Source organism: Vogesella sp. LIG4 (genome assembly GCF_900090205.1).
In the GTDB taxonomy this organism is placed as follows: Bacteria; Pseudomonadota; Gammaproteobacteria; order Burkholderiales; family Chromobacteriaceae; genus Vogesella.
Genome location: NZ_LT607802.1, coordinates 936061 through 990954 on the forward strand (window position 1 = coordinate 936061; position 54894 = coordinate 990954).

Consider the following 54894-nt stretch of genomic DNA (forward strand, 5'->3'; position numbering starts at 1 on the left):
CGGCAGCACGGTTTCCAGCGTTTCCGCCTCGCTGGCGAGGCGGCTGATTTCCAGCAGGGTGTGATGGGTGAGGCGGGCCAGCGACAGCGCATCGGTCAGGCCGACGCCGACCAGGTGGCCGGTAAGCAGGTAGGCAAGGCGGGAAGTCAGTTCATCGGCCAGCTTTTTGCCGTGCCAAAGCATCCAGCCCAGCGGGGAGCTTTCGCTGCCCAGCCGGTGTAAGCGGACGTGTTCCGGCAAGTCGGTAGTGGCGCCCAGCTTGTCCGGTTTCGGCAGACAAGCCGTGTCTCCCCGTCTGGCCAGGCAATGCCAGACGGTTCCTACCTTCCCCCAGACTGTTGCGCCGTCGGGAGCCTGCAAGCGCACCAGGAAATCCAGTGCGGCTTCGGCAGCTTCTTCCGGCGTAAACAGAAATTCAGCCGTACTGTTCATACAGTTCGTGTAGACCCACTCGTGAGCGTTTGCATGAGGCATACCCTCCATGCACGGTGGCTGTTCTTATATCGGCACTTTTTACAACAACTAAAGCAGCAGTTTCAACAGTTTTACGATAGTAACGCCGCCAACAACTCTGCAACATCGTCTTGCGTGTGCGCCGCCGACAGCGATACCCGCAGTCGCGCACTTCCCTGCGGCACCGTCGGTGGCCGGATCGCCGGCACCCAGATGCCTCGTGCGCGCAGCTCGGCTGCCAGCTTTAAGACTTCCTTATTGCTGCCAATAATAATCGGTTGAATTGGGGAACGGGAAGAGCACAACGTCAAAGAAGTTGCGCGCAATCCCTCGCGCAGCAAGGAAATATGCCGTTCAACTAAATGACGACGCCATTTTTCTTCATCAATCAGCCGTAAAGCTTGCAAAATTGCCGCCGCCTGTGCTGGCGGATGCGCGGTGGTAAAGATATAGGTGCGCGCGGTATTCACCAGCCAGTCGACAAGCTGCCGGCTACCGGCCACGAAAGCGCCGGCCACCCCGGCCGCCTTGCCCAGCGTGGCCATGTACACCACGCGCGGGCTGTGCAGCGCGTACTCCAGCAATGCGCCATGCCCTTCGCCAAGCAGGCCGAAACCGTGGGCGTCGTCCAGGTACAGCCAGGCATCGTAGCGCTCGGCCAGCTGCAGCAGCTCACGCAGCGGCGCCTCGTCGCCATCCATGCTGTACACCGCGTCCACCGCGATCAGCCGGGTCCTCGCCGGCGTGTCGCGCAGCAACTGCTCCAGGTGCGCCATATCGTTGTGGCGAAAGCGCTTGAACTGGGCACGCGACAGCAGGCAGCCGTCGTTCAGCGAGGCGTGGTTGAGGCGGTCGGCAAACACCGCATCGCCGCGCCCCACCAGGCTGGTGATCACGCCAAGGTTGGCCGCATAGCCGGCGCCGAACAGCAGCGCCGCCTCGCAGCCGACGAACTCGGCCAGCGCCGCCTCCGCCTGCTGCTGGATGCCGAAGTGGCCGGCCACCAACGCCGAGGCGCCGCCGCCCACGCCCCAGTCGTCTATCGCCTGCTGCATCGCCTGGCGGATGGCCGGGTGATTGGCCAGCCCCAGGTAGTCGTTGCTGGCAAAGGCCAGGTAGTCGCGGCCATCGATATTGACCCGCGGCCCCTGCGGGCCGGCCAGCAGCGGGCGGCGGCGCAGGCGGTGCTCGTCGGCCAGGGCGCCAAGGGCGGAGTCGAGTTCATCAGGGCGCATGCGGCCAACCTTTCCGGATCGATGATGCAATAAATGAAAAAAGCACCCGCCGGCGGCAAGGTGCTTCTGGATGATGCCACGGCGGTGCGGCAACTTACATCGGCTGCAGGCCCAGCTTGTCCATCAGCAGACGGTCGGCGTCCACATCCGGGTTGCCGGTGGTCAGCAGCTTGTCGCCATAGAAGATGGAGTTGGCGCCCGCCAGGAAGCACAGCGCCTGCATCGCCTCCGGCATCTCGCGACGGCCGGCGGACAGGCGGATGAAGCTCTTGGGCATGGTCAGGCGTGCCACGGCGATGGTGCGCACGAATTCGGTCCAGTCCAGCGACTCGGCGCCATCCAGCGGGGTGCCGGTTACCTTCACCAGATTGTTCACCGGCACCGATTCCGGCTGCGGGTCGAGGTTGGCCAGCTGCAGGATCAGGCCGGCACGCTGCTCGCGGGTCTCGTTCAGGCCGACAATGCCGCCACAGCACACCGACAGCCCGGCGGAGCGCACCTTGCCCAGCGTGTCCAGGCGGTCTTCGTATTCGCGGGTCTGGATGATGTCGGCGTACTTGTCCGGCGCGGTATCCAGGTTGTGGTTGTAGAAGTCCAGGCCGGCATCCTTCAGCTTCTCGGCCTGGCCATCCTTGAGCAGGCCGAAGGTGGCACAGGTCTGCAGACCCAGCGCCTTCACCTGCTGCACCATGCCGAGGGTCTGCTCCAGGTCGGCATCCTTGGGGCCGCGCCAGGCAGCGCCCATGCAGAAGCGGCCGGCGCCGTTGGCCTTGGCCACGCGCGCGGCTTCCAGCACTTCGTCCACCGTCATCATCGGCTGGTCTTCCACCGGGGTTTCGTGGTGCATGGATTGCGGACAGTAGCCGCAGTCTTCCGGGCAGCCGCCGGTCTTGATCGATACCAGGGTGGACAGCTGTACCAGGCTGGGGTCGAAATGCTGGCGATGAACCTCGGCGGCACGGAACACCAGTTCCATGAACGGCAGGTCATACAATGCCTCGACTTCCTGCTGGCTCCACAGATCTTGTTCCGGGTGCAGTTTGGGCGGGCGCTGGAAAGCAATGGTGGCCTGATTCATCTGTGCTACCGTCATTGTTCAGAGTGAAAACTGGGCGCATCTTGCCGGGGGCGATCGATGCTGTCAAACCTGCTGGATGGCCTTATTAACAACTGCCCGTTTTTTGAGCAACATTGTCTGCTGTGCGGCCAACGTCCCACCCGCCACGGCCTGTGCCAGGCCTGCCAGCACGCCCTGCCCTGGCAGCACAGCGCACGCTGCCCGCAGTGCCAGGCAGCCGTTGCCAGCGGCGCCGCCCCCTGCGGCGACTGCCAGCGCTTGCAGCCGGCCTTCGACCGCCTGCTGGCCGCCTACGACTACGATTACCCGCTGGACGGGATGATCAGCCGCTGCAAATACGGCCCGCAGCCGGCGCTGCAAGGGGCGCTGGCGCAGCTGATGCTGACCCTGCCACAGCGCCATGCCGACCTCGCCGTGCCGGATCTGATCGTGCCGGTTCCGCTGGCAGCGGCGAAACTGGCGCAGCGCGGATTCAACCTGCCGGCTGCCCTCGCCGCCCCCCTGGCTGCTACAATGCGCGCGCCGCTCTCCGGCGAGCTGTGTTGGCGCAAACGCAACACCGCGCCGCAGGCGGGCCTGAACCGTGCCGAACGGCTGGCCAATCTGCGCGATGCCTTCGGCGTAAAACACCGCTGTGACGGCCTCTACATTGCCATAGTCGACGACGTGGCAAGCACCGGCGCCACCCTCCACGCGCTGGCAAAATCCCTGAAAAAATCAGGGGCAAAACGGGTGGAAGCATGGGTGCTGGCAAGGGCCCATTTTCGTCACACTTGACCAACCTGTTGATTTACTAGAATATTCGCCCCGCAACGATGTTTACCGTTGTTCTCTACCAGCCGGAAATACCGCCCAACACGGGCAATATTATTCGACTCTGTGCCAACACCGGCTGTGAATTGCACCTGGTCAAGCCACTGGGTTTTCCGCTCGAAGACGCCAAACTGAAACGCGCCGGACTCGACTATCACGAGTACGCCCGCATGGTGGTCCACGAGAACTGGGAAGCCTGCCTGGCTCACCTTGGCGAGCGCCGTATCTTCGCGGCGACGACCAAGGGTGCCACTCGGCATGACCGCATCGCCTTCCAACCCGGCGATGTTTTAGTGTTCGGTCCCGAATCCCGCGGCCTGCCCGCCGAGATTCTCGACACGCTCCCGTCTACGCGGCGGGTGCGTTTGCCGATGCGGCCCGAATCGCGCAGCCTGAACCTCTCTAATGCCGTCGCCGTGCTCGTATTCGAAGCCTGGCGTCAGCATGATTTTGCCGGAGGAAACTAGCGCGCCTGCAATTCACCGTTGGCACAACAGCATAAGGAGAGGTGATGAAACCTTTTTACCGATGGCTGTGGCTTGTGTTCATCAGTGCTTTGCTGGTGGCTTGTACCACCGTCAGACCGGCGACTGCCACGCAGACCGCCAAGGTCAGCTTCAAGAAACAACCCGCCGCCAATACTGGAGCGTATTTCCAGAATGATGGCCCGGCCGTGCAAACTCCGGTCAACCTGGACCTGATACCGGATGCCGTGCCGCAAGCCGAACCGCTGATCGCTTCAGCCAACAAGCCGTACTCCGCACTGGGCATGAGTTTCCGCCCGGATGCATCGGAAAAGCCCTATCGCCAGACTGGCAAGGCTTCCTGGTACGGCAAGCAATTCCACGGTCGCAAGACCACCTCGGGCGAACGCTACGACATGTTCGCCATGACCGCAGCGCACCCGACGCTGCCGATTCCGAGCTACGCACGGGTAACCAACCTGGTGAACGGCGACTCGGTGATCGTGCGCATCAATGACCGCGGCCCGTTCCACAAGAGCCGCCTGATGGACCTGAGCTACGCCGCTGCCTACAAGCTGGGCATCGTCAAGGCCGGGGCTGCCAAGGTAGTGGTGGAGCGCGTGTTCCCGGTGGAAGGCAGCGACCGCATCGCTACCAAGCCGCAACTGCAGCAGAAGGAAGCCATCGCAGACAATTACTATCTGCAGGTGGCATCGTTCAGCCGACTGGCCGCCGCCGAGGCTGAACTGAAGGCCTTGCTGGCCAACCCGGCAAACCAGCACGACGAGAAACTGGGCATCGTCAACCAGGACGGCCTGTTCCGCGTGCGCATGGGCCCATTCAGCGACGACAAACAGGCCATCCAGGTGGCCAACGCACTGAACGTGGCACCGGTCATCACCCGCTAACACGGGCTGACAACGGTAAACAGCAAAAACGCGAGGCAATGCCTCGCGTTTTTGTTTTGCCCGGCCGCAGCTTACGCCTTCGGCGTCTTGCAGGTATTGATGCCGAAGATGGCATACGGCGGGCACCAGCCGATGAGGCCGGTGGCCAGCGGCACCAGGCCCAGCAGCGCCCACGACGATTTCGGGCCGACAAAGGCCAGTGCGGTGATGGCCAGCCCCGCCACGATGCGGATCAGCCGCTCGGTACTGCCGATATTGCGTTGGAACATGGTGACAACCTCCCCTTGCTTGCGAACGCTATCACTATATACACAAATAAAGTGTCACCCCAAGCGGCAGCTGCAGGCTGTTTGCCGTAGCGCAAACTCCCGCCACGGCATCGGCATCCGGACGGCATGCAATCTGGCGGCAAAATACCCCGCTGCCAACCCGGCCATAGCCTATCTCTCAAGCACGGCCAGACAACCCGCCTGCGCCGCCTGCCAAGGAGCATCGCACCATGAAAATGCTAGTCACCGTGGACATCCCCCACGAACCGTTCAACACCCTGGTTCGCAATGGCCAGGCCGGAGCCGTCATCGGCCGCATTCTGGACAGCATCCAGCCGGAAGCAACGTACTTCACCGAACAGGACGGCCACCGCTGCGCCATCCTGGTGGTGGAAGTCGCCAATGGCGCCGCGGTGCCGGCGCTGGCCGAGCCGTTCTTCCTCAATTTCAATGCCGACTGCAAGTTCCGCATCGTGATGAGCCCGGCCGACCTGCAACAGGCAGGTCTCGACGAGATCGGCAAGCGCTGGAGCTAGGCCGGCAGCAAGGCCGCCAGAAAACAAAAGGGCAAGCCATGCGGCTTGCCCTTGTACTTGCAAAGCTTGCGGCCAACGTTGGCCGCATGCCCGGCTTATTCCGCCAGCTGTGCCAGCAGCTCGGCCTGGCGCTCGGCCAGCAGCGCGTCGGTCAGCTCCACCATGTCGCCGTCCATCACGTAATCCAGCTTGTACAGCGTCAGATTGATGCGGTGGTCGGTCACGCGACCCTGCGGGTAGTTATAGGTGCGGATGCGCTCGGAGCGGTCGCCGGAGCCGATCAGGCTCTTGCGCTCCGCCGCTTCCTTCTGCTGCTGCTCGCGCAGCTGGATGTCGTAGATGCGCGCCGCCAGCACGCGCATGGCGCTGGCCTTGTTGGCATGCTGCGAGCGGCCGTCCTGGCACTCGGCCACGATGCCGGTGGGCAGGTGGGTGATGCGCACCGCGGAGTCGGTCTTGTTGATGTGCTGGCCGCCGGCACCGCTGGCACGATAGGTATCGATGCGCAGGTCGGCCGGGTTCAGCACCACCTCGGCAATCTCGTCCGCTTCCGGCATTACCGCCACGGTGCAGGCGGAGGTGTGGATGCGGCCCTGGGTTTCGGTGGCCGGCACGCGCTGTACGCGGTGGCCGCCGGATTCGAATTTCAGCCGCGAGTAGGCAGCATCGCCGGCGATGCGCACGATCACTTCCTTGTAGCCGCCGAGGTCGGATTCGCTGGCGGACAGGATCTCCGCCTGCCAGCGGTTGCGCTCGGCGTAGCGGGTGTACATGCGCAGGAGGTCGCCGGCGAACAGCGCCGCTTCGTCACCGCCGGTACCAGCGCGGATTTCCAGCAGGATGTTCTTGTCGTCGTTCGGGTCCTTGGGCAGCAGCAGCTTCTGCAGCTCCAGCTCCAGGCTCTCCATGCGCGCGCGCGCCTCGTCGATCTCGGCCTGGGCGAACTCTTTCATGTCCGGGTCGGCCAGCAGTTCGCCGGCGGTCTCGATATCGGCCTCGCACTGGCGAAAGGCAGTGAACGCCTCCGCCACCGGGGTGAGTTCGGCATGCTCGCGGGTGAGCTTGCGGAACGCGTCCATGTCCGCGGTGGCATTTTCGGCAGCCAATAAATGGGTGACTTCTTCCAGCCGCTCGCAAAGGGTGGCCAGTTTCGCCGCAATCGACGGTTTCATTACTGCTCCGGGTGTAAGCGATACAGACGCGCGATCAGTTCGACCTGCGCATCGTGCGCCGCGCCGCTGCCGGTGGACAGCGCCTGCGTCGGCGGGTGCATCAGTTTGTTGGTGAGCTGCAGCGACAGCGCTTCCAGCACTTTTTCGGGGGCGTCGCCACGTGCCAGCTGCTTGAGCGCAGCATCCAACGTGTGGCGGCGGACGCGTTCGGATTCGTCGCGCAGCGCGCGGATCAGCGGCACCGATTCACGGCGCTTGAGCCAGTCGACGAACTCCACCACGCGGTGGTTGATGATGGTTTCGGCCTCTTCCGCCGCCTGGTTGCGCGCCTGCTGGCCCACTTCCACGATGCTGGCGATGTCGTCCACGGTGTACAGGTAGACATCGTCCATGCGGCCAACCTCGGCCTCGATGTCGCGCGGTACGGCCAGATCGAGCATGAACATCGGCCGATGGCGCCGTGCCTTGATGGCGCGCTCCACCATGCCCTTGCCGATGATGGGCAGCTGGCTGGCGGTGGAGCTCACCACCACGTCGTAGTGCTGCAGCTGTTCCGGCAGCTCGGACAGGGTGATGGCGTTGCCGCCGAACTCGGCAGCCAGGCGCTGGCCGCGTTCCAGCGTGCGGTTGGCCACGGTGAGTTTCTTCGGCTGGCGAGCGGCAAAGTGCGTCGCCACCAGTTCGATCATCTCGCCGGCGCCGATGAACAGCACGTTCAGCTCGCCCACCGAGGCAAAGATCTGCTCGGCCAGCTTCACCCCGGCGGCGGCCATCGATACCGAACTGGCGCCCACCGCGGTCTGGCTGCGCACGTCCTTGGCCACGGCGAAGGTTTTCTGGAACAGGCCGTTGAGCAGGCTGCCCATGGTGCCGGCGCGTTCGGCGGTGCGCACCGCGTCCTTGATCTGGCCCAGGATCTGCGTCTCGCCCAGCACCATGGAATCCAGCCCCGAGGCCACGCGGAAGGCGTGACGCGCGGTTTCGGCGGCATCCAGCTGGTACAGATACGGCTCCACCTCGCCCGGCACCATGCCGTGGTAGCCCACCAGCCAGCGCAGCACTTCCTCCGGCTGGGCGGTGGCACAGTACAGCTCGGTGCGGTTACAGGTGGAAACGATGGTGGCCTCGCGCGCGGCGTGTGACTCCACCAGCTGCGCCAGCGCCGCCGTCAGCGTCTCGGCCGGAAAGGCCAGACGCTCGCGGATGGCGAGCGGAGCGGTGTGGTGGTTCAGGCCGATGGCGAGCAGCTGCATGGGCAGGGCTTGGAAAGACACAGAGGGAAAGCGGGCATTCTATACCAGCTAGCGCGCCGGGGCGACGTGCCGGCACGCGGCAGCGCAGGTATCATGTCGCTAATCAAGGAGACACCCATGCCGCTGAATCTCGCCGACATCCGCCTGGAATACAGCAAGAAAGAACTTTCCCCCGACGACTGCCTGCCCGACGCGGTGACGCAGTTCGAACTATGGCTGCACGAAGCCATTGCCGCCGAGGTGAACGAGCCCACCGCCATGCACATTGCCACGGTGGACGAGAACGGCCGCCCGTCGGCGCGCATCGTGCTGCTCAAGGGGGTGGAAAGCGGCCAACTGGTGTTCTACACCAACTATCTCAGCCGCAAGGGCCGCCAGCTTGCGGCCAACCCCTATATCGCCGTCACCTTCTTCTGGCCGGAGCTGGAGCGCCAGGTGCGCATCGAGGGCAAGGTGGTGCCGGTGGCGCCGGAAGTCTCCGACGCCTACTTTGCCAGCCGCCCCTACACCAGCCGCATCGGCGCCTGGGCCAGCGAGCAGAGCAGCGAGATCGACGGCAAGAGCGTACTGGTGACCCGCGCCGCCACCTTCGGCCTGAAACACCCGCTGAACGTGCCGCGTCCACCGCACTGGGGTGGCTACGGCGTGGTGCCGGACCGGGTGGAATTCTGGCAGGGCCGCCCCAGCCGCCTGCACGACCGCGTGCTGTATACCTTGCAGCAGGACGCCGGCTGGCGACGCAGCCGACTGGCGCCTTAAGAACCTGCTTACGATCAGCTGAGCTTTTTTCTATCAGCTACGCTTGGGCGATACCGCATTGAAAACGGCCCCGCCCTGGCTCGCCAGATCGTAAACAGGTTCTACAAATCATCCGGTGCCCCGCACCCTGGCCGCACACGCGGCCTGTTTTCATTGAACGGACACCCATGCTCAACAACGACATCCTGCGCAGCGTGCGCTTCATCCTCAATATCAGCGATGCGCGCATGCTGGCCATTCTGCAGCACGTGGAGCCGTATGCCGACGACGACTTTGCCGCGCTGCTGAAAAAGGAAGACGAGGCCGGCTTTCTGCCCTGCAGCGACGAGCTGCTGTCCGCCTTTCTCGACGGCCTGATCATCGAGCGCCGCGGCCGCCGCGACGACGCGCCGCCGCCGGCCCCGCTCTTGCGCCTGGCCAATAACGACATCCTGAAAAAGCTGCGCGTGGCGTTCGAGCTGAAGCAGGAAGACATCGAGGCGCTGCTGGCGCTCACCGGCTTCAAGGTATCCACTGCCGAAGTCGGCGCGCTGTTCCGCAAGCCCGGCCACAAGAACTACCGCCAGTGCGGCGACCAGTTCCTGCGCTACCTGCTCAAGGGCCTGGCCATCAAGCTGCGCCCCGGTGCGCAGCCCAAGGGCGCCTGATGCTGCCGCTCGCCTGCTTGTACGGCTTTCATGGTGCCGGCGGCACGCTACTGGAAGTGAAACGGCTGGACCTGCCGGCCGGCAGCGCGCCAGACGCGGTGTACCACTGGCTGTGGCAGCCGGCGGGCAGCGACGGCTGGCAGAAGCTGGGCTTTGTCGCCATGGCCAGCGAGCCGCAGCAGTACCGCCGCTTTGCCGAAGGCGAGCTGTGGTTCGATGCCGCCGGCGCCCGGCTGCAGCTGGGTGGGCAGCAACAGCAGCTGGCCGCCGGCAGCCCCGACGGCTGGCAGGCATCGGTATCCGCCTGGCTGCAGGCGCAGCGCTGAACAGCAGCGCGCAGAATCGCCTGCGGCCAACCATACTGTGCTTGTCTCCCGCCTCCAGCGCCCCACCATGAAACCGCTACTGCTCACCAGCCTGCTGCTGGCCGCCCTCCCAGGCATGGCCTTCGAACTCACCAGCCCGCAGCTGCACGCCGGCCAGAGCATGGCCAAGGCGCAGGAGTACAACAACCTTGGCTGCAACGGCGGCAATGTGTCGCCAGCGCTGGCCTGGCAACACGCCCCGGCCGGCAGCCGAAGCTTTGCCGTTACCGTGTACGACCCGGATGCGCCCGGCGGCAACGGCTGGTGGCACTGGCTGGTCTTCAACCTGCCGGCCGGCACAGCGGGCCTGGCAGCCGGCGCCGGCAACCCCGGCGGCGCGCTGCCGCCGGGCAGCGTGCAAAGCCGCACCGACTTCGGCGCACCGGGCTATGGCGGCCCCTGCCCGCCGCAGGGCGACAAACCGCACCACTACATCTTCAGCGTGTACGCGCTGAAAGTGGACAAGCTGGCGCTGGGCACCGACAGCGGCCCGGCGCAGGTGGAGCGCATGCTGAACGCCAACAGCCTGGGCAAGGCCACGCTCACCGCCAGCTATGGCCGCTAGATACGCCAAGCCTGCCGGCTTGACAGCCCGGCAGCGGCACACCAGCATGCCGCACCGCCAGCAACCCGCCAGATGACGACCACGATGCCCCTCTCCTTCAAGGTTGGCCGCATGCGCCACACACGGCGAAACCACGCATGAGCTGGTTTCTCTACGTGCTGGAATGCCGCGGCGGCAGTCTGTACACCGGCATCAGCAACAACGTGGACAAGCGCTATGCCGCGCATGTGGCCGGCAAGGGCGCGCGCTACACCCGCAGCTTTCCGCCGGAGCGCATCGCGCTGGTACTGCCGTTTGCCGACAAGGGTGCAGCGCTGCGCGCCGAGCTGGCGGTAAAGGCAATGAGCGCGGCACAGAAGCGTGCCTGGCTGGCGCAGCAAGTGATTAGCCAGGCTAATCAAAGTACGCAGTAATGCTGGCTTGCCGCCGGCGTGCCGGCGGCCCACACTGCCAGCCATTGCCGAACCGGAGTCCGCCATGTCCCACCTCGACACCCTGCCCGCCGGCCTGCGCCAGGCGCAGCCGCTGCTGTGGCACAACCCCACACTGCGCCCCACCGCCGACGCGCTGGCCGCCTGCCCCTACGGCCGTGCCGATATTGAAGCCGCCATCGCCCGCTGGCAGCGTTTCGCGCCGCTGCTGGCGCGGCTGTTCCCGGACAGCGTGGCCGCCGACGGCCGCATCGATTCGCCGCTGCTGCCGCAAACCGACACCCGCGGCCAACCCTTGTGGGTAAAGGCCGACCACGCACTGCCGATCACCGCTTGCATCAAGGCGCGCGGCGGCGTGTACGAGGTGCTGTGCCATGCCGAGGAGCTGGCGCAGGCCGCCGGCCTGCTGCCACCCGGCAGCAGCTACACTGTGCTGGCCGAAGCGCCGGCGCGCGCGCTGTTCGCGCAGCACCGCATCCTGGTGGGCAGCACCGGCAACCTCGGCTACAGCGTGGGCGTGATGGCGCGCGCGCTGGGACTGGGGGTGGAAGTGCACATGTCGCACGATGCCAAGGAATGGAAAAAACAGCGCCTGCGCGCACTGGGCGCCGCGGTGGTGGAACACCAGGGCGACTACGCGCTGGCGGTGGCCGCAGCGCGCGACAGCGCCGCCAGCGATGAGCACGCCTATTTCATCGACGACGAAAGCTCGCTGCTGCTGTTCTTCGGCTATGCCGCCGCGGCCTGGGATCTGGCTCCGCAGCTGGCCGCCGCCGGCCTGCGACCAACGCCCGAGCAGCCGCTGCGCGTCTACCTGCCCTGCGGCGTGGGCGGCGCGCCGGGTGGCGTGGCTTTCGGCCTGAAGTGTCTGTTCGGCGACGCGGTGCAATGCGTGCTGGTGGAACCAGTGGCCTCGCCCTGCTTCCTGCTGCGCCTGGCCAGCGGCGATGATGCGCTGTCGGTGTACGACATCGGCCTCGACAACCGCACCGTGGCCGACGGCCTGGCAGTGCCGCGCGCCTCGGCCACCGTGGCCGACATCGTGCAGCCGCTGATCGACGCCGTGATCACCGTCAGCGACGACAGCCTGCTGGCCGAACTACGCCACCAGTGGCGCCAGCACGGCCTGCGGCTGGAGCCGTCCGCCACCGCCGGCTTCGTCGCCCACCAGCTGGCGGCTACGCAATGGCCGGGCGCGGCGATCCCGGTGGTGTGGACCACCGGCGGCAACGGCCTGCCGGACGAAGTGTTCCTGCCCTTGCTGGCGGAACAGGCGGCATAGCAAGGTTGGCCGCAAGCCTGCGGCCAACCTTGTCTCAGGCCTGCGGCACGCCGCCCAGTTGCGGCGCGTAGCGCTGCAACGCCGTCAGCAGCACGCCATGCGGCTGCGCCAGGTCGTCGAGTATCGAGAAATGGTTGTGGCCCGCCACGTGCAGACCCGCGGCGGCCTCGCCCGCGGCGCTGCAGGCCGCGGCGTAGTCATCGCTGTGGCGCACCAGCTCCGGCAGCTCGTCGGCCCCCACCGCCACCAGCGTGGGCGCGCCCGGGCCGATGTGCCGCAACGGGCTGCAGGCGGCGATCTCCTGCGCGCTCAGCTGCAGCTTGTCGTTGAGCCAGCACAGGCTGATCGGCTCCAGGTCGACCAGCGCGCTGATCGGCAGCGCCACCGACACCAGCGGGTGCGCGCGGTGCATCGCCGTCAGGTGGCCGCCAGCGGAATGACCGCTGAGGCACAAGGGGCGCCCCGCCGTGCCCAGCCCTTCCGGGTCGCGCGCCAGGTAGTCCAGCAGCGCGCCGATTTCCGCCACGATCTGCGTCATCGATGCCTGCGGCGCCAGCGTGTACTCCGCCAGCACCACGTTGAAACCGCGCGCCAGCGGGCCGGCGGCGATGTAGGCGAAGTCTTCCTTGACGCAGTTCTGCCAATAGCCGCCGTGGATGAAGACAAAGGTGGGCGCGCCGTCCGCGCCGCAGGGCAGCCAGTCCAGGCGCTGGCGCAGGCCCTTGCCGTAGTGCAGCTGGCGCCGGCCCGGGCTGTTCGCATACAGCTCGGCACTGCGCTGCTGGCCCGCAGCCAGCATGGCGGGGAATGCCGGCACCGCCCGTGAGTTGTTGTAGGCCGCATCCAGTGCCGCCCGGTCCATGCCTCGATAGAGAATCGTCATCGTCTGTTATCCGTATGCGTGTCCAACACCGCGCGGACCATGCCCGCGCCCTGCTGCGCACCGCCGGCCGGCGGCACACGAGGCCTCACTATCTAGCGCGTATCCGCCGCGGGTGGCTTGGGACGATTCCGATTCTGCTCGCTGCGGGAATGAATGCTTCGCCGGCAGCAGGCGATCAGCAGCCCCAGTGCGATGGCCGGCAGCCACACCCATTGCAGTTCGGAGATCAGCACCGTCAGACCACGCGCGGACAGAAAACGTCCGGCACCAATGGGCGATACCTGGATGAACTGCAGCGGCGCGAAGAAACGCTCGTTGCTGAACGGCCACAGTAGCGCCACGCCCTTGCCGCCGGTGGTCAGCGTATCCAGCAGGCCATGCGAGGCCATGGCGACAAACAGGTAGCCGCAGGCCACCCGGAAGCTTACCGGGTAGCGCCGCTGGCAGTACCAGCCGGCCAGCAATGCCAGCAGCGCCGCGCTGAACAGCGCATGGCTGAAGCCGCGGTGGCCGAATGCGTCGCCATAGGGAATGCCGAGGCGGAAGGCCAGCACGTCCAGATCCGGCAGGATGGACAGCAGCACGCCGGCCAGCAGCAGCGGGCGGGGAATCAGCTTGCGGCCCAGCCCCAGGCCAATGGCCAGCGGCACCGCCGGGTGGGAAAGTATGGAAGGCATGCGGACTCCTGGGGTCGCTCACTCAAACAAGCCATTGGCATGTTAGCAGATCACCCGGGCCGCGCCGGCGCGTGTGAGTAGCCCAGCGTGGTTACGAAGTACCACAGGGTCCCCGCTACGCCGGGGCTGCGCGCCCGATCCAGTCCGTAGGGCGGGTTGAACCAACGGTTCATACCCGCGTGAACCGGGCGGCGCCGCGCGGGTATGGCCTGCGGCCAACCCGCCCTACGGTGACTTCTCGCGCTGGGCACAAGCCACCGACAAGGTGCCGCTGGTTGACACGCTACGCTTGCCGCCCTATCCGCGCTGCATCTCGCCGCACAGCCACGTCACCAGCGTCTGCACCGCCTCGCTACTGCTTACCGGGTACAGCGCGTAGTAGCCCAGCAGCAAGGGCGGATGCTCATCCAGCCGGCGCAGGCTGCCGTCCTGCAGGTAGCGCGCCACCAGCAGCTGGCGGCCCAGCGCCACGCCGTCGCCGGCCTGGGCGCTGCGGTAGGCGAGCTGAGCCTGGTTGAAGTGGCGCTCGCCGGCAGTGCTGCCGTGTGGTCGGCCGTATGCGGCCAACCATAGCGCCCATTCGCTGCCGGCCGGCGCCGGGCTGCTCCACGGCGCATCGTCGTGCAACAGCTGGCCAGCAATCAAGCCTGGCGCCGCCACCGGAAAACCGTATTCGGGCAGCACGAAGGCGGCATCCTGCGGCGCCTGCGGCAGGTAGCGCAGCGCCAGGTCGATGCCGGCCTGGCGCAAGGCCGCCGGGCTGTAGGGCTGGTTGTCGGCCAGCAGATCGACGCTGATGTGCGGGTGCAGGCTGGCGAAGCGGCCCAGCCGCGGCAGCAGCCACTCCAGCGCCAGCGATGGCGGTGCGGCCAGGCGCACGCTGCCGGGTGCAGCCTCGGCCTGCAATGCGGCCAACGTTTCGGCCACGGTATCGAAGCCGCTGCGGGTGGCGGCAAACAGGCGCTGGCCGGCCGGGGTGAGCTGCGGCGTGCGGCCACCGCGCTGCAGCAGGCTCAGCTGCAGGCGGGCCTCCAGCCGCTGCACGCGCTGGCTCACCGCCCCCTGGGTGACCGCCAGCTGTTCGGCGGCGCGGCGAAAGCCGCCGCACTCCGCCACGGCGTGGAAGAACCACAGGTCGGCCAGCAGGCTGGCATCCAGTCGGCGCGCCATGGCGGTGGGCTCAGTAGGCGAAGCGCTCGCGCAGCTCTTCCAGGTTCAGTTCGCGCAGGATCGCCTCCTGGCGCTCACGGGCGGCTTTTTTGCCCTTGCTGGTTTTCTTGGCGATGATCAGCTCGTTCTTCATCGAGTGCTCCCAGCCCACCAGCTCGGTGACGGTGAGCTGGTAGCCGCGCGCCTCCAGCTGCAGGCAGCGCAGCACGTTGGTGAGCTGGCTGCCGAATTCGCGGGTGTGGATGGGGTGGCGCCACAGCTCGGACAGCGGCGTCTTGCCGAAGGTCTCGTTCTTCTTCTGCCGCAGCACGGCAGCCACCTCGGCCTGGCAGCACGGCACCAGCACGATGTACTTGGCGTCCTTGGCCAGCGCGAAGCGGATGGCGTCGTCGGTAGCGGTGTTGCAGGCGTGCAGCGCGGTGATGATGTCCACCTGCGCCGGCAGCTCGTCCGAAGTAATCGACTGCTCCACGCTGAGGTTGAGGAAGCTCATGCCGGCAAAACCCAGCCGCTGGGCGAGGTCCACCGACTTGTCCACCAGCTCCTGCCGCGTTTCCACGCCGTAGACGTGGGCAGCCGCCTTGTCCTTCAGGAACAGGTCGTAAAGGATGAAGCCGAGGTAGGACTTGCCGGCACCGTGGTCGGCCAGGGTCAGGCTGCCTTTCTCGGCCAGCACGTCGGCCATCAAGGGTTCGATGAACTGGTACAGGTGGTACACCTGCTTGAGCTTGCGGCGGGTGTCCTGGTTGATCTTGCCGTCGCGGGTGAGGATGTGCAGTTCTTTCAGCAGTTCGATGGACTGCTGCGGTTTGATTTCCGGGATCAGGCTCATGACGGCTCCACAATTTTTGCTGCCTCTATTGTACCGCCTTGGTCAAGCACCCCGCCTAATGCTGCACACGATCTGCTGCGCGTCGGCGATACCGCGTTGAAAGCGGCTTCGCCATGCTCATTGACCCCATGTCAACTCCGCTTGCTCAGCCGTTTTCGCCTTGTCTCGCTCTAGCTCGCAAGATCGTGAGTAGCCTCATACAATGCGGCATTCCCGTTTTCAGGTAGCAGATCATGGCCTTGCAGCTTCACGTCATTCCGGTCACCCCGTTCCAGCAGAACTGTTCCGTGCTGTGGTGCGATGCCACCAATGAAGCGGCGGTGGTGGATGCCGGCGGCGACATCGCGCGCATCCGCGCCTTTATCGAGGCCAAGGGCCTGAACGTGACCAAGCTGCTGCTCACCCACGGCCATATCGACCACGCCGGCGGCGCGCGCGCGCTGGCCGATGCGCTGGGGGTGCAGATCGAAGGCCCGCAGCGCGCGGAAAGCTTCTGGCTGGACCAGCTGCCGCAGCAGGGGCAGATGTTCGGCTTTACACCCAGCCCGGCGCTGACGCCGGAACGCTGGCTGGAGGAAGGCGACACCGTCAGCATCGGCAACGAGGTGCTGGAGGTGCTGCACTGCCCCGGCCACACCCCGGGCCACGTGGTGTTCGTCAGCCGTGCGGCCAACCTTTGCGTGGTGGGCGATGTGCTGTTCCAGGGCTCCATCGGCCGTACCGACTTCCCGATGGGCAACCACGAGCAGCTGATCGCCGCCATCCGCGGCAAGCTGTTCGCGCTGCCGGAGGACATGACGGTGGTGCCCGGCCACGGCCCGTTCACCACCATAGGCGACGAGCGCCGCAGCAACCCCTTTGTGGCCGACCGCCGCTACGGCTGATGGACGCCGCCTTCGAACGCGCGGTGATGGCGCAGCTGCTGGCGATTCCGCCCGGCCAGGTCAGCACCTACGGCACGCTGGCGGCACTGGCCGGCTACCCGCGCCATGCCCGCCACGTGGGCAAGCTGCTGGGCAATGCGCCGGAAGGCGCCGCCTGGCCGTGGTTCCGCGTGGTAAGCGGCAGCGGCAAGGTGGCGCGGCCGGGCACGCCGGAGGCGGATTACCAGATCCTGCTGCTGGAAGAGGACGGTATCGAGGTGGGTGCCGGCGGGCGGGTGAACCTGAAGCGCTACGGCTGGCCGGTGCAATATTTCATTCGCCCCTGACATTGGCAGACTAGCTGTCCAAAAATAATTTTTGCACCGCAACAAAGACGCCAGTGCCTTGATGTACTGGCGTTTTTTGCTAACTACTACTTTCGTTTATGACGACAAGAATTTGCCTGTTGCGCAAATAGTGTGATAAAGACTAAGGATAATTTTCGCTTTCGAACTCACCGCCATGAGCCGATCACCCAGACACGACAAAATCCTGCAGTTGGTACGCGAAAACGGCTTCATGCCGATCGAGGAGCTGGCCCGCCTGCTGGACGTGACGCCGCAGACCATCCGCCGCGACATCAACCAGCTGTGCGAAGCCAACCTGCTGCGCCGTTATCACGGCGGCGCCGCGCTGGGCAACAGCGTGGAGAACGAGGACTACTTCTCGCGCAAGGGCAAGCTGCAGAGCGAAAAGGCGCATATCGCCGACATGATCGCGGAGAACATTCCCGACCATGCTTCGCTGTTCATGAGCATCGGCACCACTATCGAGGCGGTGGCGCAGGCGCTGACCATCACCCACAAGGGTCTGCGGGTGATCACCAACAATATCCACGTGGCGTCGATCATGTCGGCCAACCCGGATTTCACGGTGATGATCACCTCCGGCGTGGTACGCGCTTCCGACGGCGGCATCACCGGGGTGGCAACGCTGGATTTCATCAACCAGTTCAAGGTGGATTACGCGGTGATCGGCGTGTCGGGAATAGAGACCGACGGCTCGCTACTGGATTTCGACTACCGCGAAGTGCGCGTGGCGCAGGCAATGATGAACAACGCCCGTCACCGCTTCCTGGCCGCCGACCACAGCAAGTTCGGCCGCAATGCACTGGTGCGCATGGGCCACATCAGCGAATTCAACGCCATCTTCACCGACGCCATGCCGCCGGAAAGCCTGAAGAAGCTGCTGGAAGAGCACGGCGTGCGCATGTACCTGGCCGACCCGCTGTAAACGTTGGCCGCATGCCAACCTTGGCAAAGTCCTTTCGCAATGCGGAAGGACTTTGTGTTGTAAACAGCAAGGCTGCCGATGCAAGCACTTGGCTGGTGCGGCCCGGCTTTGCCGGGTCCGGTAGCATGTAAACGAAGTACGTTGTCAGCAGCCTGACAAGGGCGCCGCTGGCGCCCTTGTGCTTTGCGGCCAACCCTGCCGCTATTCGCCGCCCGCCAGCTCCGCCGTCCAGCCCAGCACGCCATTGCGCCCGGCTTCCTTGGCGCGGTACAGCATGCTGTCGGCGCGCTGCACCAGCGCCACCACGTCCCACACTCCCTCGTTGCTGCATACCCCGGCGCTGAAGGTCTGGCGGAAGCGACCGCGCGGCGAGGCATGCTCCAGCCGCGCGAATGCCTCGCGCAGCTCGTCCAGCAGCCGCACCGCCTGCTCCGTCGTCATGCCCGGCAGCGCAATGGCGAACTCCTCGCCGCCGTAGCGGCCCAGCACATCGCTGCGCCGCAGGCGCTCCTGCAGGAAGCGCGACAGGCTTACCAGCACCTCGTCGCCGGCCTGGTGGCCGTAGCTATCGTTGATGCGCTTGAAGTGGTCCAGGTCCAGCATCACCATGCTCAGCGGCTTGCGCTCGCGCTGGGCACGGGCGAATTCGTGCTCCAGCCGGGCGAACAGGTGGCTGTGATTGAGCAGGCCGGTAAGGCTGTCGGTGGCGATGTAGGAGCGCAGCTTGCGGTAGCGGCTGGCGCGGGTGCTCACCGTCACCACCAGCTCCTCGCTGGATACCGGCTTGGTGAGGTAGCCGTCCACCCCCAGGCTCAGCGCGTCCAGCTGCACGTCCTGGCGTTTTTCCATGGTCAGGAACAGGATGGGGATGCCGTCCATCAGCTGCTGCTGGCGGATGATGCGCGCCAGTTCCTGACCGTTGCACTCCGGCATGTGCATGTCCATCAGGATCAGGTCGGGGTGGAAGCGCTCTATCGCCTCCAGCGTCTCGCTAGGGCGGTTCACTTCCTCGGTCATGATGCCGTGCCGGTTCAGCACCGCCGCGTACAGGCCGGCCAGCGAGCTCATGTCTTCCACCAGCAACACCCGCAGCGGGTTGCGCGGGTCGGTGCTGGCCGGGCGCGCCAGCGCCTCCAGCAACTCCCGCACCGACAGCGGCCAACCGACAAAACCCTGCCCGCCGGCACGCACCGCCTGCAGCCGGGCGGCAAAATCGCGGCGCTGGCTGGTGAACAGCAGCGGGCATGGCAGGCGCAGTTGCGGCAGCGGCGGTTCGCTGCCGTCAAAAGCGTGGTGGATGATCAGTGCGCCGGGCTCGTGCTGCTGCAGCGCCTGCTGCAACGCGGGCAGGCTGTCGAACACGTCCAGTACGTAGCCAAAACAGGCCAGTTGCTCCTGCACCCCGCCCGGCAGGCTCTGGCCGGGCGCCAGCAGGAACAGCCGGTGGCTCTGGCGCAACGGCGTGGCGCTGCCGCCGGACTGTTCCGGCAACGGCAGGCTGGCCAGCTGTGTCACCAGCGACAGCTGCTGACGCAGTTGCAACACGTCCTCGCTGCTGCGACGGCGCCTGGCCCAGCCGCGCAGCTGGGTGGCCAGCTCCGCATTGGCGCGCAGCAGCGGCTCGGCGCCGGACTGTTCGGCCAGCCCCTGCAGGCACTGCACCAGCGCACCGAAGCGGCGCGCCTGCTCCGGCTCCCAGCGCAGCAGCAGTTGCTGGCCAGTGTGGTCCATTTCCTGAGCCAGGCTGAGTAGGGATTGCGGCACTGGATTTGACATGGTGATCACAAGCTGGCTTCACAGAATGTTAAGAGTATAACGGCAGCAAGCCGGCTGCTGTTGCCACAACTGGTATAATTCCCGGTTTTCACCCAGCGGCAGAGACAGACTCTGCAAGCCAGCATGAACGTCTTTTACGAAGAAAGCGGCAGCTTCAAGGTAGGCAGCGTGGTATCACGCGCCGAAGCCAGCCTGCAGATCGATACCCAGCACGGCAAGCGCACCAAGCTCAAGGCCGCCAACGTGTTCCTGGAGTTCAACTCCCCGCTGCAGGACTTCCTGCCGGCCGCCGAGGCGCTGGCCGCCGACATCGACGTGGATTTCCTGTGGGAGTGCTGCGGTGAAGATGAATTCGGCTTCGAAACGCTGGCCGCCGACTACTTCGGCCACGCCCCCAGCGTGAGCGAAAACGCCGCCATCCTGCTGCGGCTGTACGCGGCGCCGATGTACTTCTACAAGAAGACCAAGGGCCGCTTCAAGGCTGCGCCGGAAGAGACGCTGAAGGCCGCGCTGGCCGGCATCGAGCGCAAGAAGCGCGAACAGGAACAGATCGACGCCTGGGCCGGGGAACTGGCCGCCGGTACCCTGCCGGACGCCATCCGCAGCCAGCTGATGACGCTGCTGTACCGCCCGGACAAGAACACGCTGGAATTCAAGGCCTTCGACCAGGCCAGCAAGGCCACCAGCCTGCCGCCGCTGCGGCTGGCCGACAAGGTGGGCGGTATCGAATCGGTGCCGGCCTACCTGATGGCCGGCTTCCAGCTGGAGCACTTCCCCAAGGGCACCGGCTTTGGCAGCTACGCGCCGGCCACCGCCACGGAAGAACTGCCGCTGGCCACGGTCAAGGCGTTCTCCATTGATGATGCCGCCACCACCGAGATCGACGATGCGCTGTCGGTGCAGTGGCTGGACAACGGCAATATCCGCGTCGGCATCCACATTGCCGCGCCCACGCTGGGCATCGCCGTGGACAGCCCGCTGGAAAAGATCGTGCACCAGCGCCTGTCCACCGTGTACTTCCCCGGCGACAAGATCACCATGCTGCCGGACGAAGTGGTGCAGGCCTTCACCCTGAAGGAAGGCCATGACTGCCCGGCGCTGAGCCTGTACGTGGAAGTCACCCCGGACTTCGAGCTGGTGGCCTTCGACAACCGCATCGAGCGCGTGCACATTGCCGCCAACCTGCGCCACGACCAGCTGGAGCAGGTGTTCAACGAAGACACGTTGGCCGCAGACGGCTTCGGCCCTGATTACGCCTTCAAGCGCGAACTGGTGTGGCTGTGGCAGTTCGCCAATGCCCGCGAGGCCTTCCGCGGCAAGACGCCGGACCCGAACCGCCCGCCACAGGTGGACTACAACTTCAACGTGGTGGACGGCAAGGTGATCATCAGCATCCGCAAGCGCGGCTCGCCGATGGACAAGCTGGTTTCCGAGCTGATGATCCTGGCCAACAGCGAGTGGGGCCGCATGCTGGCCGAGGCCGACATTCCGGCCATGTACCGCGCGCAGAGCATGGGCAAGGTACGCATGACCACCCGCCCGGAACCGCACGTGGGCCTGGGCGTGCAGCAGTACGCCTGGAGCACCTCGCCGCTGCGCCGCGCATCGGACTTCATCAACCAGCGCCAGCTCACCGCGATGATTCGCGGCGAAGCGCCGCAGTACAAGCAGGGCGACGCCATGCTGTTCGCGCTGCTGCGCGACTTCGATACCGCCTACAGCGCCTACCTGGGCTTCCAGGACAAGATGGAGCACTTCTGGTGCCTGCGCTGGTTCAGCCAGGAAGGCATCAGCGAGCCGACCGCCAGCTACATCAAGGAAGACCTTGTGCGGGTGGACGGGGTACCGATGCGGCTGCGCATCGGCGGCCTGCCGGAGCTGAGCAACGGCGACCGCATCCAGCTGCAGATCGTGCGCATCGACGAGTTGATGCAGGAGATCGAGTGCCGCTACGTGGCGGTGCTGGAACGCAAGACCCTGCCGCAGGACGAGGCCGAGGAGGCGTAAGCCACCGCTTGCGGCCAACCTTGACCGCAACGTGCAACGACAAGGCCCCGCCATGGCGGGGCCTTGTGCTGTCTGCTGCAGGCGGGCCATACCCGCGCGGGTATGAACCGTTGGTTCAACCCGCCCTACGTAATCCGGTAGCAGCCATCGCCTGCCGTAGGGCGGGTTGGCCTCCGGCCATACCCGCGCGCATGAACCTTTGCGCCTGACCAACCTTCACCTGGGTAAGCACGCAGGCCATACCTACCAGCAGTGCGTCACTGGTGGGCGCGCTGCTGATTGCCCGGTTCCCCGGATACGCTGCGCTTATCCGGGCTACGAGCTACAGCAGATTGTCCACCGTAGTGCTCACCTCCTTCAGGTGCGGCAGCGCCTCGGCCATGGCCGCGCCCTCCACCCCCAGCACCGCCAGCAGCGGCTGCGGCAGGGTGGACTGCATCTCGTCCTCGCTCATGCCGTGGTTGAAGCCGGCCACGATGTAGGACGCCAGCCCGATCAGCACCGCGTACGGCGTCAGCTGGCCGGGGTCGGCCAGATTGTGCTGCTCGCGTATCGCCTGCTGGATGGCATCCGGGAAGTTCCAGCGCCGCGACAGCTCGGCGCCCACTTCGGTCAGATCCATGCCCAGCACCATGCGCTCGGTGGCCAGCCGCTCGGCGCCGCTGTCCACCAGCCGGTCGATGCGCACCGCCTTTTCCGGCTCCGCCACGTGCAGCACCAGCTCGCCGATATTGGACAGCAGGCCGCAGGTGTAGGCCAGCTGCACGTCCAGTTTCGCCAGCCGCGCCAGCACCTTGCTGGTATTGGCCATCTCGAAGCTGCGGCCCCAGAACGCCTTCATGTCGAAACCGGGAATCGCCGCGGTGGCGCCGGCAATACCGGAGGCGATCACCAGCATGCGCACATTGTCGAAGCCCAGCAGCAGCACCGCGTCGTTCAGCGAACCGATGCTGCGGCTGCCGCCGAAGCGCGCGCTGTTGGCCAGGCGCAGCACCCGCGCGCTCAGCACCTGGTCGTGCACCACCTTGTCGGTGATGTCGTCGATATTCACGTTCTGATCCTGGAAGCTGGCAATCAGCTCCTGCACCACCTTGGGCACCATGGGCAAGCGCCCGGCGGCCTTGTCGAACAGTTCTGCCACATTCATCTTGCTCTCCCCTGCTGTCGTTGTGCTCGAACAACCCACCAGATGAGCTTAGGCAAAAGCTTTATGAAATACAGAAAAAACCTGCGCTTAACAGCCGCCACTGGCATGAAAAAGCAAAAGCCCCGCCAGGCGGGGCTGTTGCGAGAGCAACGACAACTCAGGCTGCGTTGCGCGCCAGCGCACCGCGCTGGCGGCGTACGAAGCGGAACAGCAGCACCAGCAGCGCCAGGAAGGGAAGGCCGAACTTCAGCGTCATGTTGAATTCGTCGGTGAACAGCGTGGTGACCATCGCCGCCAGCATCAGCCCCAGGCCCAGCAGGGTGGTGAACGGGAAGCCACGCATGCGGAAGGCCAGCGGCGGGTTGCCGCCCGCCTGGTACTTGCGGCGGAAGAACAAATGGGTGACGAAGATCATCAGCCACACGAACATGGCGCCGAACATCGACAGTGAGATCATCAGCATGAAGGCCTTTTCCGGGTACAACACGTACAGCAGCGTGGCCACGGCAATGCCGATGGACGACAGCAGCAGCGCGTTCAGCGGCACACCGTTGCGGCTGAGCTTGCCCAGTGCCGCCGGCGCATCACCGCCGCGCGACAGGCTGAACATCATGCGGGTGGTGATGTACAGCTGGCTGTTCATGGCCGACAGCGCGGCCACCACCACCACGAAGTTGAGAATGCCCGCGGCGTAGGGGATGTTCAGCACTTCCATCACCGTCACGAACGGGCTGCTGCCCTGCCCCACGCGCGACCACGGCACAATGGCCAGGATCAGCGCCAGCGACAGCAGGTAGAACACCAGCAGGCGGGCGATGGTGGCGCGGAAGGCCTGTTTCACCGCGCGCTCCGGGTCTTCCGCCTCGCCGGCGGCCACCGCGATCATTTCCACGCTCAGGTAGCTGAAGATGGAGATGATCACCGCCACCCACATGCCCCACCAGCCGTGCGGCATGAAGCCGTCGCCGGCGGTGTACAGGTGCACGCCGTATTCCGGGTGGCCGCCGCCCCACACCACATAGCTGCCCAGCAGGATGAAGCCGAGGATGGCGGCGATCTTGATGCTGGAAAACGCATACTCCACCGCGCCGAACGCCTTCACGCTGCTGGCGTTCACCGCGATCAGCGCCGCCGAGAACAGCGCTATCCACCACCATGACGGCACGGCGGGGAACCAGAAGCGCATGTAGTCGGCCACTGCCGTTACCTCGGTGCCCACCGCCAGCACGATGCAGGACCAGTAGGCATAACGCACCAGGAAGCCGGCCAGCGGGCTGATGTAGTGCTCGGCATAGGCGCCGAAGGAGCCGGAGGTGGCATGCGCCACCGTCATCTCCGCCAGGCAGCCCATCAGCAGCAGGGTGATCAACCCGCCGATGGCATAGCTCAGCAGCACGCTGGGGCCGGCAAAGCCGATGGCGAACTTGCTGCCCAGGAACAGGCCGGTGCCGATGGCGCCGCCAATGGCGATCATGCTCATTTGCCCGGAGGTCAGCCGCCGCTGCAGGCCCTGCTCCCGGTCTTTGATGTTCTGAAAACTTCCACTCATGATGTGCTCCGTGACTCTCCGTGCGTATCCGGCCCCGGCCTGTCTGTGCAGGCGCTGGCGGGCCAGAGGTGGGGTTTGCTGCCCGAGCGGGCAGCAGCAGGCCCACGCAGCGGCGTGCCGCTGCGTGGAAAATTCGGCTGGGGTGATTTAGCGGGCCAGCGCGCGCAGTACCGCGCGTACCGGGCTGGCGTCGGTATCCATCAGCTTCAGCGGCAGGGCGATCAGCTCGTAATCACCTGGTGGCACCGCATCCAGCACCAGGTTTTCCAGGATCGCCATGCCGTGGCGCGCCACGGCGCGGTGTGCCGCCATGGTCTTGCTGTCGGCCGGGTCGAGCGAGGCGGTATCCACCCCGATCAGCTGCACGCCCTGACTGCCCAGCCAGTCGATCAGCTCGGCGGCGATGCCGGGGAAGGCCTGGTCCCAGGCGGCATGCGGAAACTGCGGGTAAGTGCGGATCAGCAAGCGCGGCGGCAGCGGGCCGCTGCCCTGCAGTGCCGCCTGCAAGGTGGCCAGCTGCAGCACGGCGCCGGGCGAAAGGCAGTGCACCACGCGGCAGTGGCCTAGGTAAGGCGCCAGCGGCACCGCGCCGATGGCCGCGCCATCGGCCTGGTAGTGCAGCGGCGCATCGGCATGAGCGCCGCTGTGCGGCGAAAGGGTCAGCCGCGCCACATTGACCGGACAGGCGGCATCCAGCACCCAGTTGGGGCTGGACTGGAACGGGGTATCACCCGGCCACACCGGCATGCCGGCGGTCAGGGCGGGGCTGATGTCGTAGAGCATGGCGCGTCTCGCAGCAGAATGACTGTCAAAAGCTTAGCACCGGCGGCGCGGGTACTTATTGCAAAGACTGTCGAGCGCCCATGAGACTTTTGCAGATTATTCAGTTGCCTGCTTTAAAACCGCAGAAAATTCGAAATTAACTTTGGAATGCACTGCTTACGCCAATTCCCGGGCACCGCCAGGCTGCTGAACGGCAAAGAAAAAGCGGCCCGCAGGCCGCCAAAGGAGAGTCGCTCCTGCAGGCAGGAGATACACGGAATACTGTTCAGGCCACCTCGTGGTGTTGAACCGCCGGGCAAGTGCCTTGCCCTGGCTCAGGCCACCTCATGGCCCTGGGCCACCTGCAGCAGGGTGAACCACTGCTGGCGCGTGAGCTGCAGCCGGCAGGCAGCAGCGGCATCGTCCAATGCGGCCAACTTGCGCGAGCCGACGATGGGCAGCGGCCGGCACGGGTGGCGCAGCAGCCAGGCCAGCGCCACGGCGGCGGTGCCAACGCCCAGCTCGCCGGCCAGCAGGTTCAGCGCCGCCGCCAGCGCAGGGTTGGCCGCAGCGTCGAACAGGCGGCCACCGGCCAGCGGCGACCACAGCATCGGGCGAATGCCCAGCTGCAGGCACTGGTCGAAGCTGCCGTCGAACAGCGGCGCGGTATGCAGCAGCGAGGCCTCGATCTGGTTGGTGACCAGCGTGGTGCGCGAGGCCAGCAGCGCATACTGCGACGGGCTGAAATTGGACACGCCGAAGTGGCGCACCTTGCCGGCATCCCGCAGCCTCGCGAAGGTCTCGGCCACTTCGTCCGGCTCCAGCAGCGGGTCCGGGCGGTGGATCAGCAGCAGGTCCAGGTAGTCGCTGCCCAGCTGCTGCAGCGAGGCGTGCACGCTGGCGGTGATGTGTTCGGCACTGCTGTCGTAGTGCTTCACCCGCCAGCCGCGTGCCGCATCCGGCGGCTTGATGCCGCACTTGCTCACCAGCTGGATGGCGTCGCGCCGCGACGGGTTGGCCTTCAGCCAGCGGCCGAACAGCGCCTCGCAGCGAAAGCCGCCGTACAGGTCGGCATGGTCGAAGGTGGTGATGCCCAGCGCGATAGCGTGCTCCACCCACGCCGCCAGCGCGGCGTCGTCGAAGCCCCATTCATGCAGGCGCCACACGCCCGCTGCCACCGGTGACAGCAGCGGGCCGTCTGCGGCCAACCTTTGCAGGCCGAGCGTGCTCATCAGGCGATGCGCTGTTCGGTTTGCGGGTCGAACAGCACCGCCTTGGACACGTCGAACACCAGGTCCATGCTCAGCCCCGGGCGCTTGGCCTCGGTCGGGTGGGTACGGCAGCACACCTTGGTGTTGTTCAGCGACACGAATACCAGGGTATCCGGGCCGGTGGGTTCGATCACGTCGATGTGGCAGCTCATTTCCGGCAGGCCGTCGCGGTGTGCGGTGCGCGCATCGGTGATCTGCTCCGGGCGGATGCCGAAGATCACTTCCTTGCCCACCCAGCCTGCCAGCTTGGCTTTGTCGTGCGGCAGCGGCAGCACCACGCAGCCCTTGTCGTCGCACACTTTCACGCCGATCTGGCCGGCGGATTCCACCACCGTGGCCGGGATGAAGTTCATCGACGGCGAGCCGATGAAGCCGGCCACGAACAGGTTGGCCGGGTTGTCGTAGATTTCCTGCGGGCTGCCGAACTGCTGCACCACGCCGTCCTTCATCACCGCGATGCGGTCGCCCAGCGTCATGGCCTCGATCTGATCGTGGGTCACGTAGACGATGGTGGATTTCAGACGCTGGTGCATCAGCTTGATTTCGGTACGCATCTCCACGCGCAGCTTGGCGTCCAGGTTGGACAGCGGCTCGTCGAACAGGAAGATGGCCGGGTTGCGGGCCAGGGCGCGGCCCATGGCCACGCGCTGGCGCTGGCCGCCGGACATCTGCCCCGGCTTGCGCTCCAGCAGGTGCTTGATCTGCAGCATGTCGGCCACGCGGTTCACGGTGGCGTCGATCTCGGCCTTGGGCACCTTGCGGATCTCCAGGCCGAAGCTGATGTTCTCGCGCACCGTCATCGACGGGTACAGCGCGTAGCTCTGGAACACCATGGCGATGTCGCGATCCTTGGGCGACAGCTCGTTCACCCGCTTTTCGCCGATCACGATGTCGCCGCTGGAGATGTCGTCCAGGCCGGCGATCATGTTCAGCAGCGTGGATTTGCCGCAGCCGGAGGGGCCGACCAGGATCAGGAACTGGCCGTCCTCGATGGCGATGTCGATACCCTTGAGCACCTCGGTGCCGTTGGCGTAAGTCTTGCAAACGTTGTTGATGGAAAGAGCGGCCATCGCATTAACCTTTCACAGCACCGGCAGTCAGACCGCGCACGAAATAGCGGCCGGCTACCATGTAAACGAACAGGGTCGGCAGGGCGGCAATGATGGCCGCCGCCATATCCACGTTGTATTCCTTCACCCCGGTGGAAGTGTTCACCAGGTTGTTGAGCGCCACCGTGATCGGCTGCGACTCGCCGGCGGCGAACACCACGCCGAACAGGAAGTCGTTCCAGATCTGGGTGAACTGCCAGATGATGCAGACCACGAAGATCGGGCCGGAGATCGGCAGCAGGATGCGCCCGAAGATGGTCCAGAAGCCGGCGCCGTCGATGCGCGCCGCCTTCACCAGCTCATCCGGCACGGTGATGTAGAAGTTGCGGAAGAACAGCGTGGTGAACGCGGTGCCGTACACCACGTGCACCAGCACCAGGCCGGCCGTGCTGTTGGCAATGCCCAGCAGGCCCAGCAGCTGCGCCATCGGCAGCAGCACCACCTGGAACGGGATGAAGCAGCCCACCAGCAGCATGGTGAACAGCGCGTCGGAGCCCTTGAAGCGCCACATCGACACCACGTAGCCGTTCACCGCGCCGATCATGGTGGAGATCAGCACCGCCGGCACCGTCATCTTCACCGAGTTCCAGAAGAAGCCCTTCATGCCGCCGCATTCCACGCCGGTGCAGGCCTCGGCCCAGGCCTTGACCCAGGCGCCGCCCTGCCAGGCTTGCGGCAGTGCCAGCATATTGCCGTTGCGGATGTCGTCCAGGCTCTTGAACGAGGTGGTGAGCATCACGTACAGCGGCAGCAGGTAGTAGATGGCCATCAGGAGCAGCGCGGCGTACACCAGCGCGCGGCCAACGGTAAGGTTCTTAAACACGTTTGGCACTCCTTGTTTCCATGTACATCAGCGGCACCAGCACCGCCACGATGGTGAACAGCATCATCATGGCGGAGGACGCCCCCAGGCCAAGCTGGCCGCGGGTAAAGGCGAACTGGTACATGAAGATGGCCGGCACGTCGGACGAGGTGCCCGGGCCGCCGCCGGTCAGCGCCATCACCAGGTCGAAGCTCTTGATGGCGATGTGCGACAGGATCAGCAGCACGCTGAAGAACACCGGGCGCAAGCTGGGAATCAGGATGCGGCGGTAGATGGTGGGCAGGCTGGCGCCATCCACCTGGGCGGCCTTGATGATGGAGTCGTCGATGCCGCGCAGGCCGGCCAGGAACAGCGCCATCACGAAGCCGGAGCTTTGCCACACACCGGCAATCACCACGGTGTAGATGGACATGTCGGAGTTCACCAGCCAGTCGAAGGTGAAGCTGGTATAGCCCAGATCGTTCACCACCTTCTGCAGACCCATGTCCGGGTTCAGCATCCACTTCCAGGCAGTGCCGGTCACGATGAAGGACAGCGCCATCGGGTACAGGTAGATGGTGCGCAGTGCGCCTTCGGCGCGGATTTTCTGATCCAGCAGCACCGCCATCAGCAGGCCGACGATCAGGCAGAACAAAATGAACAGGCTGCCGAAGATGCCGAGGTTGGCCGCAGCGGTCCACCAGCGGTCGTTGTCGAACAGCGCCTGGTATTGCACCAGCCCGGCCCATTCGAAGCGGGGCATCATGCGCGATTCGGTAAAGGAGAGCCAGCCGGTCCAGGCGATGAAGCCGTAGACGAAGACCAGGCTGGCAGCCAGCGTCGGCGACAGCACCAGCTTGGGCAGCCAGCGGTCGGCCAGCGCGCGCAGGCCTTGATTAGCAGAGGCGGACATGAGAGTTCCTTGCTGTCTCGGGTAAGGCGGCGCCGTTCACGCAGCCTGGCGGCGGCGCTAGCGAACGGCGAGAGACATCCACCCCGCCGGCAGGCGGCGGGGCAGACAGGGTTACAGCATCAGGATCAGCGTACGGCGCTGGCCTTGGCCAGACGCTCGGTCGCCTGCTTCGGTGTCATGCTGGAGTTCATGAACTGCGAGATCACGTCCACCATGGCGCCTTCGGTCGCGGACGGCATGGCCATCTTGTGCGCGAAGCTCGGCACCAGCTTGTTGCTCTTGGCGGCGGCGTTCATGTCGAAGTTGGACTTCTTGGCGCAGTCGTCGAACTTGGTCAGCGGGGTATCCAGGCGGGCCGGGATGGAGCCCTTGTTCAGGTTGAACACTTCCTGGAATTCCTTGCTCATCACGGTGTTGGCCAGGTCGGCCTGGGCCTTCACCGCTGCCGGCGACTTCTGCTGGAACATGGCCAGCGAATCGATGTTGAAGGTGAAGGCGTTCTGGGTGCCCGGTGCGTCTACACACAGGAAGTCCTTGCCCGGTACCTTGCCGGCGGCGGTGAATTCGCCCTTGGCCCAGTCACCCATGAACTGCATGCCGGCCTTGCCGTTGATCACCATGGCGGTAGCCAGGTTCCAGTCGCGGCCAGCGGCGCCCTTGTCGATGTAGGTTTTCACCTTGGCCAGGGTCTCGAACACTTTCAGGGTGGTGGCGCCGCCAACGGTGGCCTTGTCCAGCTTCACGAAGGCCTTGCTGTAGTAGTCGGCACCGCCCACGCCCAGCGCAACGGATTCAAACAGGGTGGCGTCCTGCCACGGCTGGCCGCCGTGGGCGATAGGCTGGATGCCGGCCTTCTGCAGCTTGTCGGCAGCAGCAAAGAATTCCGGCCAGGTTTTCGGCACGGTGGCGCCGGCCTTCTTGAAGGCTTCCGGGTTCACCCACAGCCAGTTCACGCGGTGCACGTTCACCGGCACGGCCACGTACTTGCCCTTGTACTTCATCACGTTGCTGACCACTTTGGGCAGCTGCTTGTCCCAGTTGCCGGCCTTGGCAACGGAATCGATGTCGGCCAGCACGCCTTCGGCGCCCCATTCCTGGATCGCCGGGCCCTTGATCTGGGCGGCGGTCGGCGGGTTGCCGGATACCACGCGGGTTTTCAGGGCGGTCATGGCGTTGTCGCCGCCACCGCCGGCCACGGCGAAGTCCTTCCAGGTATCGCCCTTGGCAGTCATCATTTTTTTCAGTTCGGCAACGGACTTGGCTTCGCCGCCGGAGGTCCACCAGTGCAGTACTTCCACATCACCCGCCATCGCGGTTGCCGGCAGCAGGGTTGCGGCCAGTACGGCCACGGTCAGACGCTTCATTTCCATATTCCATCTCCTGTCGTGTTGTATGCCGCCCGATGTGCTGATTTTTTGGCTTTGCGGGCGACGAACCCTGCGGGGCAACTCTCCTTGCCCGTTCCGCAGTTGGGTGCACTATAGCCACGAGATGTAAGTTTTGTGTAAGTTTTTGCGAAGATTGTCGTAAGGAAACGCGCCATAATGGGTGCGCCGCGTCATGACAATGCGCTGAAATGCCTTGAAATTGGGCAAGCAGGCTTTATTGCAGTGCAATAAAAACAGAAAAAGTAGTGTCTTAACTACACACTACTTTGCGGGCAAACCGTTCCGGGCAGCGCTCAGTGCGGCGGCGTTGCGGCCAAGGGCAGCAGCAGGCAGACCCGCAGACCGCCGCCCGGATTGTCGCCCAGGCTGACGCTGGCGCCATGGCGGCGGGCGATTTCCTGCACGATGGCCAGCCCCAGGCCACAGCCCTTGCCCTTGCCTTCCGCGCTGCCGCGGTAGAAGCGCCCGAACACCCGCTCGCGCTCATCCACCGGGATGCCGGGGCCGTTGTCGCGCACTTCCAGCCGCACCTGCGCGCCTTCACGCGCCAGCCACAGCGTCACCTCGCCGCCGCGCGGGGTGTAACTGATGGCATTGTCCAGCAAGTTGGCCACCAGCTCGCGCAGCAGGCCGGCGTGGCCCTGTACCGGCAGCGCACCCTCCTCGCCTTCCAGCCCCAAATCCAGCCCGGCAGCCAGCGCACGCGGCACCGCTTCCGCCGCCACCTCGCGCGCCAGCGCCGCCAGGTCCAGCGCGGCGAACTGCAGCCCGGCCTCCGGCTCGGCGCGCGCCAGCGCCAGCAGCTGGTTCACCAGGCGGATGGAGCGCGCCACGCTGGTTTCCACCTGCCCCAGCTGGCGCTGTGCCAGCGGCAGGTCCGGCGCCGCCTCGGCCAGCTCGGCCTGCACCAGCTCGGTCTGCGACTTCAGCCCCGCCAGCGGCGTGCGCAGCTGGTGCGCGGCGTCGGCGATGAAGCGCCGCTGCTGCGCCACTTGCGAGTGCACCTCGTCCAGCAGGGTGTTGATGGCGGTGGCCAGGGTGCGTACCTCGGCCGGGGCGTTGTCGATCTCGATGGGCGCCAGGTCGCGCGGCGTGCGGTCCTCCACCGTGCGGCGCAGGCTGCGCAGCGGCGACAGGCCACGGCTGACGCCGGCCCACACCAGCACGCTGGTGAGCAGGATCAGCAGCAGCAACGGCAGGCCCATGTCGAGCAGGATGCGGCGCGCCAGCTCGGCGGACAGGGTGCGGCTCTTGGCCACCTGCACCAGCATCAGGTCCGGGTGCTCCGGCGTGCCGGCCGGCAGGTATTGCGCCGCCACCCGCACGTCCAGCTTGCCGAGCTTGCCGTTATAGAAGAAGGTTTCCCGCAGCGGGGCGCTGACGCTGGCCGGCGGGCGCGGCATCGCCGGCTCGCCCAGCAGGAAGGCTTCCGGCGGCGAACTCACCATGTAGTAGACGCGGTCGTCCGGATCCTGCTCCAGCACGTCGCGCGCGGCACGCGGGAAATCGACATAGAAGCCGTTGCCGAACGGTTTGACCTGGCGTGCCAGCGCGCTGCTGGACTTGGCCAGGGTGCGGTCTATCACCTCGTTGGCGTAGGCCAGGGTGAGCTTGTAGGCAAGGAAGGCGGCCCCCAGCCACAGCACCAGCTGCGGCAGAAGCAGCCACAGTAGCAGCTGGCGCCGCAGCGACAGCTGGCGCGGGCGGCCGCTGCCGGCGCGGGCAGGCTCCGCTGACGTCACCTTACTGTTCCGCCGCCAGCAGATAGCCCAGGCCGCGCACCGCGCGCACGCCCACGCCGCTGCCGTCCAGCTTCTTGCGCAGGCGGTGCACGTAGACCTCCACCGCGTTGGCGCCCACCTCCTCGCCCTCGCCGGACAGCTCGGCGGCAATCTGCTCCTTGGTCACCACGCGGTCGGCATTGGCCAGCAGGATGTCCAGCAGCTGCAGCTCGCGCGCCGACAGCTCCAGCGGCGCATTGTCGGCCCAGGCGCGCTGGCCGGCACGGTCCAGCCGCAGCGGGCCGAAACGCAGCTCGTCGCGCTGCGGGCTGTCCACCACGCGGTGGCGGCGCAGCAGCGCGCGGATGCGCGCCTCCAGCTCGGGGAATTCGAACGGCTTCACCAGGTAGTCGTCGGCGCCGGCATCCAGCCCGGCGACGCGGTCTTCCATGCTGTCCAGCGCGGTGAGCAGCAGGATGGGCAGCGCCGGCTTGTGCACGCGCACATTGCGCAGCACCTGCAGGCCATCCAGCCCCGGCAGACCGATGTCGAGGATCACGGCATCGAAATCGCCGGCCAGCAGCTGCTGCTGCGCCTGCAGGCCATCGGCGGCATGGGCGGTATCGAACCCCAGCCGCGCCAGGCGGGTGAGCAGCGCATCGGCCAGTACGGTGTCGTCTTCGGCAATAAACAGCTTCATGGTGTGGCGGGCGGCTAAGTAACAGTGCTTGATGGTATGTCAAAACCGGCGGCGGCGGCAGGTGCCCTGCGACATGGGGTTGTCGTGGGATGCGGCCAACGTTGTTGTCCGTATGTTGTAGGGCGGGTTGAGCGTAGCGAAGCCCAACGTTTACCGCGTTGCCTTGTTGGTGTTGTCGGGTGTGGAATCCGCTACGCGGATGATGATTGAAGTCGCCGGTTCCGCCCGGCGTACGGGGAGGGGGGCGTGCCGCCGCCCCCCTCCGCCCCCGCTCGCCCCTTATGGTCCGCGAAACCCCGCCCAAAAAGGCATTCGCCAGGCGCCGGCAATTCGCCGTTTGCTAACGTCAAACGGCTCAGCTGCCGTCTTAAAACCTGGCGAACACCATTTTGGCCGGCGCTCCCCGTGGGGCAGTTTGGGCGCTTCACAACGTTGGCCGCATGCTTTGTACGTGCTTATGCGGCCAACATCACACTGGTGGGCACGCTGCGCTTTGCCCACCCTACGAGCCGGCTGAACCGAACCGACGTACCCCAATCCCGTTGGCGCGAGCCGGGCAAAAGGGTGCGCCCCAGGTTTTAAGCCGCCGCTTTGTTTGAGCCGCGCGACGTTAGCGCGCGGCGAGTTCGGCGGCGCCTGGGGCGTGCCTTTTTGCACGGGGTTTCGAATGGCCGTCGGGTCGCCTTTTCTTTGGGTACTTTCTTTTGGCGAAGCAAAAGAAAGTACCCCGTCCGCCGGGCGGAACCGGCAACTTCAAACATCTTCCGCGTAGCGGATACAAAACCTGCTACGCGCCAGATATCCCCGGATGCGCCTACGGCTTACCCGGGTGCGCCACCCGCGCAGCGGGCAAAAAAAGGGCGTGCCGGGGAGAGTCGGCACGCCTTCAAACGAAACGAAAAGCAACAAAACACACCATCCCGCAGCGCGTGTCTGACGGAAAGGATTCGGTAGCCAGCCCCAAAGGGGCTAGCGCGTAGGGTGGGTAAAGGCCGCAGGCCGTGCCCACCGGCAAGGTGACACTGGTGGGCACGCTATGCGTTGCCCACCCTACAGATTTCAGCGCGGAGCAAGCACTCAGCGCTTGATCAGCTGGCAGGCTTCGCTGGCCAGTGCGGTGATCTTGTCCCAGTCCTGGGCGGCGATGGCCGCTTCCGGGGTCAGCCAGCTGCCGCCTACTGCCAGTACGTTCGGCAGCGCCAGGTAGTTGGCCGCATTGGAGGCATCGATGCCGCCGGTGGGGCAGAAACGCAGTTCCGGCAGCGGGCCGGCCAGCGCCTTGAGCAGCTTGATGCCGCCCACCGCCTCGGCCGGGAACAGTTTCAGGATGTCGAAACCCTCGTCCTGCGCGCGCATCGCCTCGGAGGCGGTGGCCACGCCGGGGATGAACGGCACGCCGGAGGCACGCGCGGCGGCGGCCAGTTCCGGGGTCAGGCCCGGGCTGAGGCCGAACTGCGCGCCGGCATCCAGCGCCGCTTCCAGGTGGGCACGGGTGCGTACGGTGCCGGCGCCTACCAGCGCGTCCGGCACTTCGTCACGGATGCGGCGCATTGCCGCCAGCGCCGCCTTGGTGCGCAGGGTGATTTCCAGGGTGCGGATGCCACCGGCCACCAGGGCGCGGGCAAGATCAACCGCTACCGCGGCGTCGTTGACCACGATCACCGGCATTACCGGGCTTTGGCGAAGGAGATTCAAAGCGTCCATGTCTGTCCTTTCGAGCCGCCGGCAGCATTCCTGTATTGGCTCAGGCGTGCTGCGGGGTTTTGTTGGCGGCTCATGTTAGTGGCTGGCTGCGGCCAACCTTTGCGGTATTGCGTGATTAACGGTCGCCCTGCTGCCACAGCGGGTGGGAAAAGCTCATCGCGCCCTCTTCCGCCGCGGTGGCCAGCTGGCGCATGCCGGCGAACAGGTCGCGGCCGGTGCCGAACTGATTGCGGGCCAGATCGATCTGCGCCGGCTGGCGTGCCGCCCATTCGGCGGCTGGCACCAGTACGGCAAGCTCGCCCTTGTCGGCATCCAGCCGTACCAGGTCGCCGTCCTGCACCTTGCCGATATCGCCGCCCAGCAGCGCTTCCGGCGACACGTGGATCGCCGCCGGCACCTTGCCGGAGGCGCCGGACATGCGGCCGTCGGTGACCAGGGCCACTTTGAAGCCGCGCTCCTGCAGCACGCCCAGCGGCGGGGTGAGCTTGTGCAGTTCCGGCATGCCGTTGGCGCGCGGGCCCTGGAAGCGGATCACCGCCACAAAATCTTTTTCCAGCTCGCCGCGCTTGAACGCCGCCAGCAGTTCGTTCTGATCGTTGAACACTACCGCCGGCGCTTCCACCACGCGGTGTTCCGGCTTCACGGCCGATACCTTGATCACCGCACGGCCGATATTGCCGGCCAGCACTTTCAGGCCGCCATCGGCGGAGAAAGGGTTGGCCGCAGGGCGCAGCACGCTGTCGTCGCCGCTGGTCTGCGGCGCCGGGCGGAAGGCCGCCTCGCCGTCGTTCAACCAGGCTTCCTGGCTGTGGGCGCGCAGGCCCTTGCCCATGATGGTGGTCACGTCGTCATGCAGCAGGCCGGCATCCAGCAACTCGCGAATCACGAAGCCCATGCCGCCGGCGGCGTGGAAGTGGTTCACGTCGGCCTTGCCATTGGGGTAGGCGCGCACGATCAGCGGCACCACCGCGGACAGCTGGTCGAAGTCGTCCCAGTTGATGCTGATGCCGGCGGCGCGCGCCATGGCCACCAGGTGCATGGTGTGGTTGGTGGAGCCGCCGGTAGCCAGCAGGCCGACGATGCCGTTGACGATGGCTTTCTCGTCGATGACCTCGGCAATCGGGGTGTAGCGGCCGCCCTGGGCGCTGATCTCGGTAGCCACGCGGGCGGCCTTGCGGGTCAGCGCCTCGCGCAGCGGGGTATTCGGGTTGACGAAGGCGGCGCCCGGCAGGTGCAGGCCCATGATCTCCATCAGCATCTGGTTGCTGTTGGCGGTGCCGTAGAAGGTGCAGGTGCCCGGGCCGTGGTAGGAGGCCATTTCCGAGGCCAGCAGCGCGTCGCGGCCAACCTTGCCCTCGGCAAACAGCTGGCGCACCTTGGCTTTTTCGTCGTTGGCGATGCCGGTGGTCATCGGGCCGGCGGGCACAAACACCGCCGGCAGGTGGCCGAAGGACAGCGCACCTATCACCAGGCCCGGCACGATCTTGTCGCACACGCCCAGGTACAGCGCGGCGTCGAACATCTGGTGGCTCAGGGCGATGGCGGTGCTCATGGCGATCACGTCGCGCGAGAACAGCGACAGCTCCATGCCGTCAAAGCCCTGGGTAACGCCGTCGCACATTGCCGGCACGCCGCCGGCGAACTGCGCGGTGGCGCCGGCTTTCAGCGCCTCTTCCTTGATCAGCGCCGGAAAAGCTTCCAGCGGCTGGTGCGCCGACAGCATATCGTTATAGGCAGACACGATGGCCAGATTGGGGCGCACGCTGTCCTGCAGGTGGATCTTGATGCCGGCCGGCATGGCGGCAAACGCGTGCGCCTGATTGGTACAGGACAGCTGGGTACGCTCTACCTTGCCCTGGCGCATGGCGGCGCGGACGTGATCCATATAAACGGTGCGGGTAGCACGGCTGCGTTCGACGATGCGGTCGGTAACGGCTTTCAGAACGGGGTGCAGAGTCATGGTGGTGGCCCGTGTTGCGGTAGTCGAATGGTAGTTTTACTACAGTTTGTTGGCAAGGCATTACGCCACATTTGCCGTAAAAAAAGCGCACCACGCTTCATTAAATCCATATATATCAAGCAAATACAGCATTGTTGGCCGTCAACAACACCTGCAATGCTCACAATGAAAAGCTGGCTACGGCCATAGACAAGTGACAGTCGTTTGGTAATATAACTACATCACAAGCTACCCCGCGAGAGAACAATCAGGATGGACAACGCTAATCTGCACACCCCGGCCTTCGACATGGTGCTGTTCGGGGGTACCGGCGACCTGGTGATGCGCAAACTGCTGCCGTCGCTGTACCAGGCGCATGCCGCCGGCCTGCTGAACGAAGAAGGCCGCATCCTGGCGCTGGGCCGCCGCGACATGGCGCGCGAGGACTACCTGGCAATGGTGGAAAAAAGCTCGCGCATCCATATCAAGGAATATTTCTCCGACACTGCCTGGCAGAGCTTTGTCGCCCGCGTGGACTACCTCAAGGTAGACGCCGGCACGCCGGAACACTACCCGTCGCTGGCCGAGGCGCTGAACCAGCACGGCAACCGCGTGGCAGTGTGCTACCTCGCTACCGCGCCGGACCTGTTCGAAGGCATCTGCGACAACCTGGCCGCAGTAGGCCTGAACCACGACAAGGTGCGCGTGGTGCTGGAAAAACCGCTGGGCCACGACCTGGAATCCTCCAACGAGATCAACGAAGCGGTGGCGCGCCACTTCAGGGAAGAGCAGCTGTACCGCATCGACCACTACCTGGGTAAGGAATCGGTGCAGAATCTGCTGTCCATCCGCTTTGCCAATGCGCTGTTCGAGCCGCTGTGGCGCCGCGAGTGGATTCACGACGTGCAGATCACCATTGCCGAGGAACTGGGCGTAGGCAGCCGCGGCGACTTCTACGACAGCACCGGCGCGCTGCGCGACATGGTGCAGAATCACCTGCTGCAGCTGCTGTGTATCGTGGCGATGGAGCCGCCGGCCAACCTGGGCGCCGACGCGGTGCGCGACGAGAAGCTGAAGGTGCTGAAGGCGCTGCGCCCGTTTACCGAGCAGGACGTGGCCGGCAAGACAGTGCGCGCGCAGTACAAGGCCGGCGCCGTGAGCGGCCAGCCGGTGGTGGGCTACCTGCAGGAGCAGGGCATTCCCGCCGGCAGCCAGACCGAGACCTTCGTCGCCATCAAGGCCGAGATCGACAACTGGCGCTGGGCCGGCGTGCCGTTCTACCTGCGCACCGGCAAGCGCATGCAGGAGCGCGTGGCCGAGATCGTGATCAACTTCCGCGACGTGCCGCACCACCTGTTCCCCAGTCCGATGGGCCTGAACACCGCCAACCGCCTGGTGATCCGCCTGCAGCCGGAAGAAAGCATCCGCCTGTACTTCCTGTCCAAGGAGCCGGGCGATACCCAGCGCCTGCAGCCGGTGCACCTGAACCTGGACTTCCACGAATCGTTCAAGGTACGCCGCGCCGACGCCTACGAGCGCCTGCTGCTGGACGTGATCCGCGGCAAGCTGGCGCTGTTCATGCGCCGCGACGAGCTGGTGGAAGCCTGGCGCTGGGTGGAGCCGATCATGGACCACTGGCAGCACAGCACCACGCCACCCAAGCAGTACACCGCCGGCACCTGGGGCCCGGCCGCCTCCAGCGCGCTGTTGTCGCGCGACGGGGTGTCGTGGCACGAGGAATGCTAGACACACTGCCCTGCCTGCGGCCAACCTTCCCCCGCTAAGGGTTGGCCGCACCAAACAAAAACAGATCCAACGGATACAGAGATGAAGTTACACGCATTCGCCTCGGCAGCCGAGGCCAGCGCCGCACTGGCGCAGGCCGTGGCCGCCGATCTGGCCGCCGCCATCGCCGCGCGCGGCCAGGCAGTTCTGGCCGTCTCCGGCGGCCGCTCGCCGGTGCCCTTCCTGCAGGCGCTGGCCGCGCAGGACATTCCCTGGCAACAGGTCACCGTTACCCTGGTGGACGAGCGCGTGGTGGCGCCGGATCACGCCGACAGCAATGCCGGCCTGGTGCGCGAACACCTGCTGCAGGGCCGCGCCGCCGTGGCCGCCTTCCTGCCGCTGGTGAACGATGGTGCCGATGCAGCCGCCGAGCTGGCCGCCGCCGCCGTACTGTGGCGCACGCCGGACGTGGCGGTGCTGGGCATGGGCGAGGACGGCCATACCGCCTCGCTGTTCCCCGCCGCCAGCAACCTGGCCGAAGGCCTGGCTGCGGCCAACCCTGCCGCGCTGCTGGTGGTGGTGCCGCCGGCCGCGCCGCACACCCGCATCAGCATGACGCTGGCCGAGCTGCAGCGCAGCGGCAGGCTGTACCTGGCGATTGCCGGCGAGGCCAAGCGCCGCGTGCTGGATAATGCCGCCGCCGCCGTCAGCGACACGCTGCCGATCAGCCACCTGTTGACTGCCACCGCCCGTCCGCTGGACGTGTACTGGTCTGTCTAAGAACATATTCACGATCTAGCGAGCTAGCGCGAGACAAGGCAAAAACGTGAGGGGCGCGGAGTTTACAAACAGTAAATACGCATACCTGAATCGAATTTGACGCTGTATCGCCGAAGCGCAGCAGATCGTGCGCAAGTCCTGAGCGAGGGATAACGTAACCATGAGCAGCCTGCACCCCTACCCGCGCCTGCTGGCCGACATCGGCGGCACCAATGCCCGCTTCGCGCTGGAAACCGCGCCGGGCATCATCGAAGACATCGATGTGCTGCCCTGCAACGACTACCCGACGCTGGCCGATGCCATGCGCGCCTACCTGCAACGCGCCGACACCCGCTCGGTAAGCCATGCCGCCATCGGCATCGCCAACCCGGTCACCGGCGACTTCGTGCAGATGACCAACCACCACTGGGCGTTCTCCATCGAGGCCACCCGCCAGCAATTGGGTTTCGCCACCCTGCTGGTGCTGAACGACTTCACCGCGCTGGCACTGGCGCTGCCGCACCTGCCGGCTGCCGAACTGGCGCAGCTGGGCGGCGGCGAAGCCCGCCATGGCGCCAAGGCGCTGATCGGCGCCGGCACCGGCCTCGGCGTCTCCGGCCTGCTGCCGCACGGCGGCAGCTGGGTGGCGATTGCCGGCGAAGGCGGCCATGTATCGTTTGCCCCGGTGAACGACGAGGAAGCCGCCATCCTGCACTACGCGCAAGGCCGCCTCGGCCAGCACGTGTCCTGCGAGCGCTTCCTGTCCGGCCCCGGCCTGGAGCTGATTCACGACGCGCTGGCGGTGGCGGACGGCGAAGCCGCCGGCCAGCTGTCGGCGGCGCAGATCAGCGAGCGCGGCCTGTCCGGCCGTGACGCACGCTGCGAAAAAGTGCTGGCGCACTTCTGCGCCATGCTCGGCACCGCCGCCGGCAACCTGGCGCTGACGCTGGGCGCGGTTGGCGGGGTATACATCGGCGGTGGTATCGTTCCGCGCTTTGGCGACATGTTCGCCCGCTCCGCCTTCCGCGAGCGCTTCGAAGCCAAGGGCCGCTTCCGCGACTACCTGGCCGCCGTGCCGGTATATGTGATTCACAGTGCCTACCCGGCGCTGACCGGCGTGCAGGCCGCGCTGGCCGACCACCTGGGGGATTACCATGCTTGAAAAAATCCGTGCAGACCTGGACAAGCTCTCCGGCGCCGAACGCCGGGTGGCGGAACTGGTACTGGCCCAGCCCTATACCGTGATGCAGTCGGCGGTGTCCGACATCGCCACCAGCGCCGGCGTCAGCCAGCCGACGGTGATCCGCTTCTGTCGCAGCATGGGCTTTAGCGGTCTGTCGGATTTCAAGCTCAAGCTCGCCGGCATCCTGGTAGGCGGCGTGCCCTATGTGCACTCCAGCGTGCGGCCGGAAGACCCGGTGTCGGAGATCACCGCCAAGGTGTTCGACAACACCGTCACCGCGCTGCTCAAGTGCCGCAACGACATCAACCCGCAGGCGGTGGACACCGCCGTGGACCTGCTGGCCGGCGCCCGCCGCATCGAGTTCTACGGCCTGGGCAACTCCGGCATCATCGCCGCCGATGCCCAGCACAAGTTCTTCCGCTTCGGCATTCCCACCGTGGCCTATGCCGACAGCCACATCCAGATCATGGCCGCCGCGGTGCTGGGGCCGGACGACGTGGTGGTGGCGATTTCCAGCTCCGGCCGCTCGCGCGAGCTGATGGACGCGGTGGAAATGGCCCTGAGCAGCGGCGCCAAGGTGATTGCCATCACCGTGCCGGACACGCCGCTGGCCCACAAGGCCACCGTGACGCTGGAAGTGGATTCGCCGGAAGACAGCGAAACCTACAGCCCGATGCTGTCGCGCATCCTGCACCTGGTGCTGATCGACATCCTCACCGTAGGCGTGGCGCTCAAGCGCGGCCCCGGCGTGGTGACGCAACTGGAAAAAGCCAAGCGCAGCCTGAAGCAGAAGCGCCTGCGCGGCGAAGAAGAGCATGACTAAGCCTGGCGCACGCGCCCCGCGCGGCAAGCGCACACCAGCCAGCCCGGCAGAGGTTGGCCGCAACGAGACAAAGAGACCCGGAGCCATCATGAGCAAACTGACGCAACTGCCCGCCTGGAACGCGCTGTGGCAGCACTTCGCCGAAGCCAAGCAGCTGCACATGCGCGAGCTGTTCGAAACCGACCCGCACCGCGCCGAGCGCTATTCGCTGGAAGTGGGCGGCCTGTTTCTGGACTACTCCAAGAACCGCCTCACCGACGACACCCTGAAGGGGCTGATGGCGCTGGCGCGCGAAGCCGGCCTGCCGGCGCGCATCAAGGCCATGTTCAAGGGCGAGAAGATCAACAGCACCGAAAACCGCGCCGTGCTGCACGTGGCACTGCGCAACCGCACCAACTCGCCGATCATGGTGGACGGCGAAGACGTGATGCCCAAGGTGAACTCGGTGCTGGCGCGCATGGGCAAGTTCGCCCACGCGGTGCGCAGCGGCGACTGGCTGGGCTACACCCACCAGCCGATCACCGACGTGGTGAACATCGGCATCGGCGGCTCCGACCTCGGCCCGCTGATGGTGTGCAGCGCGCTCAAGCCCTACGGCCACCCGCGCATGAACATGCACTTCGTCTCCAACGTGGACGGCGCGCAGCTGAAGGAAACGCTGAAGAAGGTACACCCGGAGACCACGCTGTTCGTGGTGGAATCCAAGACCTTCACCACCCAGGAAACGCTGACCAACGCGCTGACCGCGCGCGAGTGGTTCGTGTCGCGCGCGCGTGACGAAAAGGCGGTAGCCAAGCACTTCGTGGCGGTATCCACCAACAAGAAGGCCGTGGCCGAGTTCGGCATCGACCCGGCCAACATGTTCGAATTCTGGGACTGGGTAGGCGGCCGCTACAGCCTGTGGTCGGCCATCGGCCTGCCCATCATGCTGTACCTGGGCGAGGAGAACTTCGTCGAGCTGCTCAACGGCGCCCACATCATGGACCAGCACTTCTACAACGCATCGTTCGAAGAGAACATGCCGGTGTTGCTGGCGATGATCGGCATCTGGTACATCAACTACTACGGCGGCGGCAGCCATGTGATCGCGCCGTATGATCAATACCTGCACCGCCTGCCGGCCTTCATCCAGCAGCTGGACATGGAATCCAACGGCAAGCAGGTGTGCCTGGACGGCGCGGCGGTGAACTTCGAAACCGCACCGATCATCTGGGGCGAAACCGGTATCAACGGCCAGCATGCCTTCTTCCAGCTGCTGCACCAGGGCACCCACATCTCGCCTATCGACCTGATCTGCTCGCTGGAAAACCGCACCAGCCTGCCGGGCCACCACGAGATCCTGCTGGCCAACGTGTTCGCCCAGGCCGAAGCCTTCATGCGCGGCAAGACCGCCGACGAGGTGCGTGCCGAGCTGGCGGCGCAGGGGCTGGAAGGTGATGCCATGGAAGCGCTGGTGCCGCACAAGGTGTTCGGCGGCAACCGCCCCACCAACACCCTGCTGATGGACCGCCTGGACCCGCGCAACCTCGGCAGCCTGGTGGCGCTGTACGAGCACAAGATCTTCGTGCAGGGCGTGATCTGGGGCATCAACAGCTTCGACCAGTGGGGGGTGGAACTGGGCAAGCAGCTGGCCAAGACCATCCACGCCGAACTGGCCGGCAAGCTCGCTTCCGCGCCGCACGACAGCTCCACCCGGCTGCTGATCGAACGCTACCGCCGCGCCAATCGCAACCAATAAGCGCGGGCGCAGGCAACAAAAAACCGGACAACGAATGTCCGGTTTTTTTTGCGGCCAACGTTGGCCGCATGGTTGCATGCGCAGGGCGTTCCGCCACCGGCCTTACAGCGAACCGTAGGAATGCAGGCCGGTCAGGAACATGTTCACGCCGATAAAGGCGAAGGTGGTCACCACCAGGCCGATCACTGCCCACCACGCCAGCGGCTCGCCGCGCCAGCCTTTCACCAGCCGCACATGCAGCCAGGCGGCGTAGTTCAGCCACACGATCAGCGCCCAGGTCTCTTTCGGGTCCCAGCTCCAGTAGCCGCCCCAGGCATCGGCCGCCCACATGGCGCCGAGGATGGTGGCGATGGTGAAGAACAGGAAGCCCACCGAGATCGCCTTGTACATCATCTCGTCGATCACGTCCGGCTTGGGCAGCTTGTCGGCCAGCACGCCGCGCCGCGCCAGGAGCTGCGCCACGCCCAGCATCGCCGACAGCGAGAAGGCGCCGTAGCCGACGAAGTTGGCCGGCACGTGGATCTTCATCCACCACGACTGCAGCGCCGGGATCAGCGGCTGGATCTGGTGCGCCTGGCGGTCGAAGGTGTACCACAGGATGAAGCCCACCGCGGCACTGATCACCAGCAGCACGAAGGCGCCCAGCTGGCGGGTGGCGAACTTGGCCTCGTAGTACAGGTACATCAGCGCGGTGATCAGGCAGAACAGGATGAACACTTCATACAGGTTGGATACCGGGATGCGGCCAACGTCCGGCGCGATCAGGTAGCTCTCGTACCAGCGGGTGAACAGGCCGGACAGCGCAAAGGTGGCCGCCGCCCAGGTCAGGCCGCTGCCGATGCGCGCCAGCAGCGCGGAACGGGTCACCAGCCCGCCCCAGTACACCACGGTGGCGAGGAAGAACAGCGTGCACATCCACATGAAGGCGGTCTGGCTGGCCAGCAGGAACTTGAGACCGAAGCTCTGCCCGGCGCGCGCCAGGTTGTGGTCGTACAGCTGGATGGCCAGCAGCGACAGCGCGCCGGCCAGCGGGAAGAACCAGCGCCAGCTCTTCCAGAACCAGCCCAGCGCGATCAGGCCGATGCTGCTGCCCACCAGGATCAGCTGCTCGTAGTAGTCCATGGCGCTGCCGTACAGGCTGAAGCTGTACGCGGCAGCGGTGATGATCAAGGCGGCGAACAACCAGTCGCCGATGGCCAGCCGCTTGTAGAACGGTTGTTGCAGGGTCATTTCCATCATGCTTCTCCACCTTCTGCCTTACGCCCTTCTAGCGTATCCACCACTTGGGCGAAATCGCGATCCAGGTCGCGGTTGTGGCGGTTGCTGCTCATCGCCACGCGCACGCGCCCCGATCTCAAGACTAGCCACAAGCGTACTTCACGGATATAGAACATCAGTATGATGCCGATCACCAAAAGCAGCGAACCCATGTACACCAGGCTCTTGCCGGGCGAGCGCGTCATCTGCAGGCCGGAAGCCTGCACCTGGTCGAAACCGGACAGCTCCAGGTACACCGGCGCGGTGTAATCGTTGAAACCGCTGATCGCCACCAGGCTGTCCAGCAGGAAGCGGTAGTGCTTGGCATCCTGCGGCCACGGCGCCAGGCCGGCCTTCTCCTGCGCCACCGCCATCACGTCGATGATGGTGCCCTGCAGGATCTTGATATAGGTCTGCGCAATGGCCTGACGCTTGTCGGCCGGCACTTTCTGGTCCAGGAACTGCTCCAGCGCATTGAAGCCGCCCTGGCTGAAGCGCGCCAGCACCCAGCGCACGCTGGTGGCAAACTGCTGCTGCATTGCCGGGCTGATGGCATTGCCCTGCAGCGCCTTGGCGGTGGTGCGCTTGACGATGTCGTCGTACCAGGCCGGGTTGTTCAGCGCCGCGCGCAGGCGCATGAAGCTGTCGATCTTCAGTTGGTCATCCAGCGGAATGCGCAGGAACTGGAACGGCTGCGATACCTCGCTGCGCACGCCGGCCACCTGGTACAGCGCGCCCTCCTGCTCCATCGGCGCCATGTAGTGCATGAACTCGCGCGCCTGGCCCTGGCTGTCGCGCAGCTTGAAGGTAACCGACGGGCCGATGTTCTTCAGGCTCTTGCTGTCCTGCTTCACTTCGCGCGCATCCTGCATGCGCTGGCCCATGCTCTTGGCGCCTTCCGGTGCCTTGCCCATGTTTTCCACGTTGAACACGCGCAGCTCGCCGAATTCCAGCTGGTAGTCCTTGCCGTTGGCCTTCAGCGGCTGGGCAGCCAGCGACACACCCTTGATGTCCACCGGTGCCAGTTGCGGCGCCGCCAGGTTCCAGGCGCGCAGCTGCAGTGGCGAGCCGCCATCGCCGAAGCTGGCCTGGTAGATGGCCACGCCGTCGATGATCAGCGGGTGGTTCACCTTGATGGTGGCCGGTGTTTCCTTGCCGCTTTGCTTGTCGGTGACCACGATGTCGCTGGCGAACAGCTTGGGCATGCCGTTGCTGTAGTAGTCGACGTGGAATTTCTTCAGCGTGACAATGAACGGCAGGTCCTGCACCAGGTAGCCATTGCCGCTGTTCAGGAAGATCACGTCGGCGCTCTTGTTCTCGGCGATGGTGACGTTGCCGCGGAACGACAGGTTGGCCGCAGTCAGCCGGCTCTGCGCCGGAATCTGGCTTTGCGGCAGGTCGCGGGTTTCCGGCACGATCTTGCCGGCCAGTTCGCCAAGCTTGAGCGGCAGGTTGCCATCCAGCAGGCCGCCGATGCAGATCACCACCATGGCGATGTGGGCGAAGAAATAGCCCAGCTTGTTGGCTGCCCCCTTCTTGGCCGCCAGCACCACGCTGCCGTCCTCGCGCTCGCGGCGCTTGTAGCGCATACCCAGCCGCTGCAGCAACGCCAACGCGGCAGGCTCGTCCAGCGTCAGCGCCAGTTCCTGGCTGTGCTTCATCGCCGCCAGCGAGTTGTCGCTGGCCTTTTCGCGGAAGGCGCGCATCTCGTGCACGAAGCCGGGGCCGTTGCGCACGATGCACAGCGTGGTAGAGGTCACCAGGAAGGTGAGAATGGTCAGGAACCAGGCCGAGTGGTACACGTCGTACAGGCCCAGGTCCTCGAATGCCTTGAACCAGAACGGACCGAACTCGAAAGCGTAGTTGGGATAGGGTTCGTTCTGCTTGAGCACCGTGCCGATCACCGAAGCGATGGCAAGGATGGTAAGCAGGCCGATGGCGAAGCGCATCGAACTGAACAGTTCGTACAGCTGGTAGCCGGGGGATGTGCGTTTTTTGCTGGTCATTTTTCTGGTTTCAGGCGCGACAAAGGGGGCGCAAGGCCCCCTTTGGAATACCGCTACGCAAAAAAGTTGCGCCGCTTGGAGATCTGTTCACGATCTGCTGCGCGTCGGCGATGTTGCGTGAGAAACGGTTCCGGAATGCTCATTTACTACGGGTAAACTCCGCTTCCTCAACCGTTTTTGCCTTGCTCTCGCGCGAGCGTGCGGGATCGTGAATCTGCTCTCTTAACGAAGGCCGGAAATGTATTCGGCAACCGCCTTCATTTCGGCATCGCTCATGCGCATGGCAATGTCACCCATGATCTGGTTCTTGCGATCGGTGCCGGCCTTGAAGTCGTTCAGTTGCTTGGCCACGTAGGCGGCGTGCTGGCTGCCCAGTGCCGGGAACTGGTCCGGGATGCCGCGGCCGGCCGGGCCGTGACACGCCATACAGGCCGGAACCTTGGTGGCCGGGTTGCCGGCGGTATAAATCTTCTTGCCCAGCGGCATCTGGCTCTTGTCCGCGGCTTCGCGCGGTTTTGCCTTCTGGCTGCTGAAGTAGGCGGCGACGTTACGCACATCGTCCGGGGACAGCGAAGAGGCCATGCCCAGCATGATCGGGTTCTTGCGGTCGCCCTTCTTGAACGCCATCAGCTGGTTTTCGATGTACTTGGCTTGCTGCCCGGCCAGGGTCGGGTTGGCGGAAGCCACGCTGTTGCCGTCCGCGCCGTGACAGGCAGCGCACACCTGGTCGACGATGGCTTTGCCCTTGACCGGGTCAGCCTTGGCCGCCGGAGCCGGAGTGGCGGCCATCGCGGCAGCGGCAAAGCCTGCAGCAGCAATAGCCAACAGCATCTTACGTTTCATGGTCGCTCCTAGTGAGAGATAGCGTAAATATCTGTAAAGGTGGCAATTTCAAACCTGCTATTCTATATCAATTGACTTTGACCTTACTACTATGTCGATTTTTCAGAAAGCGCAGTTTTTTACCACTGTAAACCATTTGCAGGATTTGCCACCCACCCGCTGTGAAGTCGCCTTCGTCGGCCGCTCCAACGCCGGCAAATCCAGCGCCATCAACACCCTGTGCAATCGTACCCGGTTGGCCTACGTGTCGAAAACGCCGGGACGTACCCAGCATATCAATTTCTTCGACCTGGGGCAGGAGCGTTTTCTGGTTGACTTGCCGGGCTACGGCTACGCCGAAGTGCCGGAGGCAGTGCGTGCGCACTGGGTGCAGCTGCTGGGACGCTATCTGCAGACCCGCGACAGCCTGGTGGGGCTGCTGCTGATCATGGATTCGCGTCACCCGCTGAAGGAACTGGACTGGAAAATGATCGAATTCTTCCAGATGACCCAACGGCCGGTGCATATCCTGTTATCCAAAGCTGACAAATTGTCGCGCCAGGAACAACAAAAGGTTCTGTCCTCGGTCAAGAAACAGCTTGCCGAGCACCCGAATATCACCATTCAGCTGTTTTCCAGCTCCAAGAAAACCGGTACCGAGGAAGTTTCGCGCGTGGTGGAGGAATGGTTCGCCGCCTGCCCGCTGCCGGAAGAAGAAGATTTCGACGGCCCGGAAACTTTCGGCGACTAACCCGTCAAAGCAGACAGGAGCAATACGCTTCTTCCCGCTTCACCTCCCTGAGCGGGAGCCTGCAAGGGCATTCGCCCCGGTTGATAACAGCCGGGGTTTTTTCTTGCCTGCCAGTTACACCGCAAGAAACCGGTCGCCAGCGCCTGCCGCGCTGCCTACACTGCCGGCATTCCATTCCTGCCCGGCGCCTGCCATGAAAAAAGACTACTGGCTGTTACTGCTGTTGGCCGCACTGTGGGGCGGCTCCTTCCTGTTCATGCGCGTGGCGGTGCCATCGCTGGGGCCTCTCCCGCTGATCGAACTGCGCCTGTCGCTGGCGGCGCTGACGCTGCTGCCGGTGCTGTGCTGGCAGGGCGGCCTGGCGCTGTGGCGCCAGCACTGGCTGCGCATCGCCATTTCCGGCGGCATTTTCCTGTCGGCACTGCCGTTCTGCCTGATCGCCTGGGCCTCGCTCAGCCTGCCGGCCGGGGTGGCCTCGGTGCTGAACGCCACCACCCCGCTGATGACTGCGCTGTGGGCGCTGCCGCTGGCCGGTGAGAAACTCACTGCGCAACGCAGCAGTGGGCTGCTGCTGGGGCTGGCCGGTGTGGTGGTGCTGATGCTGGGACGCGGCGCCGGTTTCACTGCCGGCAGCCTGCTGCCGGTGCTGGCCATGCTGGCTGCGACTTGCTGCTATGGCTGGGCCGGGCACATGACCCGCCGCTGGCTGCAGGGCGTGCCGCCGCTGGTGATCAGCACCGGCATGCTCAGCAGCGGTGCACTGCTGCTATTGCCGCTGGCATGGTGGCAGTGGCCGGCCGTCACGGTGCCGCCCAAGGTATGGGGCTCGGTACTGGCGCTGGCACTGGCCAGCACCGCGCTGGCCTACCTGATCTTCTACCGGCTGATCGCCCGCCTGGGCGCCACCCAGGCCAGCGGCGTCACCTACCTGGTGCCGGTATTCGGCGTGCTGTGGGGAGCATTGCTGCTGGGCGAGACGATCAACAGCAGCATGCTGCTGGGGGCCGCGCTGATCCTGGCGGGCGTAGTGCTGCTGAGCTGGCAGCCGGGGCGCGCCCGCTAGCGCCTGCTCACGATCTGCGGCGCGAGATCGTGAACACGTTACTAGACATTCAGTGCCAGCGGCAGCGTCACCAGCACCGCAAAGCCGCCAGTGGCCGAATGCTCGAAGCGCAGGCTGCCGCCGTGCTGCTTGACGATGCGCGCCACGATGGCCAGCCCCAGGCCGCTGCCGCCATCGGTGCCGCGGTGTGCGGCCAACCTTTCGAACGGTGCCAGCGCCGCCTGCTGCAGTTCCGGCGCAATGCCGGCACCGCTGTCATGCACCCGCAGCGTGACCTCTGCGCCGCTTACCGCCAGCGCCACGCTGTACGGCGCCGCGCCGTAGTGGCGCGCGTTCTGCAGCAGGTTGGACAGCAGGCGCTGCAGCCCCAGCGCATCGCCGTTCACCACGGCTTCCTCGCGCCGGTAGCCCACCGCCATGCCATCGCGGGCGAATTTCCCCAGCACGCTTTCCACCAGTTCGTCGAATGCCAGCGGCGACAGCGCGCGCTGTTCCTCGCTGCGCGCAAAGTCGATGAACTGGCCGACGATGCGCGACAGCTCGTCGATGTCGGACAGCATTCCTTCACGCTCGGAATGGTCGTCCTGCAGCTCCACCGCCAGCTTGAGGCGCGTCAGCGGCGTGCGCAGGTCGTGCGACAGGCCGGCCAGCATCAGCCGGCGTTCGCTGGCGGCCTTGTCCAGCGCGGTGGCCATGCCGTTGAAGCGTTCTATCAGCTGCTTGACCTCGTGCGGGCCGCTGGGCTGCAGCGGCGGCGGCATGCGGCCAGCCTCCAGTTCGCGGGTGGCGTCCACCAGCTGGGTAAGCGGCCGCGTGGTGCGCCAGGCCAGCGCGAATGCCGCCAGCACCGACAGCAGCGCCACCAGCCCGGCCGCCTCCAGCGTGGGCAGCAGCGCCGGCGGCAGGTAGCGCGCCATCGGCACCACCAGCCAGTAGTGCTCCTCCAGCATCGGCACCTTCAGCCACAGCTCGCGGCGCTCACCGTTGGCAAAGCGCACCTCCACCTGCTCGCCCAGCGCCTTGCTCAGCGTACTGGCCAGGTCGCGGCCAATGTAGGGCACGCGCTCGTCGCGCCGGGTCTTGTCGTCCAGCGGCAGCAGCCGCGGCAGGCCGGGGTGGTCGTTGTGGCGCAGGAAGGCGGCGCGCGCCGGCTGCGGCATGCGTTCCAGCACGCCTTCGTAGTCGGCCAGGGTGTCCACCACCTGGGCATAGAGCTGGCGCGACAGCAGCCGGGTTTTCTGCTGCACGCCCAGCCACAGGGTGAACACCTGGCTGGCGAGCACCGCCAGCACCACCAGCACGGCCAGCCGGGCGAACAGGGTGCCGCGCAGGGCCGGCAGCTTCATCCTTCGTCCCTGCTGCCGCCGTCCGGCACGAAGACATAACCGTAGCCCCACACCGTCTGCAGATAGCGCGGCGGGCCTTCCGGCTCCTCAATGGCCTTGCGCAGCCGCGACACGTGCACGTCGATGCTGCGATCCTGCGACTCGCCGCCACCCTTGCCCATCGCCAGCTCCATCAGCTGTTCGCGCGTCATCGGCCGCCGCGGGTGGCTGGCCAGCGCCAGCAACACCGCGTACTCGGCGGTGGTGAGCGATACCGGCACGCCGTCGCGGGTCAGCTCGCGGCGCGCCGGGTTGAGCACGCAGCGGCCGAATGGCAGCGGCGCGGTATCGGCCAGCTGGGCGGTAACCACCGGTGCGTGCTCATAGCGGCGCAGCACGGCATTGATGCGCGCCAGCAGTTCGCGCGGGTTGAACGGTTTGGCCAGGTAATCGTCGGCGCCCATTTCCAGCCCCAGGATGCGATCCACATCCTCGCCGCGCGCGGTGAGCATCACCACCGGAATGGGTTCACCCTGCGCCCGCAGCCGGCGCACCACCGCCAGGCCGTCTTCGCCGGGCATCATCACGTCCAGCACCAGCAGGTCCGGCCGGTTGCGTGCCAGTTTGCGGTCCAGGTCGCGGGCGTCCGGCAGGCTGTCCACGGTAAAGCCCTGCTGCGCCAGGTAGCGCTGCAGCAGCTCGCGCAGGCGCACATCGTCATCCACCACCAGTATCTTGCGTTGTTCCATAGGGTCTTCGTTCACCGCCGGTAAGCTTTGTGACAAGCGTAGCGCGAGCGCCCGCGCGCGTCTGCCCCGACGTGAAGATTGGTTAAGCCACCAGCCTGCCTTAACAGCCGTTAACACTCTGCCTGCCGCGGCACAAAGTTGCGCAATACCCGGCGCCTACAGTTGCAGCATCGGCCCCGGCATTCGGGGCAGCCTATCTGGAGCCAAGCATGCTGACCCGAAGCAAACTGCTGATCGCCACCGTAGCCGTTTTTTCCGCTCTGTCCGCCGGCGCCCGGGCGCAGGGCACCACTGACGCTGCGCCCCAGTCGATGCGTGAAGAAATGAAGATGTTTCACGATGCGGTGATGTCCGGCGCACTGACCGATGCCGAGCTGCAAACCCTGAAGCAGGATCAGGCCACCTTTCGCCAGCGCATGCAGGACATGCGCGCCAAGGGCGAGCTGAGTGCAACAGACCGCGCCGAACTGAAAAAGATGCACGAAGAGATGCACGCCAAGCTGATGGCGCTGATCAACAACAGCGACCGCACCCAGCCACGCGACAAGTGGCCCAGCCAGATCCTGCCCGAACCGGGCCACCACGGCATGCCGGGCAAGGGTGGCGAGCGTGACGGCATGGAATGGGGCAGCATGGGCGATGCCCACGCCTTCCACGACGCGGTGCGCTCCGGCGCACTGACCGACAGCGAAATCGCCACCCTGCGCCAGCAGCAGAAGGCGCTGCACGACAAGCTGATGGAGCTGATCAACAACAACGACCGCACCCAGCCGCGCCAGGCGCCCGCGGCTGCCCCGCAACCCTGAAACGCGATGGCGGCATGCCATGCCCTCCCCCGGCATGGCACGCCGCCAAGACGCAAGATAGAATGCGTGCCATGAATCGGCTTTTTCCGACACTGCTGTTCTGTGTGGCGGCCAGTCTCGGCGGCGAAGCAGCACTCGCACGGCCCTTGTTTTTCGGCCCGCCCTCCGGCTTCGCACAGCAGGACAGGGTGGACAGCCTGCGCCTGCGTGAGCTACGTCTGAAAGAAGCGATCGACCGCGGCGAACTGAGCCCGGAAGAAGCCGACCGTCTGCGCCAGCACTATCGCCAGCACGAGCTACTGCGGCCCAATCTGCAGCCCGGCCCGGCCAGCGAGCCGGCACATTCGCCACAGAAAGAATGGCGACGCTGGCGCAAGAACCAGGACAGACTCAACGCAGCGCCGTTTACCGCACCGGATTGACCCCGACAACCGGGTGCCGTGTCGGCCGCTGCCCGATCAGGGGGAATGGCATGACATGGCAACGCTGGCTATGGCCGATAGTGGCCTGGCTGCTCTGTACGCAGGTGTGGGCGACGAGTTCGCCCTGCCGCAGCAATGCCGACAGCAACGCCTGTCAGCTGCAACAGGCCGGTGAGGCCAGTTGCAACGATGTCGCCGCCACCGACCGCCTGGCCTGCCAGCAGCAATTCACCCCCGCCCCCAACTGCCTGCGTGAACGTGACCGCGCCGCCTGCCTGGCGCTGCAGAAGGCACAGTATGACTGCAGCCAGCTGCAAGGCCTGGCGCGCCGACAATGCCTGGCCCGCGCGCTGCCGCCGCCGCAGTGCCGCCCCGGCACCACCAGTGATCACTGCCGTGCGCTGCAGGAAGCGGCCCGCCGCTGCGGCGTTCTGTTCGGCAGCCACCGCCGCCAGTGCCAGCACCTGACCCTGCAGCAGACCGACGACGGCTCGGCATTGCGCTGAACCCGCGGGAAAGACACAGGGCCGCCGGTTAGCAACCGGCGGCCCTGTGTCGCTTGCGGCCAACGTTGGCCGCAAGCCTGGCGCCTGTTTACGGCAGCAGGATGATGGAGCCGGTGGTACGGCGCCCTTCCAGGTCGGCGTGGGCGCGGGCGGCATCGGCCAGCGCGTAGCGCGCCGACGGCTGCACCTTCACCGCGCCGGCACGGATGCGCTCGAACAGCGCCTCGGCACTGGCCTCCAGCTCCGCGCGGGTAGCCACGTAGTCACCCAGCTTGGGGCGCGTAAAGAACAGCGAGCCCTTCTGCGCCAGGATCAGCGGCGCAAATGCCGGCACTGCGCCGGAGGCGTTGCCGAAGCTGACAAACATGCCGCGCGGCGCCAGGCAGTCCAGCGAAATCTCGAAGGTATCCTTGCCCACCGAGTCGTACACCACCGGCACACCCTTGCCGTCGGTAAGCTCGTTCACCCGCGCCACCACGTCTTCCTCGCGGTAGTTGATCACGTGCTTGCAGCCCAGGCGGTGGGCAATTGCCGCCTTGTCGGCGCTGCCCACGGTGCCGATCACCTGTACGCCCAGCGAGCTGAGCCACTGCACCGCGATCTGCCCCACGCCACCGGCGGCGGCATGCCACAGCACGGTCTGGCCGGCTTCCACCGCGAAGGTGCGACGGATCAGGTACTCCACGGTCATGCCCTGTAGCATCACGCAGGCGGCGACATCGTCGGCGATGTCGTCCGGCAGCCGCACCAGCGGCGCGGCGTTCATCACCCGGCGCTGGCTGTAGGCGCCCTGCGCGCCGCCGGCGTAGGCAACGCGGTCACCCACCGCCAGGTGTTCGACCCCCGCGCCCACCGCCTCCACCACCCCGGCGGCCTCGGAGCCTAGCCCGGACGGCAGCGTGAGCGGGTACAGCCCGCCACGGTGGTAGGTATCGATGAAATTGACGCCGATGGCGGTGTGGCGCAGCAGCACCTCGCCGGGGCCGGGCTGGCCCGGGGCAATGTCTTCCAGCTGCAGCACTTCCGGGCCGCCATTGGCGTGAAAACGGATGACCTGGTTCATGGTGAACTCCTGTGAGTAGGCGCAATGCCGCCATCTTGCCGCAAAGCGCGGCCGGCGCCACGCAACAGCCTGTTCTGCAGGCAGAACCGGGCTAGTAAATGGTGGCGGCTCGCCCGGCGATGCCCAGCAAGCCCGGCAGACACTGCGGCCAACGTTGCAGGCGGTGATCGTCGCCGTTGAACACCGTCTGCCGCGCGCCGGCGTAGTGCCGTGCCGCCACGCGCCAGTCCAGCACCTCGTCGGCGGTGCCCAGCACCAGCCAGTAGTTGGCCGCATGGATGGCCGGCGGCTGGATCGCCTCCAGTTCGGCCATGTGCTGCTCGGTCAGCACGTAGTCCTCGCCGGTATAGGGGTTGTGCTGCGGGCCGAGAAAGCGTGCCAGATCGCGCTCAGGGTGGATGGCCGGGTTGATCAGCACCGCCGGCAGGCGAAAGCGCTCGGCCAGATGGGTGGCGTAGAAACCGCCCAGCGAGCTGCCCACCAGCACCAGCGGCTGTTGCCGCGCGACGATCAGGCTGGCGGCCTGGGCGATGGCGGTGGCCGGGTATGGCGACAGCTGCGGCGCCTCGAAACTGTGCGCCGTGCCGGCCAGGAAGTCGTGCGTCTCGCGCGCCTTCAGCGATTGCGGGCCGGACTGGAAACCGTGCAGATACAGGTAGTGGGTCATGATGGCGACGGGCGGGAAAGATGCCGCAGTGTACGCCAGCCGCCGGCGCTCAGCGCGGCTTCCACTGGTAGCGTTGCAGAATGCGCTGGATCTCGCCATCGTGCGCCAGCGCGGCGATGGCGCGGTCCACCTGCGCCAGGCTGTAGCGCGGCTTGGGCGCCACCGCGCAGTAGGTCTGGCGGGTGGACACCACCCACGGCTGCACCTTGATGCGCTGCGCCGCCGCCGCGTTGTCGCGCGCCCAGCCGGCCAGCTCCAGTTCCGAGGTGATGACCGCATCCACGCCACCCATGCCCAGCGCCTTCAGCGAGGAATCCAGCCGCGCATGATCCACCCGCGTGGCCTTGCCCTGCTGCCACAGCACATCCAGCTCCGGGTAGTGGTAGCCGCGGATGACGCCGATGCGCAGGCCGGACATGTCCATGTTGGCCGCAATCTGCCGCGGCAGGGTTTTGCTGGTGACCACGCGCTCGATCTGCGGGTAGACGTCGCG

General features: G+C 65.8%; 55 protein-coding genes (2 of these 55 cut by a window edge). 24 read left to right on the forward strand and 31 right to left on the reverse strand.

Annotated elements, in window-relative coordinates; genetic code table 11:
- From PSELUDRAFT_RS04465 to bioB, 3 genes are all read right to left on the reverse strand, one after another.
- Positions 1-432 carry the 5' end (the start) of a bifunctional diguanylate cyclase/phosphodiesterase gene (locus PSELUDRAFT_RS04465; protein ID WP_231895305.1) on the reverse strand. It extends 2439 nt beyond the left edge of the window, so the window shows 432 of its 2871 coding nt (coding positions 1-432); it begins with the start codon at positions 430-432; the stop codon falls past the left edge of the window.
- 113 nt (positions 433-545) lie between these two features.
- On the reverse strand, positions 546-1688 hold the full coding sequence (gene bioF / locus PSELUDRAFT_RS04470; protein ID WP_088965700.1) for an 8-amino-7-oxononanoate synthase: 1143 nt from the start codon (positions 1686-1688) through the stop codon (positions 546-548).
- Positions 1689-1782: 94 nt separating this feature from the next.
- Complete coding sequence (gene bioB / locus PSELUDRAFT_RS04475) at positions 1783-2766, reverse strand: biotin synthase BioB (RefSeq protein WP_088968384.1); 984 nt, start codon at positions 2764-2766, stop codon at positions 1783-1785.
- Between the two features lie 57 nt (positions 2767-2823).
- Between bioB and PSELUDRAFT_RS04480 the strand changes: the two genes are divergently transcribed.
- The 3 genes from PSELUDRAFT_RS04480 (at position 2824) to PSELUDRAFT_RS04490 (ending at position 4951) form a co-directional block, all read left to right on the forward strand.
- Positions 2824-3543 (forward strand): ComF family protein, encoded by a 720-nt coding sequence (locus PSELUDRAFT_RS04480; RefSeq protein WP_088965701.1) that lies wholly within the window; start codon positions 2824-2826, stop codon positions 3541-3543.
- A 38-nt stretch (positions 3544-3581) separates the two neighbouring features.
- The gene (gene trmL, locus PSELUDRAFT_RS04485) at positions 3582-4046 is read left to right on the forward strand and encodes a tRNA (uridine(34)/cytosine(34)/5-carboxymethylaminomethyluridine(34)-2'-O)-methyltransferase TrmL (protein ID WP_088965702.1); all 465 of its coding nucleotides are present in this window, start codon (positions 3582-3584) and stop codon (positions 4044-4046) included.
- 206 nt (positions 4047-4252) lie between these two features.
- Positions 4253-4951, forward strand: coding sequence for a septal ring lytic transglycosylase RlpA family protein (locus tag PSELUDRAFT_RS04490; RefSeq protein ID WP_231895306.1), 699 nt, complete (start codon positions 4253-4255; stop codon positions 4949-4951).
- Between the two features lie 71 nt (positions 4952-5022).
- On the opposite strand, the gene PSELUDRAFT_RS04495 is transcribed toward PSELUDRAFT_RS04490, so the two are convergent.
- The gene (locus PSELUDRAFT_RS04495) at positions 5023-5220 is read right to left on the reverse strand and encodes a DUF2892 domain-containing protein (RefSeq protein WP_088965704.1); all 198 of its coding nucleotides are present in this window, start codon (positions 5218-5220) and stop codon (positions 5023-5025) included.
- Between the two features lie 230 nt (positions 5221-5450).
- On the opposite strand from PSELUDRAFT_RS04495, the gene PSELUDRAFT_RS04500 reads away from it, so the two are divergent.
- The gene (locus PSELUDRAFT_RS04500) at positions 5451-5756 is read left to right on the forward strand and encodes a panthothenate synthetase (RefSeq protein ID WP_088965705.1); all 306 of its coding nucleotides are present in this window, start codon (positions 5451-5453) and stop codon (positions 5754-5756) included.
- A 95-nt stretch (positions 5757-5851) separates the two neighbouring features.
- Here PSELUDRAFT_RS04500 and prfA read toward each other — a convergent pair whose 3' ends face one another.
- Entirely contained in the window at positions 5852-6928 is a 1077-nt protein-coding gene (gene prfA, locus PSELUDRAFT_RS04505; protein WP_088965706.1) for a peptide chain release factor 1, read from the reverse strand.
- The gene (hemA, locus tag PSELUDRAFT_RS04510; protein WP_088965707.1) at positions 6928-8181 is read right to left on the reverse strand and encodes a glutamyl-tRNA reductase; all 1254 of its coding nucleotides are present in this window, start codon (positions 8179-8181) and stop codon (positions 6928-6930) included. Before hemA ends, prfA begins: the two co-directional genes overlap by 1 nt.
- Positions 8182-8298: 117 nt before the next feature.
- On the opposite strand from hemA, the gene pdxH reads away from it, so the two are divergent.
- The 6 genes from pdxH to PSELUDRAFT_RS04540 all read left to right on the forward strand — a co-directional run bounded on the left by pdxH (position 8299) and on the right by PSELUDRAFT_RS04540 (position 12230).
- The gene (pdxH, locus tag PSELUDRAFT_RS04515; protein WP_088965708.1) at positions 8299-8940 is read left to right on the forward strand and encodes a pyridoxamine 5'-phosphate oxidase; all 642 of its coding nucleotides are present in this window, start codon (positions 8299-8301) and stop codon (positions 8938-8940) included.
- Between the two features lie 167 nt (positions 8941-9107).
- The gene (locus PSELUDRAFT_RS04520) at positions 9108-9587 is read left to right on the forward strand and encodes a DUF1456 family protein (RefSeq protein WP_088965709.1); all 480 of its coding nucleotides are present in this window, start codon (positions 9108-9110) and stop codon (positions 9585-9587) included.
- Positions 9587-9913: a hypothetical protein gene (locus PSELUDRAFT_RS04525; RefSeq protein ID WP_088965710.1), complete on the forward strand. Its 327-nt coding sequence runs from the start codon at positions 9587-9589 to the stop codon at positions 9911-9913. Before PSELUDRAFT_RS04520 ends, PSELUDRAFT_RS04525 begins: the two co-directional genes overlap by 1 nt.
- Before the next feature lie 67 nt (positions 9914-9980).
- Positions 9981-10517 carry a YbhB/YbcL family Raf kinase inhibitor-like protein gene (locus PSELUDRAFT_RS04530; protein ID WP_088965711.1) on the forward strand — a complete coding sequence of 179 codons (537 nt, stop codon included), beginning with the start codon at positions 9981-9983 and terminating at the stop codon, positions 10515-10517.
- A 137-nt stretch (positions 10518-10654) separates the two neighbouring features.
- Positions 10655-10930, forward strand: a complete 276-nt coding sequence (locus PSELUDRAFT_RS04535) for a GIY-YIG nuclease family protein (RefSeq protein ID WP_088965712.1) — start codon at positions 10655-10657, stop codon at positions 10928-10930.
- A gap of 64 nt (positions 10931-10994) precedes the next feature.
- On the forward strand, positions 10995-12230 hold the full coding sequence (locus tag PSELUDRAFT_RS04540; RefSeq protein WP_088965713.1) for a D-serine ammonia-lyase: 1236 nt from the start codon (positions 10995-10997) through the stop codon (positions 12228-12230).
- A gap of 34 nt (positions 12231-12264) precedes the next feature.
- Here the strand turns inward: PSELUDRAFT_RS04540 and PSELUDRAFT_RS04545 are convergent, their stop codons facing one another.
- The 4 genes from PSELUDRAFT_RS04545 to PSELUDRAFT_RS04560 form a co-directional block, all read right to left on the reverse strand.
- Complete coding sequence (locus PSELUDRAFT_RS04545) at positions 12265-13113, reverse strand: alpha/beta hydrolase (protein ID WP_088965714.1); 849 nt, start codon at positions 13111-13113, stop codon at positions 12265-12267.
- Positions 13114-13205: 92 nt separating this feature from the next.
- Positions 13206-13790, reverse strand: a complete 585-nt coding sequence (locus PSELUDRAFT_RS04550; RefSeq protein ID WP_088965715.1) for a metal-dependent hydrolase — start codon at positions 13788-13790, stop codon at positions 13206-13208.
- A gap of 297 nt (positions 13791-14087) precedes the next feature.
- A complete protein-coding gene (locus PSELUDRAFT_RS04555) occupies positions 14088-14960 on the reverse strand; it encodes a LysR family transcriptional regulator (RefSeq protein WP_088965716.1) in 873 nt (290 codons plus the stop codon).
- A gap of 10 nt (positions 14961-14970) precedes the next feature.
- Entirely contained in the window at positions 14971-15792 is an 822-nt protein-coding gene (locus PSELUDRAFT_RS04560) for an SAM-dependent methyltransferase (protein WP_088965717.1), read from the reverse strand.
- A 233-nt stretch (positions 15793-16025) separates the two neighbouring features.
- Here PSELUDRAFT_RS04560 and PSELUDRAFT_RS04565 point away from each other — a divergent pair, with 233 nt between their 5' ends.
- The 3 genes from PSELUDRAFT_RS04565 (at position 16026) to PSELUDRAFT_RS04575 (ending at position 17948) form a co-directional block, all read left to right on the forward strand.
- The gene (locus tag PSELUDRAFT_RS04565; protein ID WP_088965718.1) at positions 16026-16676 is read left to right on the forward strand and encodes an MBL fold metallo-hydrolase; all 651 of its coding nucleotides are present in this window, start codon (positions 16026-16028) and stop codon (positions 16674-16676) included.
- Entirely contained in the window at positions 16676-17002 is a 327-nt protein-coding gene (locus PSELUDRAFT_RS04570; protein ID WP_088965719.1) for an MGMT family protein, read from the forward strand. The genes PSELUDRAFT_RS04565 and PSELUDRAFT_RS04570 overlap by 1 nt, the downstream gene beginning before the upstream one ends.
- A 175-nt stretch (positions 17003-17177) precedes the next feature.
- The gene (locus PSELUDRAFT_RS04575) at positions 17178-17948 is read left to right on the forward strand and encodes a DeoR/GlpR family DNA-binding transcription regulator (RefSeq protein ID WP_088965720.1); all 771 of its coding nucleotides are present in this window, start codon (positions 17178-17180) and stop codon (positions 17946-17948) included.
- 201 nt (positions 17949-18149) lie between these two features.
- Here the strand turns inward: PSELUDRAFT_RS04575 and PSELUDRAFT_RS04580 are convergent, their stop codons facing one another.
- Positions 18150-19724, reverse strand: a complete 1575-nt coding sequence (locus tag PSELUDRAFT_RS04580; RefSeq protein ID WP_231895307.1) for a diguanylate cyclase — start codon at positions 19722-19724, stop codon at positions 18150-18152.
- A 123-nt stretch (positions 19725-19847) separates the two neighbouring features.
- Here PSELUDRAFT_RS04580 and PSELUDRAFT_RS04585 point away from each other — a divergent pair, with 123 nt between their 5' ends.
- Positions 19848-21731, forward strand: coding sequence for a ribonuclease catalytic domain-containing protein (locus PSELUDRAFT_RS04585; RefSeq protein ID WP_088965722.1), 1884 nt, complete (start codon positions 19848-19850; stop codon positions 21729-21731).
- Between the two features lie 322 nt (positions 21732-22053).
- Here the strand turns inward: PSELUDRAFT_RS04585 and PSELUDRAFT_RS04590 are convergent, their stop codons facing one another.
- The 12 genes from PSELUDRAFT_RS04590 to edd all read right to left on the reverse strand — a co-directional run bounded on the left by PSELUDRAFT_RS04590 (position 22054) and on the right by edd (position 36757).
- Positions 22054-22878, reverse strand: coding sequence for an HDOD domain-containing protein (locus PSELUDRAFT_RS04590; protein WP_088965723.1), 825 nt, complete (start codon positions 22876-22878; stop codon positions 22054-22056).
- 157 nt (positions 22879-23035) lie between these two features.
- Positions 23036-24427, reverse strand: a complete 1392-nt coding sequence (locus PSELUDRAFT_RS04595; RefSeq protein WP_088965724.1) for an amino acid permease — start codon at positions 24425-24427, stop codon at positions 23036-23038.
- A 147-nt stretch (positions 24428-24574) separates the two neighbouring features.
- The gene (gene kynB, locus PSELUDRAFT_RS04600; protein WP_088965725.1) at positions 24575-25210 is read right to left on the reverse strand and encodes an arylformamidase; all 636 of its coding nucleotides are present in this window, start codon (positions 25208-25210) and stop codon (positions 24575-24577) included.
- Positions 25211-25524: 314 nt separating this feature from the next.
- Entirely contained in the window at positions 25525-26421 is an 897-nt protein-coding gene (locus PSELUDRAFT_RS04605; RefSeq protein ID WP_088965726.1) for an aldo/keto reductase family oxidoreductase, read from the reverse strand.
- Positions 26421-27530: an ABC transporter ATP-binding protein gene (locus PSELUDRAFT_RS04610; protein WP_088965727.1), complete on the reverse strand. Its 1110-nt coding sequence runs from the start codon at positions 27528-27530 to the stop codon at positions 26421-26423. The genes PSELUDRAFT_RS04605 and PSELUDRAFT_RS04610 overlap by 1 nt, the downstream gene beginning before the upstream one ends.
- A gap of 4 nt (positions 27531-27534) precedes the next feature.
- Positions 27535-28338, reverse strand: a complete 804-nt coding sequence (locus tag PSELUDRAFT_RS04615) for a carbohydrate ABC transporter permease (protein ID WP_369800106.1) — start codon at positions 28336-28338, stop codon at positions 27535-27537.
- Between the two features lie 46 nt (positions 28339-28384).
- Entirely contained in the window at positions 28385-29284 is a 900-nt protein-coding gene (locus PSELUDRAFT_RS04620; protein WP_088965729.1) for a carbohydrate ABC transporter permease, read from the reverse strand.
- Between the two features lie 125 nt (positions 29285-29409).
- Positions 29410-30654 (reverse strand): ABC transporter substrate-binding protein, encoded by a 1245-nt coding sequence (locus PSELUDRAFT_RS04625; RefSeq protein ID WP_088965730.1) that lies wholly within the window; start codon positions 30652-30654, stop codon positions 29410-29412.
- Between the two features lie 311 nt (positions 30655-30965).
- Positions 30966-32414, reverse strand: a complete 1449-nt coding sequence (locus PSELUDRAFT_RS04630; protein ID WP_088965731.1) for a sensor histidine kinase — start codon at positions 32412-32414, stop codon at positions 30966-30968.
- 1 nt (position 32415) lies between these two features.
- Complete coding sequence (locus PSELUDRAFT_RS04635) at positions 32416-33093, reverse strand: response regulator transcription factor (RefSeq protein ID WP_088965732.1); 678 nt, start codon at positions 33091-33093, stop codon at positions 32416-32418.
- A 1077-nt stretch (positions 33094-34170) separates the two neighbouring features.
- Positions 34171-34797 carry a bifunctional 4-hydroxy-2-oxoglutarate aldolase/2-dehydro-3-deoxy-phosphogluconate aldolase gene (locus PSELUDRAFT_RS04640; RefSeq protein ID WP_088965733.1) on the reverse strand — a complete coding sequence of 209 codons (627 nt, stop codon included), beginning with the start codon at positions 34795-34797 and terminating at the stop codon, positions 34171-34173.
- 115 nt (positions 34798-34912) lie between these two features.
- Complete coding sequence (gene edd / locus PSELUDRAFT_RS04645) at positions 34913-36757, reverse strand: phosphogluconate dehydratase (protein ID WP_088965734.1); 1845 nt, start codon at positions 36755-36757, stop codon at positions 34913-34915.
- Between the two features lie 252 nt (positions 36758-37009).
- Here edd and zwf point away from each other — a divergent pair, with 252 nt between their 5' ends.
- From zwf to pgi, 5 genes are all read left to right on the forward strand, one after another.
- On the forward strand, positions 37010-38482 hold the full coding sequence (gene zwf / locus PSELUDRAFT_RS04650) for a glucose-6-phosphate dehydrogenase (protein ID WP_088965735.1): 1473 nt from the start codon (positions 37010-37012) through the stop codon (positions 38480-38482).
- Positions 38483-38563: 81 nt separating this feature from the next.
- On the forward strand, positions 38564-39241 hold the full coding sequence (gene pgl / locus PSELUDRAFT_RS04655; RefSeq protein ID WP_088965736.1) for a 6-phosphogluconolactonase: 678 nt from the start codon (positions 38564-38566) through the stop codon (positions 39239-39241).
- 160 nt (positions 39242-39401) lie between these two features.
- The gene (locus PSELUDRAFT_RS04660; protein ID WP_088965737.1) at positions 39402-40382 is read left to right on the forward strand and encodes a glucokinase; all 981 of its coding nucleotides are present in this window, start codon (positions 39402-39404) and stop codon (positions 40380-40382) included.
- The gene (hexR, locus tag PSELUDRAFT_RS04665; RefSeq protein WP_088965738.1) at positions 40375-41226 is read left to right on the forward strand and encodes a transcriptional regulator HexR; all 852 of its coding nucleotides are present in this window, start codon (positions 40375-40377) and stop codon (positions 41224-41226) included. The genes PSELUDRAFT_RS04660 and hexR overlap by 8 nt, the downstream gene beginning before the upstream one ends.
- A gap of 88 nt (positions 41227-41314) precedes the next feature.
- Entirely contained in the window at positions 41315-42964 is a 1650-nt protein-coding gene (gene pgi / locus PSELUDRAFT_RS04670) for a glucose-6-phosphate isomerase (RefSeq protein WP_088965739.1), read from the forward strand.
- 102 nt (positions 42965-43066) lie between these two features.
- Here the strand turns inward: pgi and ccsB are convergent, their stop codons facing one another.
- The 3 genes from ccsB to PSELUDRAFT_RS04685 all read right to left on the reverse strand — a co-directional run bounded on the left by ccsB (position 43067) and on the right by PSELUDRAFT_RS04685 (position 47070).
- On the reverse strand, positions 43067-44203 hold the full coding sequence (gene ccsB, locus PSELUDRAFT_RS04675; RefSeq protein ID WP_369800080.1) for a c-type cytochrome biogenesis protein CcsB: 1137 nt from the start codon (positions 44201-44203) through the stop codon (positions 43067-43069).
- Entirely contained in the window at positions 44200-46227 is a 2028-nt protein-coding gene (locus PSELUDRAFT_RS04680; RefSeq protein ID WP_088965741.1) for a cytochrome c biogenesis protein ResB, read from the reverse strand. Before PSELUDRAFT_RS04680 ends, ccsB begins: the two co-directional genes overlap by 4 nt.
- A gap of 222 nt (positions 46228-46449) precedes the next feature.
- Positions 46450-47070 (reverse strand): cytochrome c, encoded by a 621-nt coding sequence (locus PSELUDRAFT_RS04685; RefSeq protein ID WP_088965742.1) that lies wholly within the window; start codon positions 47068-47070, stop codon positions 46450-46452.
- 91 nt (positions 47071-47161) lie between these two features.
- Between PSELUDRAFT_RS04685 and yihA the strand changes: the two genes are divergently transcribed.
- Both yihA and PSELUDRAFT_RS04695 read left to right on the forward strand, forming a co-directional pair.
- Complete coding sequence (gene yihA / locus PSELUDRAFT_RS04690) at positions 47162-47800, forward strand: ribosome biogenesis GTP-binding protein YihA/YsxC (RefSeq protein WP_088965743.1); 639 nt, start codon at positions 47162-47164, stop codon at positions 47798-47800.
- A 193-nt stretch (positions 47801-47993) separates the two neighbouring features.
- A complete protein-coding gene (locus tag PSELUDRAFT_RS04695) occupies positions 47994-48863 on the forward strand; it encodes a DMT family transporter (protein WP_088965744.1) in 870 nt (289 codons plus the stop codon).
- 41 nt (positions 48864-48904) lie between these two features.
- Here PSELUDRAFT_RS04695 and PSELUDRAFT_RS04700 read toward each other — a convergent pair whose 3' ends face one another.
- Together PSELUDRAFT_RS04700 and PSELUDRAFT_RS04705 are read right to left on the reverse strand one after the other, a co-directional pair.
- Entirely contained in the window at positions 48905-50209 is a 1305-nt protein-coding gene (locus PSELUDRAFT_RS04700; RefSeq protein ID WP_179947568.1) for an ATP-binding protein, read from the reverse strand.
- Positions 50206-50937: a response regulator gene (locus PSELUDRAFT_RS04705; RefSeq protein WP_088965745.1), complete on the reverse strand. Its 732-nt coding sequence runs from the start codon at positions 50935-50937 to the stop codon at positions 50206-50208. The genes PSELUDRAFT_RS04700 and PSELUDRAFT_RS04705 overlap by 4 nt, the downstream gene beginning before the upstream one ends.
- 209 nt (positions 50938-51146) lie before the next feature.
- On the opposite strand from PSELUDRAFT_RS04705, the gene PSELUDRAFT_RS04710 reads away from it, so the two are divergent.
- From PSELUDRAFT_RS04710 to PSELUDRAFT_RS04720, 3 genes are all read left to right on the forward strand, one after another.
- A complete protein-coding gene (locus tag PSELUDRAFT_RS04710; protein WP_088965746.1) occupies positions 51147-51743 on the forward strand; it encodes a hypothetical protein in 597 nt (198 codons plus the stop codon).
- Positions 51744-51814: 71 nt separating this feature from the next.
- Positions 51815-52165: a hypothetical protein gene (locus PSELUDRAFT_RS04715; RefSeq protein WP_157725016.1), complete on the forward strand. Its 351-nt coding sequence runs from the start codon at positions 51815-51817 to the stop codon at positions 52163-52165.
- A gap of 50 nt (positions 52166-52215) precedes the next feature.
- Positions 52216-52671, forward strand: coding sequence for a hypothetical protein (locus tag PSELUDRAFT_RS04720; RefSeq protein ID WP_157725017.1), 456 nt, complete (start codon positions 52216-52218; stop codon positions 52669-52671).
- Between the two features lie 88 nt (positions 52672-52759).
- On the opposite strand, the gene PSELUDRAFT_RS04725 is transcribed toward PSELUDRAFT_RS04720, so the two are convergent.
- From PSELUDRAFT_RS04725 to PSELUDRAFT_RS04735, 3 genes are all read right to left on the reverse strand, one after another.
- Complete coding sequence (locus tag PSELUDRAFT_RS04725) at positions 52760-53734, reverse strand: quinone oxidoreductase (protein ID WP_088965749.1); 975 nt, start codon at positions 53732-53734, stop codon at positions 52760-52762.
- A 91-nt stretch (positions 53735-53825) separates the two neighbouring features.
- Complete coding sequence (locus PSELUDRAFT_RS04730; RefSeq protein WP_088965750.1) at positions 53826-54401, reverse strand: YqiA/YcfP family alpha/beta fold hydrolase; 576 nt, start codon at positions 54399-54401, stop codon at positions 53826-53828.
- Positions 54402-54450: 49 nt separating this feature from the next.
- Positions 54451-54894 carry the 3' portion of an ABC transporter substrate-binding protein gene (locus tag PSELUDRAFT_RS04735; protein WP_088965751.1) on the reverse strand. It continues 312 nt past the right edge of the window, so 444 of the gene's 756 nt are visible here — the last part of the coding sequence; its start codon lies off the right edge, out of view; it ends in the stop codon at positions 54451-54453.

Coding starts and splice junctions, on each gene's coding strand:
- bioF (WP_088965700.1), bottom strand. CDS start 1,688: ATGCGCCCTGATGAACTCGACTCCGCCCTTGGCGCCCTGGCCGACGAG.
- bioB (WP_088968384.1), bottom strand. CDS start 2,766: ATGAATCAGGCCACCATTGCTTTCCAGCGCCCGCCCAAACTGCACCCG.
- PSELUDRAFT_RS04480 (WP_088965701.1), top strand. CDS start 2,824: ATGCTGTCAAACCTGCTGGATGGCCTTATTAACAACTGCCCGTTTTTT.
- trmL (WP_088965702.1), top strand. CDS start 3,582: ATGTTTACCGTTGTTCTCTACCAGCCGGAAATACCGCCCAACACGGGC.
- PSELUDRAFT_RS04495 (WP_088965704.1), bottom strand. CDS start 5,220: ATGTTCCAACGCAATATCGGCAGTACCGAGCGGCTGATCCGCATCGTG.
- PSELUDRAFT_RS04500 (WP_088965705.1), top strand. CDS start 5,451: ATGAAAATGCTAGTCACCGTGGACATCCCCCACGAACCGTTCAACACC.
- prfA (WP_088965706.1), bottom strand. CDS start 6,928: ATGAAACCGTCGATTGCGGCGAAACTGGCCACCCTTTGCGAGCGGCTG.
- hemA (WP_088965707.1), bottom strand. CDS start 8,181: ATGCAGCTGCTCGCCATCGGCCTGAACCACCACACCGCTCCGCTCGCC.
- pdxH (WP_088965708.1), top strand. CDS start 8,299: ATGCCGCTGAATCTCGCCGACATCCGCCTGGAATACAGCAAGAAAGAA.
- PSELUDRAFT_RS04520 (WP_088965709.1), top strand. CDS start 9,108: ATGCTCAACAACGACATCCTGCGCAGCGTGCGCTTCATCCTCAATATC.
- PSELUDRAFT_RS04525 (WP_088965710.1), top strand. CDS start 9,587: ATGCTGCCGCTCGCCTGCTTGTACGGCTTTCATGGTGCCGGCGGCACG.
- PSELUDRAFT_RS04530 (WP_088965711.1), top strand. CDS start 9,981: ATGAAACCGCTACTGCTCACCAGCCTGCTGCTGGCCGCCCTCCCAGGC.
- PSELUDRAFT_RS04535 (WP_088965712.1), top strand. CDS start 10,655: ATGAGCTGGTTTCTCTACGTGCTGGAATGCCGCGGCGGCAGTCTGTAC.
- PSELUDRAFT_RS04540 (WP_088965713.1), top strand. CDS start 10,995: ATGTCCCACCTCGACACCCTGCCCGCCGGCCTGCGCCAGGCGCAGCCG.
- PSELUDRAFT_RS04545 (WP_088965714.1), bottom strand. CDS start 13,113: ATGACGATTCTCTATCGAGGCATGGACCGGGCGGCACTGGATGCGGCC.
- PSELUDRAFT_RS04550 (WP_088965715.1), bottom strand. CDS start 13,790: ATGCCTTCCATACTTTCCCACCCGGCGGTGCCGCTGGCCATTGGCCTG.
- PSELUDRAFT_RS04555 (WP_088965716.1), bottom strand. CDS start 14,960: ATGGCGCGCCGACTGGATGCCAGCCTGCTGGCCGACCTGTGGTTCTTC.
- PSELUDRAFT_RS04560 (WP_088965717.1), bottom strand. CDS start 15,792: ATGAGCCTGATCCCGGAAATCAAACCGCAGCAGTCCATCGAACTGCTG.
- PSELUDRAFT_RS04565 (WP_088965718.1), top strand. CDS start 16,026: ATGGCCTTGCAGCTTCACGTCATTCCGGTCACCCCGTTCCAGCAGAAC.
- PSELUDRAFT_RS04570 (WP_088965719.1), top strand. CDS start 16,676: ATGGACGCCGCCTTCGAACGCGCGGTGATGGCGCAGCTGCTGGCGATT.
- PSELUDRAFT_RS04575 (WP_088965720.1), top strand. CDS start 17,178: ATGAGCCGATCACCCAGACACGACAAAATCCTGCAGTTGGTACGCGAA.
- PSELUDRAFT_RS04580 (WP_231895307.1), bottom strand. CDS start 19,724: ATGTCAAATCCAGTGCCGCAATCCCTACTCAGCCTGGCTCAGGAAATG.
- PSELUDRAFT_RS04585 (WP_088965722.1), top strand. CDS start 19,848: ATGAACGTCTTTTACGAAGAAAGCGGCAGCTTCAAGGTAGGCAGCGTG.
- PSELUDRAFT_RS04590 (WP_088965723.1), bottom strand. CDS start 22,878: ATGAATGTGGCAGAACTGTTCGACAAGGCCGCCGGGCGCTTGCCCATG.
- PSELUDRAFT_RS04595 (WP_088965724.1), bottom strand. CDS start 24,427: ATGAGTGGAAGTTTTCAGAACATCAAAGACCGGGAGCAGGGCCTGCAG.
- kynB (WP_088965725.1), bottom strand. CDS start 25,210: ATGCTCTACGACATCAGCCCCGCCCTGACCGCCGGCATGCCGGTGTGG.
- PSELUDRAFT_RS04605 (WP_088965726.1), bottom strand. CDS start 26,421: ATGAGCACGCTCGGCCTGCAAAGGTTGGCCGCAGACGGCCCGCTGCTG.
- PSELUDRAFT_RS04610 (WP_088965727.1), bottom strand. CDS start 27,530: ATGGCCGCTCTTTCCATCAACAACGTTTGCAAGACTTACGCCAACGGC.
- PSELUDRAFT_RS04615 (WP_369800106.1), bottom strand. CDS start 28,338: ATGGCCATCTACTACCTGCTGCCGCTGTACGTGATGCTCACCACCTCG.
- PSELUDRAFT_RS04620 (WP_088965729.1), bottom strand. CDS start 29,284: ATGTCCGCCTCTGCTAATCAAGGCCTGCGCGCGCTGGCCGACCGCTGG.
- PSELUDRAFT_RS04625 (WP_088965730.1), bottom strand. CDS start 30,654: ATGGAAATGAAGCGTCTGACCGTGGCCGTACTGGCCGCAACCCTGCTG.
- PSELUDRAFT_RS04635 (WP_088965732.1), bottom strand. CDS start 33,093: ATGAAGCTGTTTATTGCCGAAGACGACACCGTACTGGCCGATGCGCTG.
- PSELUDRAFT_RS04640 (WP_088965733.1), bottom strand. CDS start 34,797: ATGGACGCTTTGAATCTCCTTCGCCAAAGCCCGGTAATGCCGGTGATC.
- edd (WP_088965734.1), bottom strand. CDS start 36,757: ATGACTCTGCACCCCGTTCTGAAAGCCGTTACCGACCGCATCGTCGAA.
- zwf (WP_088965735.1), top strand. CDS start 37,010: ATGGACAACGCTAATCTGCACACCCCGGCCTTCGACATGGTGCTGTTC.
- pgl (WP_088965736.1), top strand. CDS start 38,564: ATGAAGTTACACGCATTCGCCTCGGCAGCCGAGGCCAGCGCCGCACTG.
- PSELUDRAFT_RS04660 (WP_088965737.1), top strand. CDS start 39,402: ATGAGCAGCCTGCACCCCTACCCGCGCCTGCTGGCCGACATCGGCGGC.
- hexR (WP_088965738.1), top strand. CDS start 40,375: ATGCTTGAAAAAATCCGTGCAGACCTGGACAAGCTCTCCGGCGCCGAA.
- pgi (WP_088965739.1), top strand. CDS start 41,315: ATGAGCAAACTGACGCAACTGCCCGCCTGGAACGCGCTGTGGCAGCAC.
- ccsB (WP_369800080.1), bottom strand. CDS start 44,203: ATGATGGAAATGACCCTGCAACAACCGTTCTACAAGCGGCTGGCCATC.
- PSELUDRAFT_RS04680 (WP_088965741.1), bottom strand. CDS start 46,227: ATGACCAGCAAAAAACGCACATCCCCCGGCTACCAGCTGTACGAACTG.
- PSELUDRAFT_RS04685 (WP_088965742.1), bottom strand. CDS start 47,070: ATGAAACGTAAGATGCTGTTGGCTATTGCTGCTGCAGGCTTTGCCGCT.
- yihA (WP_088965743.1), top strand. CDS start 47,162: ATGTCGATTTTTCAGAAAGCGCAGTTTTTTACCACTGTAAACCATTTG.
- PSELUDRAFT_RS04695 (WP_088965744.1), top strand. CDS start 47,994: ATGAAAAAAGACTACTGGCTGTTACTGCTGTTGGCCGCACTGTGGGGC.
- PSELUDRAFT_RS04700 (WP_179947568.1), bottom strand. CDS start 50,209: ATGAAGCTGCCGGCCCTGCGCGGCACCCTGTTCGCCCGGCTGGCCGTG.
- PSELUDRAFT_RS04705 (WP_088965745.1), bottom strand. CDS start 50,937: ATGGAACAACGCAAGATACTGGTGGTGGATGACGATGTGCGCCTGCGC.
- PSELUDRAFT_RS04710 (WP_088965746.1), top strand. CDS start 51,147: ATGCTGACCCGAAGCAAACTGCTGATCGCCACCGTAGCCGTTTTTTCC.
- PSELUDRAFT_RS04715 (WP_157725016.1), top strand. CDS start 51,815: ATGAATCGGCTTTTTCCGACACTGCTGTTCTGTGTGGCGGCCAGTCTC.
- PSELUDRAFT_RS04720 (WP_157725017.1), top strand. CDS start 52,216: ATGACATGGCAACGCTGGCTATGGCCGATAGTGGCCTGGCTGCTCTGT.
- PSELUDRAFT_RS04725 (WP_088965749.1), bottom strand. CDS start 53,734: ATGAACCAGGTCATCCGTTTTCACGCCAATGGCGGCCCGGAAGTGCTG.
- PSELUDRAFT_RS04730 (WP_088965750.1), bottom strand. CDS start 54,401: ATGACCCACTACCTGTATCTGCACGGTTTCCAGTCCGGCCCGCAATCG.